59 protein-coding genes, 1 pseudogene and 1 riboswitch (1 of these 61 running past the window's edge) are annotated in these 54,260 nt (G+C 69.7%); of the genes and pseudogenes, 30 read left to right on the top strand and 30 right to left on the bottom strand.

From position 1 onward, the window contains the following. The 5 genes from ACTMTF_RS41980 to ACTMTF_RS41960 form a co-directional block, all read left to right on the top strand. Window positions 1-1,329: the 3' portion of an NAD(P)-binding protein gene (locus ACTMTF_RS41980; RefSeq protein ID WP_441115685.1), read on the top strand. 471 nt of this gene lie to the left of the window's left edge; only the last 1,329 of its 1,800 coding nucleotides appear in the window; the start codon falls outside the window, past its left edge; it ends in the stop codon at window positions 1,327-1,329. 238 nt (window positions 1,330-1,567) lie between these two features. Next, window positions 1,568-3,670 (top strand): sensor histidine kinase, encoded by a 2,103-nt coding sequence (locus ACTMTF_RS41975; RefSeq protein ID WP_441115684.1) that lies wholly within the window; start codon window positions 1,568-1,570, stop codon window positions 3,668-3,670. Next, a complete protein-coding gene (locus ACTMTF_RS41970) occupies window positions 3,667-4,071 on the top strand; it encodes a roadblock/LC7 domain-containing protein (RefSeq protein ID WP_397006630.1) in 405 nt (134 codons plus the stop codon). The genes ACTMTF_RS41975 and ACTMTF_RS41970 overlap by 4 nt, the downstream gene beginning before the upstream one ends. Continuing rightward, window positions 4,068-4,427 carry a DUF742 domain-containing protein gene (locus tag ACTMTF_RS41965; RefSeq protein WP_441115683.1) on the top strand — a complete coding sequence of 120 codons (360 nt, stop codon included), beginning with the start codon at window positions 4,068-4,070 and terminating at the stop codon, window positions 4,425-4,427. The genes ACTMTF_RS41970 and ACTMTF_RS41965 overlap by 4 nt, the downstream gene beginning before the upstream one ends. Continuing rightward, window positions 4,408-4,980, top strand: a complete 573-nt coding sequence (locus ACTMTF_RS41960) for a GTP-binding protein (protein ID WP_189142783.1) — start codon at window positions 4,408-4,410, stop codon at window positions 4,978-4,980. Before ACTMTF_RS41965 ends, ACTMTF_RS41960 begins: the two co-directional genes overlap by 20 nt. Here ACTMTF_RS41960 and ACTMTF_RS41955 read toward each other — a convergent pair. From ACTMTF_RS41955 to ACTMTF_RS41940, 4 genes are read right to left on the bottom strand one after another with little or no spacing between them, the layout of a single operon-like run. Next, window positions 4,977-5,354 carry a DUF742 domain-containing protein gene (locus ACTMTF_RS41955; RefSeq protein WP_441115682.1) on the bottom strand — a complete coding sequence of 126 codons (378 nt, stop codon included), beginning with the start codon at window positions 5,352-5,354 and terminating at the stop codon, window positions 4,977-4,979. The genes ACTMTF_RS41960 and ACTMTF_RS41955 overlap by 4 nt on opposite strands. Continuing rightward, window positions 5,351-7,852: a nitrate- and nitrite sensing domain-containing protein gene (locus ACTMTF_RS41950; RefSeq protein WP_441115681.1), complete on the bottom strand. Its 2,502-nt coding sequence runs from the start codon at window positions 7,850-7,852 to the stop codon at window positions 5,351-5,353. The genes ACTMTF_RS41955 and ACTMTF_RS41950 overlap by 4 nt, the downstream gene beginning before the upstream one ends. A 56-nt stretch (window positions 7,853-7,908) precedes the next feature. Next, a complete protein-coding gene (locus ACTMTF_RS41945) occupies window positions 7,909-8,559 on the bottom strand; it encodes a DUF998 domain-containing protein (protein WP_441115680.1) in 651 nt (216 codons plus the stop codon). Window positions 8,560-8,601: 42 nt separating this feature from the next. Then, window positions 8,602-9,330: a TetR/AcrR family transcriptional regulator gene (locus tag ACTMTF_RS41940; RefSeq protein WP_441115679.1), complete on the bottom strand. Its 729-nt coding sequence runs from the start codon at window positions 9,328-9,330 to the stop codon at window positions 8,602-8,604. Window positions 9,331-9,423: 93 nt separating this feature from the next. On the opposite strand from ACTMTF_RS41940, the gene ACTMTF_RS41935 reads away from it, so the two are divergent. Next, window positions 9,424-10,635, top strand: a complete 1,212-nt coding sequence (locus ACTMTF_RS41935) for a saccharopine dehydrogenase family protein (protein ID WP_441115678.1) — start codon at window positions 9,424-9,426, stop codon at window positions 10,633-10,635. A gap of 2 nt (window positions 10,636-10,637) precedes the next feature. On the opposite strand, the gene ACTMTF_RS41930 is transcribed toward ACTMTF_RS41935, so the two are convergent. After that, window positions 10,638-10,826, bottom strand: coding sequence for a hypothetical protein (locus ACTMTF_RS41930; protein ID WP_397006644.1), 189 nt, complete (start codon window positions 10,824-10,826; stop codon window positions 10,638-10,640). A gap of 222 nt (window positions 10,827-11,048) precedes the next feature. On the opposite strand from ACTMTF_RS41930, the gene ACTMTF_RS41925 reads away from it, so the two are divergent. Then, complete coding sequence (locus tag ACTMTF_RS41925; protein WP_397006646.1) at window positions 11,049-11,294, top strand: hypothetical protein; 246 nt, start codon at window positions 11,049-11,051, stop codon at window positions 11,292-11,294. Here the strand turns inward: ACTMTF_RS41925 and ACTMTF_RS41920 are convergent. After that, window positions 11,291-11,872 carry an NADPH-dependent FMN reductase gene (locus tag ACTMTF_RS41920; protein WP_441115677.1) on the bottom strand — a complete coding sequence of 194 codons (582 nt, stop codon included), beginning with the start codon at window positions 11,870-11,872 and terminating at the stop codon, window positions 11,291-11,293. The genes ACTMTF_RS41925 and ACTMTF_RS41920 overlap by 4 nt on opposite strands. Before the next feature lie 99 nt (window positions 11,873-11,971). On the opposite strand from ACTMTF_RS41920, the gene ACTMTF_RS41915 reads away from it, so the two are divergent. Further along, the gene (locus ACTMTF_RS41915; RefSeq protein ID WP_441115676.1) at window positions 11,972-12,307 is read left to right on the top strand and encodes a winged helix-turn-helix transcriptional regulator; all 336 of its coding nucleotides are present in this window, start codon (window positions 11,972-11,974) and stop codon (window positions 12,305-12,307) included. A 44-nt stretch (window positions 12,308-12,351) separates the two neighbouring features. Continuing rightward, window positions 12,352-12,555 carry a hypothetical protein gene (locus ACTMTF_RS41910; protein WP_441115675.1) on the top strand — a complete coding sequence of 68 codons (204 nt, stop codon included), beginning with the start codon at window positions 12,352-12,354 and terminating at the stop codon, window positions 12,553-12,555. Here the strand turns inward: ACTMTF_RS41910 and ACTMTF_RS41905 are convergent, their stop codons facing one another. From ACTMTF_RS41905 to ACTMTF_RS41870, 8 genes are all read right to left on the bottom strand, one after another. After that, window positions 12,556-13,023 (bottom strand): hypothetical protein, encoded by a 468-nt coding sequence (locus ACTMTF_RS41905; protein WP_441115674.1) that lies wholly within the window; start codon window positions 13,021-13,023, stop codon window positions 12,556-12,558. A 21-nt stretch (window positions 13,024-13,044) separates the two neighbouring features. Further along, entirely contained in the window at window positions 13,045-13,539 is a 495-nt protein-coding gene (locus ACTMTF_RS41900; protein WP_397006652.1) for a flavin reductase family protein, read from the bottom strand. Next, complete coding sequence (locus ACTMTF_RS41895) at window positions 13,536-14,762, bottom strand: styrene monooxygenase/indole monooxygenase family protein (RefSeq protein WP_441115673.1); 1,227 nt, start codon at window positions 14,760-14,762, stop codon at window positions 13,536-13,538. Before ACTMTF_RS41895 ends, ACTMTF_RS41900 begins: the two co-directional genes overlap by 4 nt. Window positions 14,763-14,873: 111 nt before the next feature. Further along, window positions 14,874-15,854: an AraC family transcriptional regulator gene (locus ACTMTF_RS41890; RefSeq protein WP_441115672.1), complete on the bottom strand. Its 981-nt coding sequence runs from the start codon at window positions 15,852-15,854 to the stop codon at window positions 14,874-14,876. Window positions 15,855-15,939: 85 nt separating this feature from the next. Next, window positions 15,940-17,961, bottom strand: a complete 2,022-nt coding sequence (locus ACTMTF_RS41885) for a CehA/McbA family metallohydrolase (protein WP_441115671.1) — start codon at window positions 17,959-17,961, stop codon at window positions 15,940-15,942. Between the two features lie 92 nt (window positions 17,962-18,053). Beyond that, complete coding sequence (locus ACTMTF_RS41880; protein WP_441115670.1) at window positions 18,054-18,560, bottom strand: hypothetical protein; 507 nt, start codon at window positions 18,558-18,560, stop codon at window positions 18,054-18,056. Window positions 18,561-18,606: 46 nt separating this feature from the next. Further along, on the bottom strand, window positions 18,607-19,677 hold the full coding sequence (locus tag ACTMTF_RS41875; protein WP_441115669.1) for a nitroreductase family deazaflavin-dependent oxidoreductase: 1,071 nt from the start codon (window positions 19,675-19,677) through the stop codon (window positions 18,607-18,609). Window positions 19,678-19,694: 17 nt separating this feature from the next. Beyond that, a complete protein-coding gene (locus tag ACTMTF_RS41870; protein ID WP_441115668.1) occupies window positions 19,695-20,279 on the bottom strand; it encodes an NADPH-dependent FMN reductase in 585 nt (194 codons plus the stop codon). Window positions 20,280-20,355: 76 nt separating this feature from the next. On the opposite strand from ACTMTF_RS41870, the gene soxR reads away from it, so the two are divergent. The 4 genes from soxR to ACTMTF_RS41850 all read left to right on the top strand — a co-directional run bounded on the left by soxR (window position 20,356) and on the right by ACTMTF_RS41850 (window position 25,866). Then, window positions 20,356-20,811 (top strand): redox-sensitive transcriptional activator SoxR, encoded by a 456-nt coding sequence (soxR, locus tag ACTMTF_RS41865; protein WP_397006666.1) that lies wholly within the window; start codon window positions 20,356-20,358, stop codon window positions 20,809-20,811. Window positions 20,812-20,851: 40 nt separating this feature from the next. Further along, window positions 20,852-20,967: riboswitch (TPP riboswitch) on the top strand. Between the two features lie 42 nt (window positions 20,968-21,009). Next, on the top strand, window positions 21,010-22,593 hold the full coding sequence (gene thiC / locus ACTMTF_RS41860; RefSeq protein ID WP_441115730.1) for a phosphomethylpyrimidine synthase ThiC: 1,584 nt from the start codon (window positions 21,010-21,012) through the stop codon (window positions 22,591-22,593). A gap of 171 nt (window positions 22,594-22,764) precedes the next feature. Further along, a complete protein-coding gene (locus ACTMTF_RS41855; RefSeq protein WP_441115667.1) occupies window positions 22,765-23,304 on the top strand; it encodes a GNAT family N-acetyltransferase in 540 nt (179 codons plus the stop codon). A gap of 174 nt (window positions 23,305-23,478) precedes the next feature. Next, the gene (locus tag ACTMTF_RS41850; RefSeq protein ID WP_441115729.1) at window positions 23,479-25,866 is read left to right on the top strand and encodes an ATP-binding cassette domain-containing protein; all 2,388 of its coding nucleotides are present in this window, start codon (window positions 23,479-23,481) and stop codon (window positions 25,864-25,866) included. Here ACTMTF_RS41850 and ACTMTF_RS41845 read toward each other — a convergent pair. Next, the gene (locus ACTMTF_RS41845; RefSeq protein WP_441115666.1) at window positions 25,851-26,411 is read right to left on the bottom strand and encodes a hypothetical protein; all 561 of its coding nucleotides are present in this window, start codon (window positions 26,409-26,411) and stop codon (window positions 25,851-25,853) included. The two genes, ACTMTF_RS41850 and ACTMTF_RS41845, sit on opposite strands and share 16 nt — an antisense overlap. Window positions 26,412-26,471: 60 nt before the next feature. Between ACTMTF_RS41845 and ACTMTF_RS41840 the strand changes: the two genes are divergently transcribed. Then, complete coding sequence (locus tag ACTMTF_RS41840) at window positions 26,472-27,143, top strand: 2'-5' RNA ligase family protein (protein WP_441115665.1); 672 nt, start codon at window positions 26,472-26,474, stop codon at window positions 27,141-27,143. 4 nt (window positions 27,144-27,147) lie between these two features. Here the strand turns inward: ACTMTF_RS41840 and ACTMTF_RS41835 are convergent, their stop codons facing one another. From ACTMTF_RS41835 to ACTMTF_RS41825, 3 genes are all read right to left on the bottom strand, one after another. Beyond that, entirely contained in the window at window positions 27,148-27,789 is a 642-nt protein-coding gene (locus ACTMTF_RS41835; protein WP_441115664.1) for a response regulator, read from the bottom strand. After that, window positions 27,780-28,982 (bottom strand): sensor histidine kinase, encoded by a 1,203-nt coding sequence (locus ACTMTF_RS41830; protein WP_441115663.1) that lies wholly within the window; start codon window positions 28,980-28,982, stop codon window positions 27,780-27,782. The genes ACTMTF_RS41835 and ACTMTF_RS41830 overlap by 10 nt, the downstream gene beginning before the upstream one ends. A 72-nt stretch (window positions 28,983-29,054) precedes the next feature. Continuing rightward, entirely contained in the window at window positions 29,055-29,501 is a 447-nt protein-coding gene (locus ACTMTF_RS41825) for a hypothetical protein (protein ID WP_441115662.1), read from the bottom strand. Window positions 29,502-29,921: 420 nt separating this feature from the next. Between ACTMTF_RS41825 and ACTMTF_RS41820 the strand changes: the two genes are divergently transcribed. The 5 genes from ACTMTF_RS41820 to ACTMTF_RS41800 all read left to right on the top strand — a co-directional run bounded on the left by ACTMTF_RS41820 (window position 29,922) and on the right by ACTMTF_RS41800 (window position 34,693). Further along, on the top strand, window positions 29,922-30,722 hold the full coding sequence (locus ACTMTF_RS41820) for a S1C family serine protease (protein WP_441115661.1): 801 nt from the start codon (window positions 29,922-29,924) through the stop codon (window positions 30,720-30,722). 25 nt (window positions 30,723-30,747) lie between these two features. Further along, complete coding sequence (locus tag ACTMTF_RS41815; protein ID WP_441115660.1) at window positions 30,748-31,725, top strand: AAA family ATPase; 978 nt, start codon at window positions 30,748-30,750, stop codon at window positions 31,723-31,725. Window positions 31,726-31,728: 3 nt separating this feature from the next. Beyond that, on the top strand, window positions 31,729-32,613 hold the full coding sequence (locus ACTMTF_RS41810; protein ID WP_441115659.1) for a DUF58 domain-containing protein: 885 nt from the start codon (window positions 31,729-31,731) through the stop codon (window positions 32,611-32,613). 85 nt (window positions 32,614-32,698) lie between these two features. Then, window positions 32,699-33,649, top strand: coding sequence for a VWA domain-containing protein (locus tag ACTMTF_RS41805; RefSeq protein ID WP_441115658.1), 951 nt, complete (start codon window positions 32,699-32,701; stop codon window positions 33,647-33,649). Continuing rightward, window positions 33,650-34,693 carry a VWA domain-containing protein gene (locus tag ACTMTF_RS41800; RefSeq protein ID WP_441115657.1) on the top strand — a complete coding sequence of 348 codons (1,044 nt, stop codon included), beginning with the start codon at window positions 33,650-33,652 and terminating at the stop codon, window positions 34,691-34,693. A gap of 10 nt (window positions 34,694-34,703) precedes the next feature. Here the strand turns inward: ACTMTF_RS41800 and ACTMTF_RS41795 are convergent, their stop codons facing one another. Continuing rightward, a complete protein-coding gene (locus ACTMTF_RS41795) occupies window positions 34,704-35,732 on the bottom strand; it encodes a saccharopine dehydrogenase family protein (RefSeq protein ID WP_441115656.1) in 1,029 nt (342 codons plus the stop codon). A 95-nt stretch (window positions 35,733-35,827) separates the two neighbouring features. Between ACTMTF_RS41795 and ACTMTF_RS41790 the strand changes: the two genes are divergently transcribed. The 3 genes from ACTMTF_RS41790 (at window position 35,828) to ACTMTF_RS41780 (ending at window position 39,020) form a co-directional block, all read left to right on the top strand. Further along, on the top strand, window positions 35,828-36,775 hold the full coding sequence (locus ACTMTF_RS41790; RefSeq protein ID WP_441115655.1) for a helix-turn-helix domain-containing protein: 948 nt from the start codon (window positions 35,828-35,830) through the stop codon (window positions 36,773-36,775). Between the two features lie 63 nt (window positions 36,776-36,838). After that, a complete protein-coding gene (locus tag ACTMTF_RS41785; protein WP_441115654.1) occupies window positions 36,839-37,378 on the top strand; it encodes a hypothetical protein in 540 nt (179 codons plus the stop codon). Between the two features lie 112 nt (window positions 37,379-37,490). Next, a complete protein-coding gene (locus ACTMTF_RS41780) occupies window positions 37,491-39,020 on the top strand; it encodes an amidohydrolase family protein (RefSeq protein ID WP_441115653.1) in 1,530 nt (509 codons plus the stop codon). A gap of 33 nt (window positions 39,021-39,053) precedes the next feature. Here the strand turns inward: ACTMTF_RS41780 and ACTMTF_RS41775 are convergent, their stop codons facing one another. Beyond that, window positions 39,054-40,091, bottom strand: a complete 1,038-nt coding sequence (locus ACTMTF_RS41775; RefSeq protein ID WP_441115652.1) for a hypothetical protein — start codon at window positions 40,089-40,091, stop codon at window positions 39,054-39,056. A 115-nt stretch (window positions 40,092-40,206) separates the two neighbouring features. Here ACTMTF_RS41775 and ACTMTF_RS41770 point away from each other — a divergent pair, with 115 nt between their 5' ends. Next, entirely contained in the window at window positions 40,207-40,524 is a 318-nt protein-coding gene (locus ACTMTF_RS41770; protein ID WP_441115651.1) for a hypothetical protein, read from the top strand. A 53-nt stretch (window positions 40,525-40,577) separates the two neighbouring features. Here ACTMTF_RS41770 and ACTMTF_RS41765 read toward each other — a convergent pair whose 3' ends face one another. From ACTMTF_RS41765 to ACTMTF_RS41755, 3 genes are all read right to left on the bottom strand, one after another. Then, window positions 40,578-41,057, bottom strand: coding sequence for a hypothetical protein (locus ACTMTF_RS41765; RefSeq protein WP_441115650.1), 480 nt, complete (start codon window positions 41,055-41,057; stop codon window positions 40,578-40,580). A gap of 194 nt (window positions 41,058-41,251) precedes the next feature. Next, the gene (locus tag ACTMTF_RS41760) at window positions 41,252-41,746 is read right to left on the bottom strand and encodes an NAD(P)-dependent oxidoreductase (RefSeq protein ID WP_441115649.1); all 495 of its coding nucleotides are present in this window, start codon (window positions 41,744-41,746) and stop codon (window positions 41,252-41,254) included. Window positions 41,747-41,864: 118 nt separating this feature from the next. Continuing rightward, complete coding sequence (locus ACTMTF_RS41755) at window positions 41,865-42,239, bottom strand: hypothetical protein (protein WP_441115648.1); 375 nt, start codon at window positions 42,237-42,239, stop codon at window positions 41,865-41,867. Between the two features lie 208 nt (window positions 42,240-42,447). Here ACTMTF_RS41755 and ACTMTF_RS41750 point away from each other — a divergent pair, with 208 nt between their 5' ends. Both ACTMTF_RS41750 and ACTMTF_RS41745 read left to right on the top strand, forming a co-directional pair. Next, the gene (locus ACTMTF_RS41750; protein WP_441115647.1) at window positions 42,448-42,669 is read left to right on the top strand and encodes a hypothetical protein; all 222 of its coding nucleotides are present in this window, start codon (window positions 42,448-42,450) and stop codon (window positions 42,667-42,669) included. Next, window positions 42,666-43,541 carry a hypothetical protein gene (locus ACTMTF_RS41745; RefSeq protein WP_441115646.1) on the top strand — a complete coding sequence of 292 codons (876 nt, stop codon included), beginning with the start codon at window positions 42,666-42,668 and terminating at the stop codon, window positions 43,539-43,541. Before ACTMTF_RS41750 ends, ACTMTF_RS41745 begins: the two co-directional genes overlap by 4 nt. Before the next feature lie 168 nt (window positions 43,542-43,709). On the opposite strand, the gene ACTMTF_RS41740 is transcribed toward ACTMTF_RS41745, so the two are convergent. Then, window positions 43,710-44,258, bottom strand: a complete 549-nt coding sequence (locus ACTMTF_RS41740; RefSeq protein WP_397006723.1) for a TetR/AcrR family transcriptional regulator — start codon at window positions 44,256-44,258, stop codon at window positions 43,710-43,712. 89 nt (window positions 44,259-44,347) lie between these two features. Here ACTMTF_RS41740 and ACTMTF_RS41735 point away from each other — a divergent pair, with 89 nt between their 5' ends. Further along, the gene (locus ACTMTF_RS41735) at window positions 44,348-45,049 is read left to right on the top strand and encodes an NADPH-dependent F420 reductase (protein WP_441115645.1); all 702 of its coding nucleotides are present in this window, start codon (window positions 44,348-44,350) and stop codon (window positions 45,047-45,049) included. Between the two features lie 157 nt (window positions 45,050-45,206). Here the strand turns inward: ACTMTF_RS41735 and ACTMTF_RS41730 are convergent. After that, window positions 45,207-45,350 (bottom strand): annotated as a pseudogene (locus ACTMTF_RS41730) (DUF4158 domain-containing protein); the annotation flags it as partial. A gap of 414 nt (window positions 45,351-45,764) precedes the next feature. Between ACTMTF_RS41730 and ACTMTF_RS41725 the strand changes: the two are divergent. Next, window positions 45,765-46,778 carry an NADPH:quinone reductase gene (locus ACTMTF_RS41725; RefSeq protein WP_441115644.1) on the top strand — a complete coding sequence of 338 codons (1,014 nt, stop codon included), beginning with the start codon at window positions 45,765-45,767 and terminating at the stop codon, window positions 46,776-46,778. A gap of 533 nt (window positions 46,779-47,311) precedes the next feature. Here ACTMTF_RS41725 and ACTMTF_RS41720 read toward each other — a convergent pair. Then, on the bottom strand, window positions 47,312-47,932 hold the full coding sequence (locus ACTMTF_RS41720; protein WP_441115643.1) for a DUF6461 domain-containing protein: 621 nt from the start codon (window positions 47,930-47,932) through the stop codon (window positions 47,312-47,314). A 64-nt stretch (window positions 47,933-47,996) separates the two neighbouring features. After that, on the bottom strand, window positions 47,997-48,536 hold the full coding sequence (locus tag ACTMTF_RS41715; protein WP_441115642.1) for an SMI1/KNR4 family protein: 540 nt from the start codon (window positions 48,534-48,536) through the stop codon (window positions 47,997-47,999). A gap of 353 nt (window positions 48,537-48,889) precedes the next feature. Between ACTMTF_RS41715 and ACTMTF_RS41710 the strand changes: the two genes are divergently transcribed. Beyond that, window positions 48,890-49,873 (top strand): ankyrin repeat domain-containing protein, encoded by a 984-nt coding sequence (locus ACTMTF_RS41710; RefSeq protein ID WP_441115641.1) that lies wholly within the window; start codon window positions 48,890-48,892, stop codon window positions 49,871-49,873. A gap of 501 nt (window positions 49,874-50,374) precedes the next feature. Here the strand turns inward: ACTMTF_RS41710 and ACTMTF_RS41705 are convergent. Next, window positions 50,375-50,806, bottom strand: a complete 432-nt coding sequence (locus tag ACTMTF_RS41705; protein ID WP_441115640.1) for a hypothetical protein — start codon at window positions 50,804-50,806, stop codon at window positions 50,375-50,377. A gap of 529 nt (window positions 50,807-51,335) precedes the next feature. Then, a complete protein-coding gene (locus ACTMTF_RS41700) occupies window positions 51,336-52,085 on the bottom strand; it encodes a PP2C family protein-serine/threonine phosphatase (RefSeq protein WP_441115639.1) in 750 nt (249 codons plus the stop codon). A 359-nt stretch (window positions 52,086-52,444) separates the two neighbouring features. Between ACTMTF_RS41700 and ACTMTF_RS41695 the strand changes: the two genes are divergently transcribed. Beyond that, window positions 52,445-52,867: a hypothetical protein gene (locus ACTMTF_RS41695; RefSeq protein WP_441115638.1), complete on the top strand. Its 423-nt coding sequence runs from the start codon at window positions 52,445-52,447 to the stop codon at window positions 52,865-52,867. Continuing rightward, window positions 52,864-53,328 (top strand): macro domain-containing protein, encoded by a 465-nt coding sequence (locus ACTMTF_RS41690; RefSeq protein ID WP_441115637.1) that lies wholly within the window; start codon window positions 52,864-52,866, stop codon window positions 53,326-53,328. Before ACTMTF_RS41695 ends, ACTMTF_RS41690 begins: the two co-directional genes overlap by 4 nt. Window positions 53,329-53,396: 68 nt before the next feature. Here the strand turns inward: ACTMTF_RS41690 and ACTMTF_RS41685 are convergent, their stop codons facing one another. Then, window positions 53,397-53,900 (bottom strand): DUF4265 domain-containing protein, encoded by a 504-nt coding sequence (locus ACTMTF_RS41685; protein WP_441115636.1) that lies wholly within the window; start codon window positions 53,898-53,900, stop codon window positions 53,397-53,399. Window positions 53,901-54,260: the final 360 nt, after the last annotated feature.

Raw genomic sequence — 54,260 nt, 5'->3', positions numbered from 1 at the left:
TGCGACCGGGAGAGCTTCCCCGTGGAGACGCTGATCCGGCACCGGCCCGAGAGCCCCGCCGAGCGGTGGATCTCCCGGCTGCCGGTCGCCGACCAGGCCAGGAAGGACCTGCTGCGGCTCTACCTGGACGCGCCCGACTGGTTCCCCCGGCTGACGCCCGAGGAGAAGGAGGAGCGGCTGGCCGGGTCGACGTACTCGGACTTCCTGCTGAAGGTCTGCCGGGCGCACCCGGACGTCGAGCGGTTCTGCCGGACCATGTCCAGCGCCGAGTGGGCCTACGACACCCGCGCCCTCGGCGCGATCGACGCCTGGGGCTGCGCCAACCGCCGCGCTCACGGCCGGGACCACGGGGGAGATCAAGGGCGGGGCCGGAGCCGGGACCAAGGGCGGGGCCGGGACGGGGGCTGGGAGTATCCCGGGCTCGACGGTCTGGGGCTGGACGCCGGGAAACCGTCACGGTTCAACTCGCCCAGTGTGCAGCGGGACTGGCGGCGCCGGCCCGGTGACCTGAGCGACTCGGCGGACCCGCTGATCCCGGGCCCGGCCGGGGCGCCGATGGGCCTGCTCGCCGCCGCCTCGCTGGACCGGCCCGGCGACCCGGTCCGGCTGCGGCTGTCCAGCCCGGTCGTCTCCGTGCGCGACGAGGGCCCGAGGGGCGGCGCGAGCGTCGGCTACTTCGACGGCCACGAGGTCAGGACCGTCGCCGCCGAGGCGGTGATCCTGGCCTGCTGGAGCATGGTCATCCCCTACCTCGCGCCAGACCTGCCCGCCGATCAGCGCGAGGCGCTGGCCGCCGCGGTGCGGCTGCCGCTGGTGGAGGCCGTGGTGCGGCTGCGCGACGGACGGGCGTGGCAGCGGGTCGGCGTCACCCGCACCCGCTGGACCGGGGCTTACTGGTGCACGACGGAGCTGGACGAGCCGGACGGGCCGGAGGACGGTGGGCCGGTCACCGCGCGGCTGGTGGCCGCGCCCTGCCGTTCGGAGCTGGGGCCCGCCGAGGGTGCGGTCGCCGGGCGGCGGGCGCTGTACAGGACGCCGTACCGCTTCCTGGAGCACAGCGCCCGCGACCAGCTCGCCCGGCTGCTCGGGCCGGGCGGGTTCGACCCGGCCAGGGACATCGAGGGGATCGAGATCCGCAGGTGGGGCCATGGGCGCGCGGCGGAGTACTGCCGGCCCTGGCACGCGTTCTACCCTGACGGCCCGTTCCCGGCCGAGGTGGCGCGCAGGCGGTTCGGCCGGATCGCGATCGCCGGCTCCGACACCGCCGTGGGCCGGACCGACGGCGCCGTCGCCGCGGCACGCCGAGCCGTGGCGGAACTGTCCCGGTGAACCCTCCTTAGGAGACGCCTTTGTGACCGCGTCCGGCGTGGGTGGGTAAGGGCCAGAGAGTTGTCCCGGTAACAACGTGGAACATCCTGTTCCTCCTCCTGCGCCAGACGCATAATCGGTGCTAGTCTCCTGTGCGATCTTCCGGAGGTGTATTTACACCAGGTGTGGAAATGCCCTCGACTCCTGAGGTTGGGACATGGGCTCGCAAAACCGGTCAATTCGGTTCAAGATCTTCTTATTGCTGCTGCTACCCCTCCTGTCCCTGAGCGCGCTCTGGGGCTTCGTGCTCAACCTCACCGTGAGCGACGGTCAGTCACTGCTGCGTGGCGACACGCTTTACCGGACGGTCGGCGTCACCTCGACCGACCTGGGACTACAACTTCAGGCCGAGCGCGAAGGCTCGGTCGTCGCGGTCACCACGCGTGAGCTCACCGAGGACCTCGGCGATCAGCGCGCCCGCACGGACAGTGCGGTGGCGGCCTTCCAGCGAGCCACCGTCGAGGCCGAGGACGAGATCACCGAAGACATGCGGGTGCCCCTCGCCATGCTCCGCATCGAGCTGTCCCGGCTCGAGTTCATCCGCACCGACATCGACGACGGCCAGAGCTCCCGACTGGCCGGGCTCGAGAGGTACAACCAGGTGCTGGACGCGGTCTTCAGGTTCTACGACCACCTGACCCCCGTGCCCGACCTGTCGGTCTACCAGCAGGCCTCCTCCCTGCAGACGATGGGCAACGCCCGCGAGTTCGTCGCCAGGGAGCACGCGCTGATCAGGGCCGTGCTCATCGACAAGCGGCTGACCGGGCCCGAGGCCGCCGCCTTCGCCGAGTACGTCTCCTCCCGCAGGTACCTGCACGCCGGCGGCCAGGCGGGGCTCGACATCCAGCTCCGCAAACCGTACGAGCAGCTCTTCCAGAGCGAGCCGTTCCTGAGCTTCGCCACGATGGAGGCGCGGATCATCAGGACGGGCGCGCCGCCACCCGACGTGCAGGCCTGGAACTCCGCGATCGACCACCTGACGACCCAGCTGGACAAGCTCGGCGCCGAGGCGGCCGAGTCGCTCGCCGCCCGCGCGGCGGACGGGGCCAACTCCATCAAGCTGCAGATCGGCGTCGCGGGCGGCGTCGGACTGATCGCCGTGCTCGCCTCGATCATCATCTCGGTGCGCTTCGGCCGCCGCCTGGCCGCCGAGCTGGCCGGACTGCGGTCCGTGGCCGTCGAGCTGTCGGAGCAGCGCCTGCCCACCCTGGTGGCCCGGCTGAGCAGCGGCGAAGAGGTGGACGTCGAGAAGGCCACCAAACCGATCAAGGTCATCGGCTCCGCCGAGATCACCGACGTGGCCAAGGCGTTCGGATCCGTGCAGCGCACCGCCGTGCTCGCCGCGGTGGGCCAGGCCGCGCTGCGGCGCGGTGTCGGCCAGGTCTTCCTCAACCTCGCCAGGCGCAAGCAGGGCCTGCTGCACCGCCAGCTCGCGCTGCTGGACGCCATGCAGCGCCGCACCCACGACCCCGACCAGCTGGAGGAGCTCTTCCGGCTGGACCACCTGACCACCCGCATGCGCCGGCACGCGGAGAGCCTGATCATCCTGTCCGGCTCCGCGCCCGGCCGGGCCTGGCGCAAGCCGGTGCCCGTGATGGACATCGTCCGGGCCTCGGTCGCCGAAGTCGAGGACTACACCAGGGTCGACGTCCAGAACATGCCCGGCAGCGCCGTCGACGGCGGCGCCGCGGCGGACCTCACCCACCTGGTCGCCGAACTGGTCGAGAACGCCACGCTCTACTCCCCGCCGCAGTCCACCGTCCAGGTGCGCGGCGACCGGGTGAGCAACGGCTACACGATCGAGGTCGAGGACCGGGGGCTCGGCCAGTCGGCCGAGGAGTACGCGGCCTACAACGCGGTCCTGTCGAACCCGCCCGAGTTCGACCTCGCCGACAGCGACCGGCTCGGCCTGTTCGTGGTGGCGAAGCTGGCCGAGCGGCATGGCATCAACGTGCTGCTGCGCCGCTCCCCCTTCGGCGGCACCACGGCCATCGTGTTCATGCCCGCCTCGCTCATCACCGACCAGGCCGAACTTCCCGCCATGCCCGAGGAATCGGCCGCGCTGCCGGCCCGTACGAGAAAGAAAGCGCTCGCGGTCGTGAGCGGCGGCACGCACGCGGGCTTGCCAAGGCGCGTGCGGCAAGCCAACCTGTCATCCCGGCTCAAGGACGGCCCGCCGCCCGAGCCGGAGCCTGAGCGGACCAACGAACGCTCTCCCGATGAGGTACGCGACATGTTCTCCGCGTTCCAGCGGGGAACACAACGCGCCCGAGAAGAAGCTAACGAGGAGGGGGAGGCATGAGTGTGCCGACGACCAACACCGGTGAACTGAACTGGCTCCTTGACGACCTGACGACGCGGGTGGCCGCGGTCAGGCAGGCTGTGATCCTGTCGACCGACGGGCTCGCGGTCGGGCACTCCAAGGGCCTGGTACGCGAGGACGCCGAGCATCTGTCGGCCGTGGCGTCCGGGTTCCAGAGTCTGGCCCGCGGCACGGGACGCCACTTCGGCGGCGGAGACGTGCGCCAGACCATCGTCGAGATGGAGTCGGCGTTCCTCTTCGTGACGGCGGCGGGCCAGGGCACCTGCCTGGCGGTGCTCGCCGACGCCAACGTCGACGTGGGCCACATCGCCTACGAGATGGCGATGCTGGTGAAGCGGGTGGGGCAGCACATCACCACCAACCCGCGAACCGCCCCATGAGCGGGAGCCAGTGGTTAGACGACGAGGCGGGGCCCATCGTCCGGCCCTACGCCCTCATTCGCGGACGCACGAGGTCCTCGGGGGACACGTTCGACCTCATCGCGACCGTCAGCACGATCGGGGAGCCGACTTCGGACCTCGGCCCCGAGCAGTTGCTGATCTACCGCGCGGCGCGCAGCCCGATCTCGGTGGCCGACCTGGCCGTCGAGCTCGACCTGCCCGTCGGGGTCGTCCGAGTGATGCTCGGCGATCTGCGTGACCACGACCTGATCAAGGTGACGTCCCCCTCAGCCGCCGGGTCGCGCCCGAATGAGGGCATTCTCAAGGAAGTGATCAATGGACTCCGTGCTCTCTGAGGACCCAGTCGCACTGAAGATCCTCATCGCCGGCGGCTTCGGCGTGGGCAAGACCACCCTGGTCGGGGCGATCAGCGAGATCAGGCCGCTGCGCACGGAAGAGGTGCTCTCCGACCGCGGCATCGGCGTCGACGACATCGACGGCGTCGAGACCAAGACCACCACAACCGTGGCCATGGACTTCGGCCGGATCACCATCCGCGAGGGCCTGGTCGTCTACCTGTTCGGCACGCCCGGCCAGGAACGGTTCTGGTTCATGTGGGACGAGCTGTCCTACGGCGCGCTGGGCGCGGTCGTGATCGCCGACACCCGCCGGCTGACCGACTGCTTCCCCTCCGTCGACTACTTCGAGCAGCGTGGCACGCCGTTCGTGGTGGCCGTCAACTGCTTCGACGGGGCCGACCGGCACACCGTCGACGACGTGCGGATCGCGCTGGACCTGGACCACGACGTGCCCGTGATGCTGTGCGACGTACGGCGGCGCACGTCCGCCAAGGAAGTCATGATCACGCTCGTCGAGCACTCGCTCCGGACGCTGACCGCCGCCGGTTAGAGCGCCCGCAGGCCGTTGATGACCTCGCGGAGCAGGCTCTCCGTGGGAGACGACGCCTCTTTGGAACGCGGCGGGCGCACCGTGACCAGGCCGTAGCCGAGCAGATCTCCGAGCAGGACCCTGACCACCTGGACAGGAAGGTTCAGCTCGGAGGCCACCTCGGCGATCGGCCTGGCATGACCGGCGACGCAGGTGAGCAGCCGCCGATGCTGGGAGCCCAGGTCCGCCTGGACCGGTGCCGGTTGTCCCGTCAGCGCCACCGTGGCCAGCAGGTCGAGCGCGGTGGACGTGGATTTCGTGCGTCCGCGAGCCACCGCGTACGGGCGGACGACGGGTCCTGCTTCGTCGTCCACCCATTCCTGCTCATGGCTCACGATCGCGATCCCCCTCCGTTCTGTTCGGTGTCCTGGCGTCCGCGCTGCCAACCGGACTGGAGCGAGGACAGCAGGGCCCTGGCCTCCTCGGGCGAGCGACTCTCCACAGGGCCGGCCGGGGCGGGCGCCGGCTTCTGGAGCTTCGGCGGCAGATTGGCCTGCCGGACCCGCCGGGGCAGCCCGGCCCCCGCCGCCTGTGCCTGCGCGGTCGCGGGCGCAGGCGTGGGCGTGGGCGCCAGTTCCTCCTCGCCAGAGGACTGTGCGCCTGCGCGCACCGGAAGGTCACCCTGCGCCGGCGACTGAGCGCGCGTCCGTGCCGGGAGTTCTCCCTGGTCAGAGGACGGTACGGGGCGCCGCGCCGGAAGCTCGTCCGGGCCGGCGGACTGTACGGGTCGCCGCGCCGGGAGCTCGTCCTGCGCCGGGGGCTGTGTGCGTGTTCGGGTGGGAAGGTCCCCCTGGGCCGGGGGTGCTGATGCCAGGGCCTGGGGCGAGGCCGCTTCCACGCCGCGCTTGTGCGTCCGGATACGGCGGGGCAGCTCGCCCGGTCCCGGGTCGCCGCCGACGACCGACACCGAGATCGACTCCAGCTCCGGCATCTGCGAGGGCTGCATGGCCGGCAGTTGCTGCACCAGGCCCGCGGGCACCAGCACGATGGCCGTGGTGCCGCCGTACGGGGACGGCTTGAGTGTCACCCCGATGCCGTGCCTGGCGGCCAGCATGGCGACGACGGAGAAGCCCAGGCGCTCGCTCTGCGCGGGGTCGAACTCGGCCGGGCGGGCCAGCCGGCGGTTGATGGCGTCGCGGGCCTCCTGCGACATGCCGAGGCCGCGGTCCTCGATCTCGACCGCGAACCCCTTGCCCACCAGGTCACCCCGGACCGACACCTCGTTGCCCGGCGAGGAGAAGGTGGCGGCGTTCTCGATCAGCTCGGCGAACAGGTGCATGAGGTCGGCCACGGCGGCGCCCGTGACGCCCGCCTCCGGCATCGGGTAGACCCGGACCCGGGTGTACTCCTCGACCTGCCCGGCCGCGCCGCTGAGCACGTCCTCCATGGGGATGACGCCGCGCCACCTGCGCCCGGCCGAACCGCCCGCCAGCAGCACCAGGCCCTCCGCGTGACGGCGCATGCGGGTGGTGAGGTGGTCGAGCTTGAACAGCCGCTCCAGCGCCTCCGGTTCCTCGGTCTGGCGCTGCATCTCGTCGAGCTGCTTGATCTGCCGCTGGACCAGCGACTGGGTCCGCCTGGCCAGGTTGCGCAGCGCCTCGGAGATGCCCTCACGCAGCCGGGCCTGCTCGACGGCCGCGTCGACGGCGGTGCGCTGGACGCTGTCGAAGGCGGTCGCCAGGTCGGCGACCTCGCGGGTGGCGTCGGAGCGGACCTCGATGCGCGGCGCCTCCGCCTCGATGTCCACGTCCTCGCCCTGACGCAGCTTCGTCACGACGGTGGGCAGCCGGTTCTCGGCCAGGTCGAGGGCGCTGTGGCGGAGCACCGTCAGCTCGCCGGAGACCCGCCTGGCGACCCGGATCGAGATGAAGATGGAGAAGACGACCGCGATGAGGCCCAGCGCGCCCGTGACCACGGCCCGCACGATGATGACCATGCCGGCCGGCTCCATGCGCGCCAGCAGGACGTCACCGGAGCCGCCGAGCGCCTGGGAGAACTCCGTCAGCACCGGGTCCACCGTGCCGCGCCAGAGCTGCATGTCGATCGGCTTGCCGGTGACGTAGCCCTCCAGGGAGCGCTCCATCGTGGCGTAGCGCGGCGTGGCCCGCATGGCCTCCAGCGGGGCGCGGAGCTCGTCGTCGAGATTGGCCATGGCCTTGGGGAACAGGTAGGTCCTGGCGCCGTCGATGCCCGCGAGCAGGTGCACCTCGTCCATGGTCCACTTGTCCGCGCCGGGGGCGGCGTTGCCCGCCACGATCAGCGCGTGCTCGCGGCTCAGCAGCTCGCGCACCTGCTGGGCGACGATCAGCCCGTTCGCCTGCCTGGCCAGCTCGACGTCGGTGCTGACCGTGAACGCCGAGTAGAGGTCGTCGATGGCGTCGGGGATGGTGGCGTACTCGGTGATCAGGGTGTGCGGGGTGAGCTGGCCGCTGTCGGCCTGGCGCCTGATCTCCGGCAGCCGGTCGACGGCCTTGAGCATGGCGGTGAGCTGGGTCCGCATCTCGGGCGTCAGCGCCGACTGGGTGCTGTCGGACTTGGCCTGCGCCGTGAGCGTCTTCTCGGCCTCGTCGACCCGGCCGCGGGCGGCGGCGAGCGCGGCGGCGTCGGTGGCGCCGCCGATGAGCTCGGCGGAGGCCAGGCGTTCTTCCTGGAGGCGCAGGGTGAGCGTCTCGGTGTGGTCGATGACCCCTCTCCAGATGGCCTCGACCTTCAGCAGGCTCAGCGCCTCTTTCGACGTGGTGCTCGCCGCGAACCCCCAGAGCACGACCAGGGAGATCAGGGGGATGACGAGCAGCGTCGAGATCTTGAATCTAATGGATCTGCCCGATGCCATGACACCCGCTCCCGGATAGAAGATCGCCGGAGAGAATAGCATCGAACGAGGCGCTTTTAAGATCGACTAGCGATTATTCTGTGATATGTCGGGAAATTGGCGGTATGCCGCACGCTGCCCAGCCAGACCACCCGGACCAGCCATCCCGCGAGCACGGTGAGCAGCGCCACCTCCGCCCCCAGCAGCGCCCACTCGACCAGACCGATCAGCACTCCGCCGCCGGGCAGCGCCACGTACGTCATCGCCAGCACCCCGAGGCCACCCGCCAGGGCGAGCCACTCCACCACCCTGGCCACTGGCTTCCAGCCCTCGTCGGCCGCGAGCCTCGGCACCAGCAGCGCCGCCGCCGCCGGGAGGCTCACGAACGCCGCGACCAGCGCCCACCTGTGCACCTGTACGGCCGACTCCATGCCCAGTGGTGTGGCCGGGACGACCGCCGCGACGGCGAGCGCCCCCGACCACACCATGAACAACCCCGCCGGCATCCCCCGGACCGGCGCCCCCGCCCCCCGCAGCCCCGCCAGCAGGGCCACAGACCCCAAGGCCATGACCGCCATCGCCAGCTCCGTGACGCCCCCGCGGTCGGCCACGGCGTACTCGCTCACGGTCACGTTCATCGAGGCGCCTGGCCCGGCCAGGACCCCTGCCACGGCGAACGTGATCGCGGCGAGCGCGATGAGCGGATACAGCCTCTTCACTGCGGTCATGTGCAACAGTTTGAAGACGGTTCGTCTTCCCCGCATCGGGCCTCATCCCCGAGGCGACCCTGACCCGTCCCTGAGTCCGGCCAGCTGGGCGGCGGCGCTGTCCAGCAGCATGTCCAGGGCGGTGGGGTAGGCGCTGTCGTTCATGTGGGCCACCAGCAGGCCGGCCGTGGCGGCGATGTGCGGGTGGGTGCGCGCGGGCAGGCGGGCGTAGGTGGCCTGCCACACCTGCTCGTCGGCCTGCCTGGTGGCGGTGGGCAGCGCCAGGGAGGCGGCGTCCAGGACGGCGAAGGCGAGGCTCTGGTCGATGAAGGCGTGGTAGATCCGGACCGCGTCGGGGCCGGGGAAGCCGGCCGTACGCAGGATGGCCAGGATCGTCTCGTCCACCGTGACCTCGTGCGGGCGGCCGGCCACCCGGCTGGCCGTCAGGACCGCCGCCTGCGGATGGGCCAGGTAGGCGGCGTGGACGCTCAGCCCGAGGGCGCGCAGGTCGGCCCGCCAGTGGCCGGTGGGGTGCCAGTCCGCGAGCGCGTGCGCGAACAGCTCGTCGGCGATGGCCAGGGTGAGGTCGTCCATGCCGCGGAAGTAACGGTAGATCGCGCTGGCGTCGGCGCCCAGCGCCAGGCCCAGGCGGCGGGCGGTGAGCCCGGCCGCGCCGTGCTCGCGGAGCATCCGCAGGGCCGTCTCGACGATGAGCTCGTGGGTGAGGACCTGCCCCTGCCGGGTCGGGCGCCGACGCCTCCTGGCCGCGTCGGGCACTACTCGCTTGGCCATGCTCGTCCTTATGCCAACGCCATTGACGTTGATGGAGCGTACCGGCTTTGCTGGGGAACGCATCCCCCAGAAATCAGGAGATGGTCCACGATCATGCGCATTCTTCTCGTGGGCGCCGGTGGTGTGGGGACCGCCGTCACCCGGATCGCCACCCGGCGGCCGTTCTTCGACCACATGGTGGTCGCTGACTACGATCCCTCCCGCGCCGAGGCCGCGGTCGCCACCCTCGGGCCCCGCTTCACCGCGGCCCGGGTCGATGCCTCCGACCGGGCCGCCGTCATCGGCCTGCTGACCGAGCACCGCTGCGACGTGCTGCTGAACGCCACCGACCCGCGCTTCGTGATGCCGCTGTTCGAGGCGGCGCTCACGGCCGGGGCCGACTACCTCGACATGGCGATGTCCATGTCGAGCCCGCACCCCGATCGGCCGTACGAGCAGACCGGGGTCAAGCTGGGCGACGAGCAGTTCGCCAGGTCCGGCGCGTGGGCGGACGCCGGGCGGCTGGCCCTGGTGGGGATGGGCGTGGAGCCCGGCCTGTCGGACGTGTTCGCCCGCTACGCCGCCGACGAGCTCTTCGACGAGATCGAGGAGATCGGCGTCCGCGACGGCGGCGACCTCACCGTCGACGGCTACGACTTCGCGCCGTCGTTCTCCATCTGGACCACCATCGAGGAGTGCCTCAACCCGCCGCTGATCTACGAGCAGGAGCGCGGCTGGTTCACGACCGAGCCGTTCAGCGAGCCCGAGATCTTCGACTTCCCCGAGGGGATCGGCCCGGTCGAGTGCGTGAACGTCGAGCACGAGGAGGTGCTGCTGGTGCCCCGCTGGATCGACGCCGGCCGCGTCACCTTCAAGTACGGGCTCGGCGAGGACTTCATCGCCAAGCTCAGGACCCTGCACGAGCTCGGCCTGGACCGCACCGAGCCGGTCACCGTGCGCACCGAGGACGGGCCGGCCCGGGTCTCACCCCGTGACCTGGTCGCCGCGCTCCTGCCCGACCCGGCCGGCCTCGGCGACCGGATGCACGGCAAGACCTGCGCCGGCACCTGGGTGAAGGGCACCAAGGACGGCGAGCCCCGCGAGGTCTACCTCTACCACGTGGTCGACAACCAGTGGTCGATGCGGGAGTACGGCTCCCAGGCGGTGGTCTGGCAGACCGCCGTCAACCCGGTGGTGGCGCTGGAGCTGCTGGCCACCGGCCGGTGGAAGGGCAGCGGCGTGCTGGGGCCCGAGGCCTTCGCGCCGCGCCCCTTCCTCGACCTGCTGCGGGACTACGGCTCACCGTGGGGGCTGCGGGAGCAGTGACCTCACAGGCCCGATGGGTCGCGCCCGACGCTGATCTCCTCGGCGATCCGGCGGAGCTCGGCCACCGCGATGCCGGGCGCCGGAGGGAGCTGTCTCGTCAACGCGTCCATGACCACGGGCACCGGCTGGCCGGCCAGCCGCTCCGCGATGCCGTGGACCGTCATGAACAGCGCCTCTTCGGTGTCGCGCATCCCCGTCTCCTCGCTTCGGTTACCCGCGCAACGCTACGGCCTGCCACCGACAGTTTCCCGCCAGGACGTGAGCGTGTTCCGCCGCGGGGTGCTCGGCTTCGAGGTGGTCATGAGCCTGAACGGCGCGGCGGGCGTTGGGATTTCCATCCCTGTTGAGGAAGGCGTCATGGGGTCCCGTCGGGTTACCGTGGAAATATCCGATTCCTCTCTGGGAGAACGGTCATGCCGAGGGATCCTGATCACGTGCTCGACGCCATCGACGGTGTCGTCGAGGAGTGGGAGACGTTGAGCGCCGACGCCATGCGCTGGGCGCCTCCGGAGAGCAAGCGCGACAACGACCTGCTGCGCGAGGTGACCGACATCTTCGGCCCGCTCGCCAACGCGCTCACCCAGGCCTTCCGCCCGTTGGGCGACGCCGTCACCCGTGTCCTGGACAACCTGGTCGACGACGAGGAGGACGACCGCTAACCGGCTTCGGCCAGGCGCATCGCCCGCAGCGCGCCGGTGAGCTTGGCCAGTTCGGCCAGCATGGCGTCGGCCGCCGCGGTCATCACGTCGTTGGGCCGCACCTGGCCGTCCTCGCTCATCACCTGAGGGTGGAACGGGATGTTGACCGCCTCGGTCACGGGGACCATCTTCAGCGTGCCGACCACCAGGCGCAGGCCGATGACCGCGCGGGTGCCGCCGGAGACTCCGCCGTAGCTGACGAAGCCGGCGGCCTTGTGGCGCCACTCGTGGTGCAGGTAGTCCAGCGCGTTCTTCAGCACGGCGTTGAAGCTGTGGTTGTACTCGGGGGTGACGAAGACGAAGGCGTCCCCGCGCTCCACCGTGGCGCTCCACTCCTTGGTGTGCGCGTTGACGTACTGCTTGAGCCTGGGGTGGTGCGGCTCGTCGAAGAAGGGCAGCCCGACCTCGGCCAGATCGACGAGTTCGACGTCGAAAGCGCCCTCGGCCACCGCCCGGTCGCGGAACCACTCCCCTATCGCTCTCCCGGACCGGCCGGGGCGGGTGCTCGCGATCACGACATGCAGAACGGGCTTGACCATGGGTTTTCCTCACACAGCAGAGTGCTTGAACGCTCAACATTATGTAGTAACTAAGCTTTTTGGAGCAAATCGGGTGCCCGGTTCGCTAGGATGACGGGGGTGAGCGTCCATTCCCTCTGCGTCCGTTTCCACATCGCCCTTGAGCTGATCGGTGCGCGATGGTCGGGCGCGATCCTGCACATGCTGTTCGCGGGCACGCACCGCTACGCCGACATCAAGGCGGCCATCCCCGGCGTCAACGACACGATGCTGGCCCGCCGCCTGCGCGAGCTGGAGGCCGCCGGGCTCATCGAGCGCCGCGTGCTGAGCACGTCACCGGTCAGGGTCGAATACCACCTCACCGAGATGGGCACGGAGCTGCATCCGGCCTTCGAGGAGCTGGTCAGCTGGGCGCACAAGTGGGTTCCCTTCCCCGAGGAGGAGAAGGCTTCCTAGAAAAACCGCCTGATCTTGTCGGTGGCGCCTGCGATAGTGAGGGAGTGGTTCACACCTTCTCCCTCCTGCCCTGCCATGTCCGGCAGCTGCCCGGCGACGCGATCGAGCTCATGCCGATCGTGCTGCCCATGACACTGACCAGCGCCCAGCGCCGCCAGTTGGCCGCCATCCTGCTCGACGGCCTCGACAGCATCGACGGCCTCGACGGGGAGCAGGCCCCATCCCTCACCGAGCTCTGCCTGGCCTAGTCACTCCGGCCACAGCCACACCCGATAGAAGTCCACGTCATAGGTCTCGGCGGGGACGTCGGGCCCATGATCATACTTTCCGAACTTGGCGTGCACCCGCGTCCGCCAGTGGGCGTCGCGGGCCCGCAGGTCGAAGGGGGCGTAGTCGTCCGGCTCCCCGTTCTCGAACTCGACGAGGACCACCAGCCCCGACGGCAGGAAGAGCCGCCCGTCCCAGCTCAGCTCCCACGGGTCGTCCGCGACCGGCGGCCCGCCCCACAGGTCGAGCCGCACGTAACTGGTCTTCTTGGGCCACACCTGGAAGAGCAGGCTGTTGGCGCCCACCGCCAGCCACTCCTGCCCCGGAGGGCTCACCTCCTGCCCCCAGGAGGACGACACCTCACCGTGACGGCCCTCCACGACCTCCTTGTCCAGCAGGTAGAAGGGCCCCGTCATCTGGTGCAGCGCACTGGCCACGGGTTCGTCCACCGCAGCCCACTACCCACCAGGTCAGGCTCCGATCCGGTCCATGACCCGGTCCATGGCGCACAGCTCGCGGTAGCGGCCCCCGTGGAAGACCAGCGGCTCGCCCTCCTGCCACTGGAAGTGCTCGACCTCGCCGATGAACAGGCGGTGGTCGCCGGCCTCGTACGTCGTCACCGTACGGCAGGCGAAGAAGGCCAGTGCGCCGGCCAGCGCCGGCAGGCCGCTGGGCGTGAGGCGGGTCTCCACCCCGGCGAACTTGTCCGGCGCCGGCCTGGCGAACCGCTGTGACAGATCGTCCTGCCCGCTGGCCAGCACGTTGACGGCGAACCGCCCGGCCCGCAGGAACGCCGGGACGCTCGGCGCCCGCTCCGACAGGCACCACAGCACCAGGGCGGGATCGAGGGAGACGGAGGTGAAGGAGTTCACCGTGACCCCGGTCCGCCGGCCGTCCGGGGAGGTGGTGGTGACCACCGCCACCCCGGTGGCGAAGCGGCCGAGGGCGTCGCGCAGCGTTCTCATGACCGGCTCCCGGCCTGCGCGAGGTAGGCGGCGGCCTTGGCCGGGTCCATGAACCACTCGGCGAAGTCCCTGGGGTCGTCGAAGCCGTTGGCGAAGCGGGCGGCCACCTCGGGCAGGGAGCCCGCGGCGCCGAGGATCTCCAGGACGTGCGGCGGCGGCGGGGAGAGCAGGGCGTTGGTCCACTCGGTGGCGTGCCGGGCGTCGGCCCAGTAGCGCTCGAAGGTGGCCTCCATCCACGCCTGGTCGAACGGCAGGTCGCCGCGCTCGACGATGTCGGCCAGGTAGGAGGCGGCGCACTTGGCGGCGTTGCCCGCGCCCTGGCCGGTGATGGGGTCGTTGAGCACCACCACGTCGGCGACGCCGAGCACCGGCGCGCCCGTCGGCAGGACGGCGACGGGCCGGCGGACCGTGGGCGCGAACCGGCCGGCGAGGGTGCCGCGCTCGTCGGTGAGCTCGATGTCCGCGCAGCGTGCAGCCTCCCACGGCAGGTACGTCTCCAGGATGGAGCGGCTCCTGGCCAGGTGCTCGGCGGGGGTGCGGACGTCGCCCCAGCAGTCCATCGGCCCGCCGGGGACGCCCTCGAACACCATGATCTCGCACGGCCCGGTGAGGGTGAGCGCGGGGAAGACGAAGTACTCGCCGACGCCCGGGATCAGGTTGAAGCAGACGGCGGAGTGCTCCGGCCGGGGCGTGAGGCCGTTGACGTAGGTGAGGGCCAGGGCGCGCTGCGGGACGTCGTACGGCGACCGGCCGGCGTCCCGCTCGAACAGGGAGGCGATCTGCCCCTTGCCGGCGGCCACCAGGACCAGGTCGTAGTCGGCGGCGTACGTCTCCAGGTCCGCGGCCGTCGCGTCGTGGTAGACGACCTTGCCGCCCAGTCTCTCGACCTCGGCGAGCCACGCGGGCATCTTCACCCGCTGGTCGACCGAGCGGGCGGGCTCGTCCAGCCGGCCCGTCCAGCCGATCGCCTTGGTCCCGTCGGGGCCCGGGACGGAGAGCTGGATCCCGTCGATCGGCGGGCAGTCGGGCCACAGGTCGATGCCCAGGTCGCGCTCGTGGCCGAGCGCGGTGCCGAACATGGCCTGGCTGGAGGTGACCCGGCCGTCGCGGATCGCCTCGGGGGTCCGGTTGGAGATGACGGTGACGCCGTAACCGTGGTGCAGCAGGCCGAGCGCCAGGTGCAGCCCGGCCTGCCCGGCGCCGACGATGAGGATCTCGCGCATGGTGGGTGGTCCTTCGCGTACTGGAGGAGTGGATGAGCAAAAGGTATGTTTCGCGGCCGTACGTCATCCATCCGCTGAGCGCGGGTTCCGTCCGCTGGGCGCGGACTTACCTCAGGCGAGGCGCAGCGTCGCCGACGGGGGCTGGCCGTACCTGTCCCTGTAGGCGGCGGCGAAGCGGCCCTGGTGCGGGAAACCCCAGCGTGCGGCCACGGCGGTGACCGTGACACGGGCCGGGTCGGCGGCGAGCAGGTCCTCTCGCACGCGGGCCAGCCGTACGTCACGCAGGTGCGCCATCGGCGTCTGGCCCAGGTGCGCCCGGAAGCCCTCCTGCAGCGAGCGGGTGCTGACCGCGACGGCCCGCGCCACGTCGTCGGTGGTGATCGGCAGGTGCGCGTGCTCCGCGATGAACTCCATCGCCCGCCGCACCACCTTCGGCACGGCCGGCCGGCGGGGCGCGGTCAGCTTCGACCGGTAGTTGGACGGCTGCATGGTGAGCAGACTGGACAGCAGGGCGTTCTCCAGGTGGGCGAGGGCCAGCGGCTGGGCGGCCAGCCCCGCGCCGTCCTCGGCCGCGGTCACGACCAGCTCGGCCATCGCCCGCCAGCTCCGCGCCCAGCCGCTGGTCAGGTCCAGGCCCAGATCGAAGACCAGAGGCCGGGCGAGCCGCTCGCCGAGCATCTGCTCCAGCGTGCTCTCGACGGTGTCCCGGTCGAACTTGACGATCACCTGGGGACACTGCGCGGCCCAGCGCATGTCGAGGTATTCGGTGGGCGACGGCAGCGAGGCGAGCGAGGAGGTGGAGACGATCTCCTGGCTCCCGCAGCGGATCAGGCTGCGCCCGGTCAGGGGTATCTGCACCAGGTAGAACGACTCCAGCTCGCCCGGCTCGATGCGGACGTCGGCTCCGTAGTCGAGGTAGCTCACCCGTACGGAGCCCGGTTGCGCGGAGTTGAACCGCGCGGCCAGTAAGTCGGGATCGCCGGTCAGGTCCAGCCGGTGCGCGCAGAAGACCCGCCCCACCTCCTCGCGGACCTCGTCCAGGTCCGAGCTGGCGAACAGTGGTGAGTTGTCCAGCCGAACCGTGTGCGCCATCGCGGCCCCTGCCTTCTCTCCTGTCCGGGTGACATCTGATCATCGCCACCCGGGGAGCCGACGTTCCACGTAGAAATGCACAGAATCAGGATCGCGCCAGCCGGCCGCGATAGACGTCCCTGGCGCGTTCGTACAGCTGCAGGTGGTCGTCGTACTGCTCCTTGGCGTCGAAGCGGCCGAACTCGCGCACCACCGCCTCCAGCCGGTCCAGCCAGGCCAGGCACCAGCGCACGTCCGCCTCCCTGGCCACGTGCCCGCCCGCCACGTCCAGGTAGACGGGGCTCGTGTGCGCGTACGCGCCGCCGCGGTGGTGGGCGCGTGGATGGGCGCCGCCGGTCGCGACGGCCACCACGTACGTCGGCTCGCCCGCCACCAGCGTCGTGGCCAGCCGGCCGGGCGGCCCCTGCGCGATGACGCCGTCGGCGGTGCGCAGCTCCAGCGTCTCCAACTCCGGCCCGACCGACTCCACGACCACCTCCACCCGCTCGCCCGGCGCCAGGTCCAGCGTGTCGCCCGGCTCGTGGCCGTTGACCGTGAGCTCCAGCCACGGCCCCGTGGTGGCGAAGGTGCGGCCGAGCAGGATCGCCTCCATGAAGGACTCGGCCGTGAGCGGGCCTTCCACATGCGCGTACACCCGCTCCCAGCCGGGAGGGCCGGAGGCGGTGCCGCGGCGGCACCAGGAGAGCACCGCGTCGGTGCCCGCCGTGACCGTCACCCGGTTGCCCGCCCCGATCAGGCGGCGGTAGACCGACGCCGTCGCGGCGATCGAGGAGTGGTTGAGCACGTCGAGGGTGTCGATCAGGCCGAGCGCCGCGTCGGCGACGATCTCCCGCGCCGAGCAGTTGCGCCCCCGGCTGATCACCACGTCGGGCGGATCGGTGTCGGAGAACGGCGTGTGGAACGGATGCCCGTACCCGAGCAGCCCGCCGAGCTCCCGCAACTCCTCACAGGCGGTCGCGTTGGGCGGCCAGTCGACCGTGCCGGCGAAGCCCGTGTGGAAGCGCTTCGGCAGGCCGTGCAGCCCGAAGGCGCTGATGTGCCCGACGAGGTCGCTGCGGTATTCGACACCCAGCCTGGCCAGGTGCCGCTCGTCGGACCACGGCAGGTCCACGCCCACCCAGTGGGCCAGCGCCTCCACGTCGTAGACCCGCTCGCCCGCCACGTTGCCGGCCACGAGGTTGAGGACGTGCAGGTCCTCGCCGTGCTGCGCCGCCGCGGCGAGCGCGGGCGCCGCCGGCTCCTCACCCATCCAGTTGAGATGTACGTGCATGTCGCCGCCGAACCAGCCACGCGCGGCGGCGTCGTACAGTCGCTCGGGCGTCAGCTCGACAAGCGTCTCCCGCCCCGCCGCCGGGGTGAGCGTCACCTCGGCGGTGGCGTACTCCATGCCGCGGGTCACCTCCACCGTGATCTCCTCGGCGGGCACCGCGAGCACCACGTCGTCACCGTGGAAGTACGGTCGCAGCAGGCCGTCCACCTTGGCCGGGACGCCCTCGGGATACCACCCCTGCCCGCCCGCGCCCGTCACGCTCCACCGGCAGGGGAACCCGGCCGACAGCCGGATCGTGGCCGTGGCCGCCCGCCTGGACAGCGGCGCCAGGTCCACCGGCCGGCCGTCGGCGATCAGCTCCCGGGACACCTCCACCACTCTGGCCCCGCCCGCCGCCACGTCGTACGCGACCCCGTCCACGACCACCGTGGCCGCCTCGGCCCGGCTGGAATCCAGCAGCAGCGCCGTACGGAAGGGCGCGTCGCCGAGGACCACCTGCGTGCGGGCCTCAAGCGCGGCCCCGGCGGGGGTCAGCCGGAGCACGGCCAGGTTGGCGAGCACGTCGCCGTCCAGCGCGTCACGCACCACCCGGTCGACGTCCACCTCGCCGAGCCGATCCTCCAGCTCCTCCTCCGACAGGCCGGGGAAACGCTCGGCGAGCTGGCGCAGGCTCGATCCCCAGGAGTCGTAACGCCGGTCGAGGTAGACGGTGGCCCGGGCCTGGACCACGTACCCGATCGGCTCCTCGCCCCAGCTCACCCCGTGCCGGTCGCGCAGGCCCCGGTAGTCGGCGAGGGCCCGGGCCACGCTGTCGGGAAGCAGCGAATCGTCACACATCGAACACTCCCTGGAGTCGCACGCGCCGCCATCGTGACACGAATCCGGCCCCGCGTCAGGACCGTTCGGACAACCAGATCAGCCGGAGGCCGTCAGCACATCGCGCCGGTGGCGGGGGGCTCGCCGTCGAGGGCGGAGACGGTGACGTTGTACTCGTTGGAGGCGGCCAGGCCGGAGTCGCCGGGGAACCAGACGTAGGCGTAGGCCGTCGCGCCGCCGACCGAGCCGGTGTAGCAGAGGCTCCGGTCGTTGGTCACGGACGGGTTGGCGGCGACGCGGCGCCAGCCGGCCTGGGTGGCCTGCTGGTCGTAGAAGGCGAGCACGTCGGCTCTGGGAGCGGTGAAGCGGTAGTTCTGGCCGACGTACACCTGCTGGTAGTCGGGCTCGCAGCCGGACGACCGGCCACCCAGCGCCACGGCGTCCCCGGGCGCCTGGTCGAGGATGGCGAGCGAGCTCAGCACCGGGAGGAGTCGCTTCTCGGCCCCGGCGCAGCCGGTGTCGGCATCGAAGAACGAGCCGGCCGCCGAGGCGACCACGGCCAGGCCACTCGTACCGACGAGCCCCACGATGATCAGTCCGGCGACGATTTGGCGCTTCACGAGGCGGAGCCTAGTCGACCGGACGACCCGGGACGCCACCGTGACGCTACGCCCTCTCCAGGATGACCAGGGGAAGGTCGCGCTCCGTCCCCTCCTGGTAGGTGTCGTAGAGCGGGAAGACCTCCGCCATCACCCGCCAGAGCCGTCGCTTCTCCTCCGGGGTGGCCACCCGCGCCCGCGCGTCGAAGATGTCGCCGCCGACCTGGACGGTGACGCCGGGGTTCGCGGACAGGTTGAGGTACCAGGCGGGGTGCTGGGGCGAGCCGCCGTTCGAGGCCACCAGCAGGTGACGGTCGCCGTCCCGCCCGTAGATCAGCGCGGTACGGCGGAGCCTGCCGGACTTACGGCCCCGGGTGGTGAGCAGCAGGGTCGGCAAGCCCTGGTAGAGGTGACCGTCTCGTCCGTCGCTGTCCAGGTACGTGCGGATGTGCTCGGCCACCCACCCCGTCGGGCTGTCCAGCACTTCCTCAGCGGCCCCGCCGGCGGCGGGCCTGCTAGTGGGAGGCGCGTCCTCGGCGGGCGTGGGCAGGCTGCGCAGCAGGTGGTAGCGCCTGACCTGGCTGTTCTTCACTCCGGGGAACCGCTGGACCCGTCGCCAGTCGGCCGAACCGCCCACCGCGCCCTGGCCGGAGCTCGCGATGGCGTCCCGGTGCGCCCGCTCGTCGGTCCACTCGGCGTAGTTGAGCACGCGCGTGCCATCGGCGCTCACGTGGAAGTGGCCCGAGATCCCGCCGGGATGCGGCTCGGCCTCGCTCGCCAGCGCCTGGAACACGGTGTCGATCCACTGCCGCTGCCGCTCCCGGTCGGGCCCGTCGAACTCGACGCGCACGGCGACCAGGCACCCCGGCGTCGGCCGGTCCTCCCTCTCTCCGCTGCGGTACAGCTCGTACTCGACGGGCTCGGCTCCCGTCAGCCCGGCCACGAACGCGCGATCGGCAGCACCGCTCGCCCACTGCGTGTAGGTCAGTACGGCGCCGCCGTCCGTGGCGGCGAACTCGGTGACCGACAGGAGCCCCGTCGGCCACGGCGTCCCCTCCCAGGCGGCGGCCGAGGAGGATTCGGTCACCAGGACGGTGCCGGCATCGGGTCGGGCGATCTGTGGCCACATGCTGCTCATGAACGGTGTCCTCCTGGTCAGGCGGCGTAGGGATGATGGGAGCGGGCCGAGCGCAGTGCGCGGGCCCACCAGACGAACTGGTCGAGCAGGCGGGTCGCGGCTGCCTCGCAGGACGCCGGGTCCTTGGGCCGCCCGTCCGGGGTGAACTGGTAGGCGGCTCCGTGGAAGCTGACGGTGTCGCGGATGGTGACCGCGTGCAGCTCGGCGAACACCTGCCGGAGGTGCTCGACGGCTCGCAGCCCGCCGGATACGCCGCCGTACGAGATGAATCCGACGGGCTTGGCCTGCCATTCGGTGAAATGCCAGTCGATGGCGGATTTGAGGGACGCGGGATAGCTGTGGTTGTACTCGGGCGTCACCACGACGAACCCGTCGGCCCGGGTCAGCCGTTCGCTCACGGCCGCGAGCGCCCGCGCGTCCTCCGCGCCGGGGTCGCCGGTCAGGTGCGCCGGCAGCCGCGCCTGCGCCAGGTCGATGAGATCGACGACGACGTCCTGACGCGCGGCGGCCTGCTCGGCGAACCAGGCGGCGACCGTGGGGCCGAACCGGCCCGCACGCGTGCTCCCCACGATCAACGCGAGGTGGAGCGGTCTGTCAGACATACGCGGTCCTTTCAGGGTCGACCACCCAAGCGTCGAACTTGAACAAAGGTTTAAGTCAAGGGCTAGGCTGGCCGGCATGGCATCGATCCCTCCGGAGACCACGGAGCTGACGATCGGCGAGCTGTCGGAGCGCAGCGGCGTTCCCGCCTCGGCGCTGCGCTTCTACGAGCGGCAGGGCCTCATCGCCAGCCGCCGCACGACGGGCAACCAGCGCCGCTACCCCCGCCAGACGCTGCGCCAGCTCGCCTTCATCCGCGCCTCGCACCACCTGGGCATCCCGCTCACGGTGATCGGCGACGTGCTCGCCCTGCTGCCCGACGGTGTGGCGCCCACCCGTGAGTTCTGGGTCAAGGCGTCCGCATGCTGGAGCGCGGAGATCGACGCCCGGATCGAGCGGCTGGAGCGGATGCGGGACCGGTTCACCGACTGCATCGGCTGCGGCTGCCTGTCCTTCGAGGTCTGCGCCCTGACCAACCCGGCCGACCGGCTCGGCCAGGACGGCCCGGGGCCGCGCCGCCTGTTCGACTTCTGACACGGATCTTGCGCGTCGCCGGATGCCGGGTTAGCTTGAGGCAGTCCAACGCGGGAGCCCGGTTCGACCGGGCTGAGAGGACGGCTACTCATCAGCCGCCGACCGCCAGAACCTGCTCCGGGTAATGCCGGCGAAGGGAGTTGCGTGGTGAGCGACGCGCGCTTTTCCAAGGTCCACATCGGTGATCTCCGGGTCCCCATGCGCGAGATCCTGCTGTCCAACGGCGAACGGGTGCGCCTGTACGACACCTCCGGGCCGTACACCGACCAGTCCGTGACCACCGACCTCACCCAGGGCCTGCCGCCGCTGCGCCGGGAGTGGATCCTCGACCGGGGCGACGTCGCCCCGCAGGCGTCGGGGACGCTGCGGGCGACCGGGGCGCCGGTCACCCAGCTCGCCTACGCCCGCGCGGGCCTGATCACCCGCGAGATGGAGTTCGTCGCGGTCAGGGAAGGGGTCGCGCCGGAGTTCGTCCGGGACGAGGTGGCCGCCGGCCGGGCCATCATCCCGGCGAACGTCAACCACCCCGAGACCGAGCCCATGATCATCGGCCGCAACTTCCTGGTGAAGATCAACGCCAACATCGGCAACTCGGCCGTCTCCTCCTCCATCGAGGAGGAGGTGGAGAAGATGACCTGGGCCACCCGCTGGGGAGCCGACACCATCATGGACCTGTCCACCGGCAAGGACATCCACGCCACCCGCGAGTGGATCATCCGCAACTCCCCCGTCCCCGTCGGCACCGTGCCCATCTACCAGGCCCTGGAGAAGGTCAACGGGGTCGCCGCCGACCTGTCGTGGGAGGTCTACCGCGACACCCTGATCGAGCAGTGCGAGCAGGGCGTCGACTACATGACCGTGCACGCCGGCGTCCGGCTGGCGTACGTGCCGCTGACGGCCCGCCGCAAGACCGGCATCGTCTCGCGCGGCGGCTCGATCATGGCCGCCTGGTGCCTGGCGCACCACCGCGAGAGCTTCCTGTACGAACACTTCGCCGACATGTGCGAGCTCCTGGCCGCCTACGACGTGGCGTTCTCCCTGGGCGACGGGCTGCGGCCCGGCTCCATCGCCGACGCCAACGACGAGGCCCAGTTCGCGGAGCTGCGCACGCTCGGCGAGCTCACCTCCATCGCCCGCGACCACGGCGTCCAAGTGATGATCGAGGGCCCCGGCCACGTGCCCATGCACAAGATCAAGGAGAACGTCGACCTGCAGCGCGAGCTCTGCGACGACGCGCCCTTCTACACGCTCGGCCCCCTGGTCACCGACATCGCCCCCGGCTACGACCACATCACCTCGGGCATCGGGGCCGCGATGATCGGCTGGTTCGGCACCGCGATGCTCTGCTACGTCACCCCCAAGGAGCACCTGGGCCTGCCCAACAGGGACGACGTCAAGACGGGCGTGATCACGTACAAGATCGCAGCGCACGCGGCGGACCTGGCCAAGGGGCATCCGCAGGCTCAGGCCTGGGACGACGCGCTGTCGGACGCCCGGTTCGAGTTCCGCTGGGAGGACCAGTTCGACCTGTCGCTCGACCCGGACACGGCCCGGTCCTTCCACGACGAGACCCTGCCCGCCGCCCCGGCCAAGACGGCCCACTTCTGCTCGATGTGCGGGCCGAAGTTCTGCTCGATGAAGATCAGCAAAGAGGTCATGGAGAAGTTCGGCCCTGACGGGTCGGCCTCGCTCACCGAGGAGGAGGTGCGGGAAGGGATGCTCGCCAAGTCCCGCGAGTTCGCGGAGTCGGGCAACAGGGTCTACCTGCCGATCGCCGACTGACGAAGCGGCCGGGTCGGCGTCGACCCGGCAGGGGTGAGGTCGCGTCGCCCGGTCGCTCATGGCGTGCGCTAGCTTCGGCGCATGGATGACAGCACGGGAGACGCGGCTCACACGCAGACACAGGCAGAAGTAGCGGCATTCCTCGCAGCCGGGACGGCAGAGGCGTCGCGCGTGACCTTGCGCGCCATCACGGCCCGCGATCAGGACGAGTTCCTGGATCTCACCGCCGCATCCGCGGACCTGCATGCTCCGCGGATGTCGTACCCCTCCACCCCGGAGGAGTTCCAGGCGTTCCTCACCCGGTTCGACCATGTGACCACCCAGGGCCTGCTGATCTGCCTGCGCGATACCGGCGCCATCGCGGGCACGGTCAACCTCAACAGCATCATCCGCGGCCGCTTCCAGAACGCTTCGCTCGGTTACGCGGCCTTCTCCCCCAGCGCCGGACGCGGCTACATGACCGAGGGCCTCGGCCTGGTGATCGGGTACGCCTTCGAGCGCCTGCGGCTGCACCGCCTGGAAGCCCAGATCCAGCCGGACAACCACCCCTCACTCAAGCTGGTCCAGCGCCTCGGCTTCCGTTACGAGGGCACCTCGCCCGACGTGCTGTTCATCGCCGGCGCCTGGCGCGACCACGAACGCTGGGCCCTCACCAACACCATGGTCTCTCCCGGCCCCTGGCCTGCCCATTCGAGCCGGCCCGCGTACTGAACCGGTCAGGAACGGAGAAGCGCCGGTCACCGGACCGCGACTAGCCTGACAGCTCGGCTCGGCGCGCGAAAGCGGAGGAAACCCGACATACGCTCAAAGCTGGTCCGATCGAGCCCGGCGGCGCCGACGTAGACCGTGCACAGCCCCCGCGTAACGGATGGAGACACCATGAGCATGCCCAAGAGGACGGACACGCAGTCGCCCGCGCCGCACATCGCGGACGCCCACGACCTGATCCGCGTCCACGGCGCGCGCGTGAACAACCTCAAGGACATCAGTGTCGAGATCCCGAAGCGCCGGCTGACCGTGTTCACCGGAGTGTCCGGCTCGGGCAAGAGCTCGCTGGTGTTCGGCACGATCGCCGCCGAGTCGCAGCGGCTGATCAACGAGACCTACAGCACCTTCGTGCAGGGTTTCATGCCGACGCTGGCCCGGCCCGAGGTCGACGTGCTCGACGGGCTGACGACCGCGATCATCGTCGACCAGCAGCGCCTGGGGGCCGACCCCCGCTCCACGGTCGGCACCGCCACCGACGCCAACGCGATGCTGCGCATCCTGTTCAGCCGGCTCGGGCAGCCGCACGTCGGCTCACCGCAGGCGTTCTCCTTCAACGTCGCCTCGATCAGCGGAGCGGGCGCGGTCACCCTGAGCCGTGGCGGGCAGACCATGAAGGAGCGTCGCGAGTTCAGCATCACCGGCGGCATGTGCCTGCGCTGCGAAGGCCGGGGCAAGGTCACCGACCTCGACCTCACCCAGCTGTACGACGACTCCAAGTCGATCGCCGAGGGCGCGTTCACCATCCCCGGCTGGAAGTCGGACAGCTTCTGGACGGTACGCGTCTACGCCGAGTCGGGCTTCGTCGACCCGAACAAGCCGATCCGCGAGTTCACCAAGAGGGAGATGAACGACTTCCTGTACAAGGAGGCCGTCAAGGTGAAGATCGACGGCGTCAACCTCACCTACGAGGGGCTGATCCCGAAGATCCAGAAGTCGTTCCTGGCCAAGGACAGGGAGGCGATGCAGCCGCACATCCGGGCGTTCGTGGACCGGGCGGTCACCTTCACCACCTGCCCCGAGTGCGACGGCACCCGGCTCAGCGAGGCGGCCCGGTCGTCGCGGATCGGCGGGATCAGCATCGCCGACGCCTGCGCGATGCAGATCAGCGACCTGGCCGAATGGGTCCGCGGCCTGACCGAGCCGTCGGTTGCGCCGCTGCTCGCCACGCTGCTGCGGACCCTCGACTCGTTCGTGGAGATCGGGCTGGGCTACATCTCGCTGGACCGGCCGTCGGGCAGCCTGTCGGGCGGCGAGGCGCAGCGCGTCAAGATGATCCGCCACCTCGGCTCCTCGCTCACCGACACCACCTACGTCTTCGACGAGCCCAGCATCGGCCTGCACCCCCACGACATCCAGCGGATGAACGACCTGCTGCGGCGGCTGCGGGACAAGGGCAACACGGTGCTCGTCGTCGAGCACAAGCCGGAGATGATCGCGATCGCCGACCACGTCGTGGACCTCGGCCCCGGCGCCGGCACGGCGGGCGGCACTGTCTGCTTCGAGGGCACCGTCGAGGGGCTGCGGGCCAGTGACACCCTCACCGGCCGCCACCTCGACGACCGGGCCACCCTCAAGGAGACGCTGCGGACGCCCAAGGGCGCGCTGGAGATCCGCGGCGCGACCGCCAACAACCTGCGGAACATCGACGTCGACATCCCGCTCGGCGTGCTCTGTGTGATCACCGGCGTCGCGGGCTCCGGCAAGAGCTCGCTCGTGCACGGGTCGATCCCGGCCGGCGCCGATGTGGTCTCGATCGACCAGGGCGCGATCCGCGGCTCCAGGCGGAGCAACCCGGCGACGTACACCGGACTGCTCGACCCGATCCGCAAGGCGTTCGCGAAGGCCAACGGCGTGAAGCCCGCGCTGTTCAGCGCCAACTCCGAGGGCGCCTGCCCCGCCTGCAACGGCGCCGGCGTCATCTACACCGACCTGGCCATGATGGCCGGCGTGGCCACCACCTGCGAGGAGTGCGAGGGGAAGCGGTTCCTGGCGTCGGTGCTGGACCACCACCTCGGCGGCCGCGACATCAGCGAGGTGCTCGCGATGCCGGTGACCGAGGCCAAGGAGTTCTTCGGCACGGGCGAGGCCCGCACACCGGCCGCGCACGCCATCCTCGACCGGCTCGCCGACGTCGGGCTCGGTTACCTCAGCCTCGGCCAGCCGCTCACCACGCTGTCCGGCGGCGAGCGGCAGCGGCTCAAGCTGGCCACCCGCATGGCCGACAAGGGCGGCGTCTACGTCCTCGACGAGCCGACCACCGGCCTCCACCTGGCCGACGTCGAGCAACTGCTCGGCCTGCTCGACCGGCTCGTGGACGCCGGCAAGTCCGTCATCGTCATCGAGCACCACCAGGCGGTCATGGCACACGCCGACTGGATCATCGACCTCGGCCCCGGCGCCGGCCACGACGGCGGCCGCATCGTCTTCGAGGGCACCCCCGCCGACCTCATCGCCGCCCGCTCCACCATCACCGGCGAGCACCTCGCCGCCTACGTCGCCCCCTGACCTCCGTAGATCTCGGGAATCTCGCGCATGACGGCTGCCACGGTCTGCTCGGGTGTCAGTTCCGTGCTGTCGACGGCGAGGTAGCGGTAGCCGTCCTGGTCGCCGGCGATCGCCGGGTCGACGACGTCGACCCGATCCACCTGGTCCCGCCACTCCTGCGCGGTCCGCTTGGCGCGGGTGAGGCGGCGCCGCCGGCGCTCGGCCGGCTGCACGACCAACTGCACCAGGTACGCCTCGTCGACGTCGGGAACGAGCTCGCGAAAGCGCAGGAAGTCGTCGCGGGTGATGAAGAAACTCCCCGTGATGACGTTCTGGAAGCCCGCGGCCCAGTAGTTACGGACGAGAACCGCGACGTTGAGGCGCAGCAGCCGCCAGAAAGCGTCGTCGAACAGGCATGGGTTGACCTGACCCAGGTCCTCGGCGTCGACCCGTGCTCCGCGCGGGGTGTGCGGCAGCAACGCCCGGATGATCGTGGTCTTGCCCGCGCCCTCCTGCCCTGAGATGAGGATCAGGCGGCGTTCCGGGTTCTGGTCGGAGCTGGTCACGACCGGTCAGCCTGCCACACCAGGACCCGGCGGCCCGGTCCTCCGTTGCATACTTCTGCGATGAGTGACTACGCGGATTTCTTCACCAGGGGGCGTGCCGCGCTCCTCGCGGGCGCGGCCACCTATGAACGGCCGCTGGTCGAGGACGGGATGCGGTGGGGGGCCGCGGCGGTCCTGCGGCCCGGTGGTCCCGTCCTTGCGGAGTTGATCGATCTGGCCAAGTCCGTGGGCGGGGCTGCCGGAGCCGGGCACTGGGTGCATGGGCGTGAGACGCTGCACTTCACGCTGCGGTCGCTGGAACGCTACCGGCGGGTGATCCCGGGTGATGATCCGCGCCGTCTGGCCTACGCGGCCTCCTTGGACGAGGCTGCCGCCGGGTTGCCGCCGGTTCGGATCGAGTTGCGTGGGGTCAGCCCGCATGCGGGCGGGGTGCTCGCCTTCGGTCACCCGGTCGATGACACGCTGACGACCTTGCAGCGGCGGTTCGCGCAGTCGCTGCGTACGCGCGGCGTGGCGGAGTTCGAGTCCTGGGTGCGGGACCGCTGGTACGTGAGCCTGGTGCACTTCGCGACGCCGGTGACCGACCCGGCAGCGATCGTGGCCTGGTGCGACGAACATGCCGGCGTCCCCATCGGCCTAGCGGAGATCAGGGCGGCCGAGATCGTCCAGGCCGTCCCCACCGGTGACGGCCTCCGCCTGAACACGTTGGCACGATCCGTTCTCGTCGGATAGCCGGTCACCCCCGCAGGTAGGCGAGGACGGCCAGGACGCGGCGGTGGTCGTCCGGGGCGGGGGGCAGGTCGAGTTTGCTCAGGATGCTGGCGATGTGCTTGGCGACGGCCGCTTCGGTGACCACCAGGGCGCGGGCCACGGCGGAGTTGGAGCGGCCCTCCGCCACCAGGCCGAGCACTTCGAGCTCGCGCGGCGTCAGGCGGGTCAGTGGGTCACGGCGGCGCTGCAGGAGTTGCCTGACGACCTCCGGATCGACCACGGCGTGGCCGCCCGCGACCCGCTCCAGCGCGTCGACGAACTCCTGCACGGCGCCGATCCTGTCCTTGAGGAGGTAGCCGATCCCGGCACCGGTGCCGGAGTCGAGCAGCTCCGCGGCGTACGTCTGCTCGACGTACTGGCTGAGCACGAGCACGGCGAGCGACGGTCGGCGGGCGCGTAGCTCCAGTGCGGCGCGCAGCCCCTCGTCGGTGAAGCCGGGCGGCATCCTCACGTCGGTGAGGAGGATGTCGGGCTCGTGCTCGTCGACGGCGGCCAGGAGCGCGACGGGGTCGCCGACGGCCGCGACGACCTCGTGGCCGAAGCGTTCGAGCAGGCTCACCAGGCCCTCACGGAGCAGAACGACGTCCTCGGCGATGACTACCCGCACGGGATCTCCGCCCTGAGCACGGTCGGCCCGCCCACCGGGCTGGACAGGGACATGGCGCCGTCGACGACAGCGAGCCGGTCGGCCAGCCCTTCCAGCCCGCTCCCCCCGCTCTGATCCGCACCACCCACCCCGTCGTCGCGTACCTCCAGGTCGAGCACCCCCTTCACCACCCGCCCCCGGACCCGGCAGCGGGACGCGCCGCTGTGCTTGGCCACGTTGGTGAGCGCCTCGGAGACGACGTAGTAGGCGGTCACCTCGACGGCGGGCGGCAGCCGCCGTCCCTCCTGCAGCACGAGATCGACGTCCACCGGCACCTGGGAGCGGCCCGCCACGTCGAGCACGGCGGCCGGCAGGCCCCGGTCGGTGAGCACCTGCGGATGCACGCCACGGATGAGCTCGCGCAGCTCGGCCAGCGCCCGCTGCGCCTCGTCGTACGCCTCCCGCACCTGCGCCTCGGCGGGTGAACCCGGCGGCAGGTCGAGCCTGGCCAGGCCGAGCTTCATGGTGAGCGCGACGAGCCGCTGCTGGGCGCCGTCGTGCAGGTCGCGCTCGATCCGCCGGCGCTCGTTCTCGAAGGCGTCCACGAGCCGGGCCCGGGAACGGACGATCTCCGCCTCGTCCGCGGCCAGCACGGTGCGGACGAGCGTCGCTCGCACCGCCGCCCACGCGGTGACCGGGTAGGCGGCCAGCGGCAGCATCACCAGGCCCGCCGCAGCGAGGGGCAGGCTGGTCAGCAGCTCGGTGGTCGGCTGCAGCGGCGCGCTCATCAGCGCGAGCGGCAGCCACAGGCCGAGAGCGACGAGCCCCAGGTCGATCCACCACAGCGCGAGCACCGCGACCGCCGCGAAGCCCAGCTCACGCCAGCTCGCCTGCTCCCGCAGCCGGGTGCGCAGCCGGCCCAGCGGCCCGGGACCAGGGGGCCCATGGGGATCGCGGACGGGCATGCGGTCGACCAACCGCAGCCGCCACCTCTCAAAACGGGCCAGCCACGGCGCGCCGGCCACCGTCAGCACCGTCCCGGCCAGCACCGCCACCGGCAGGCCCGCCGCGAACGCCAGCTGGACCAGGCCCGCCACCACCGGCACCATGCCGACGCTGACCAGCAGGTAGGCCAGAGCGCGCCACGGCCAGGCGGAGGTGAGATAGCGCAGCGGCCGGGTGGACATGGCGTGCAGCGCGGTGAGGGAGACCACCTCCCGAAAGTATCCGACCAGCTCAGCGCGGGCAGTAGTGCTAGGGATAGCTTCGGGCGCACGGTCGGTTCCCTACTGGGGCCAGTTGGCGATGATCTCGGGCTTGATGGCGTCGACGTGGCACCTGAACGTCTTGCGCGAGCCGGTTTGGTAGAGGCAGACCCTGACGTCCACCCGGTTGATCTCTCCGTCGGAGGCGAGCCGGAAGGACTTCTTCGCCCCGCAGGTCGAGCGGGGCCGGCTCCAGCCGGTGCCACCGCCGGTGTAGTGGAAGCGGGCACGCATGTAGGCGCAGTGGCCGCGGTGCCGGTCGCGGTCGTGGAGCGTGCCGGACACGGTGAACGTCTCGGCGCTGAAACCGGTGATCCAGACGTCGGCCTTGGCGTGGCCGGAGTGTCCCGCAGACGACTTGACGGGGCCCCAATGGATTCGGGCGGTCGCCGCCGCCTCCGCCGAGGCCGGGACGCCCGCGCCGAGCACGAAGGCCAGGGCCGCACCGATGACATGCTTCTTTCCCATGAGCGGGACGGTATGAGACGCGACTTGGAGAGATCTTGCATCCGGCTGGAGATCAAGCGACTCGAGAAGGTGGAGACCACCGGACTGCGTGAAGGTGGCTGATCTCTAACAGGTTCGCCGGCCGGTCAGGGTAAACCATCGAGGCGGCCCTGAAGCCGGCCACCGGCCCCTGGCTCTACTTCGTGACGACCGACCCGAAGAAGGGCACCATGCAGTTCGCCGGCGCCGAGGCCGAGGTCACCAGACTGTATGAGAAGTACAGGAAGAACCGCGAAGGCGACCGCTACTCCGACCCAGATTGATCATTTCCGGGGAGGCCGCGCTGCTCGTCGCGGCTGTTCTGGTCGCATCGGCCGGTTCTCATGGAGTTCTCAGGCGGACTTTGTAGCACTTTCAACTGAAATTTATGACGATGGGGCAATGGAGCACGCGCCGCAGGACGCCGGTGCGGCCGGGGCTCAGGGGGCCGTGGTCGGAAGAAGGGCTCGGCGGTTCGTCGTCGGGGGCTGCGCCCTTGTCGTCCTTGTCGTCGTGGCGGTGCTGGCGTACTGGCTGGGGGGCGGTGGCGGCGACGGCGAGGTCGCCGCGCCCGGGCCGAGCGCGACACCGACGCCCAGCGCGACGCTCACGGTGCCCGACGTCTACAAGAGGGCCGGGCCGTCGGTGGTGGTCATCCAGGCCGGGAAGTCGCTCGGAACCGGGGTGATCGCGGCCGACGACGGGACGATCCTGACCGCGCACCACGTCGTCAAGGGCACGAAGGACGTCACCCTGACGTTCGCCGACGGCACCAAGACGAAGGCCGTCGTCGCGTCGGCGAACCCCAAGCGCGACGTCGCGACCCTCAAGCCCGCGAAGCTGCCCGAGATCGTCGTCCCGGCGACACTCGGCGGCGCCGTGGCCGTGGGCGCGCCCGTCGTGGCGATCGGCAACCCGCTGGGCCTGGCCTACAGCGTCTCCTCCGGCGTGGTGTCGGGCCTGAACCGGACCGCCGAGAAAGGCGACCTGAGCGGGCTCATCCAGTTCGACGCCTCCGTCAACCCGGGCAGCTCCGGCGGTCCCCTCCTGGACGCGCGCGGCCTGGTCATCGGGATCGTCGTCTCGATCGCCGACCCGGGAGGCGACGAGGCGTTCGCCGGCATCGCGTTCGCGGTCCCGATCGGCGTGGCCCTGGGCGGCGGCGAAGGCGACGGCCCACCGGGCGACGGGCCCCTGATTTGACCGAAGCGTCACGAAAAGGAAGACCATGAACCCGGAGTCGGCACATCCGCTCGAACACGTGCTGTTCGAGGTCAAACGCACGATCGTCGGCCAGGACGTCCTGCTGGAGCGCATGGCCGTCGCGCTGATCGCCGACGGCCACCTGCTCGTCGAGGGCGTGCCCGGCCTGGCCAAGACGCTCGCGGTGCGGTCGCTGGCCGCCGCGATCGCCGGGAGTTTCCAGCGCGTCCAGTTCACCCCCGACCTGGTGCCCGCCGACCTCGTCGGCACGCGGGTCTACCACCAGCACTCCGGTGAGTTCCGTACCGAGCTCGGCCCGGTGTTCGCGAACCTGCTGCTGGCCGACGAGATCAACCGCGCTCCCGCCAAGGTGCAGAGCGCCCTGCTGGAAGTGATGCAGGAGCACCAGGTGACGATCGGCCGTGAGACCTTCCGGGTGCCCGAGCCGTTCCTGGTCATGGCGACGGAGAACCCGATCGAGTCGGAGGGCACCTACCCGCTGCCCGAGGCACAGGTCGACCGATTCATGATGAAGGTGGTCGTCGACTATCCGACGCAGGCCGAGGAGCAGGCGATCGTCGGCCGGGCGCTGCGTCCGCCGGAGCCGCCACAGCCGATGGTGTCGGCCGAGGAGCTGATCGCGATGCGGGCCCGCGCCCAGCAGGTGTACGTCGATCCGGCGATCGTCGACTACGCGGTACGGCTGGTCTCCGTGACGCGTTCCCCCGCGACGGCCGGGCTCGGCGAGCTGGAGCGGTACGTCACCCACGGGGCGAGCCCACGGGCGTCCATCGCGCTCGTCACGGGCTCCCGGGCGCTGGCGTTCCTGCGCGGCCGCGACTACGTGCTGCCGCACGACCTGTCCGAACTCGCGCTCGACGTGCTGCGCCATCGCCTCGTGCTGTCCTACGAGGCCTTGGCGGACGACGTCGACCCCGACACGATCATCAACAGGGTGCTCGGGGCCGTCCGGGCGCCCGACGTCGTCCTGCAGAACCGCTGAGCCATGGCCACCGCCCCCGAGAAACTGCTGCTCCGCCTGGAGTGGAAGGTCGTCCGCAGGCTCGACGGCCGGCTCCAGGGCGGCCACCGCACCGCGCACCGCGGCTCCGGGATCGACTTCACCGGATTGCGCCCGTACGGCGACGGCGACGACGCCCGGCACATCGACTGGAACGTGACCGCACGGCTGGACGAGCCGCACCTGCGCGTGTTCACCGAGGACCGCGAGCTGACGGTGTGGCTGGTGCTCGACCGGTCCGCGTCGATGGCGGCCGGCCGGCCGGGGCGCGGCAAGCACGACGTGCTCGCCGAACTCGCGCTCGTCCTCGCCCGGCTGTTCGGCCGGGGCGGCAACCGCGTCGGCGCCCTGCTGTTCGACACCGGGATGCTGCGCGTCGTGCCGCCGGGCACCTCCCGGCGGCACGCGCTGCGGATCGGCGCCGAGCTGGAACGCACCGCCGACTCGCGCGGCGACACCACCACCGACCTGGCGGAAATGCTCGACGCGGCCGGACGGCTCGCGCGCCGCCGCGCGCTCATCGTCGTCCTGTCGGACTTCATCGGCGACGGCGACTGGGAACGCTCACTCCAGCGCCTGGCCCGGCGGCACGAGGTGGTCGCCCTGCGGATCGTGGACACCGCCGACGACGTGCTGCCCGAGGCCGGGCTGATCGTGGTCGAGGACGCCGAGACCGGCGAGCAGCTCGTCGTCGACTCCGCCGACCCGCTGTTGCGGGTACGGTTCCGCGAGGCCGTAGACGCCCGCGATGCCCGGCTCACGGCGGGCATGCGCCGGGCCGGAGTCCCCGTACACCGTGTCGACACCGACCGCGACCTGGCCGAGGCGCTCGTCGAGGTCGTCGCCCGAACCCGCGAGCGGCCGTCATGACCGCCCCTGACCTGGGAGCGGCCGCCGTGACTGCTCCTGACCTGGGAGCGGCCGTCATGACCGCCCCGATCTGGGAGCGGCCGTCGTGACCCTGTCCTCTCCGCTGCTGCTGGCCGTCGGGCTGCTCGTCACGGCGGCGCTCGCCTGGGCGGCCATCGTCTCTGCGCGCCGTCGGACGGCCGCCCTCGCCGCGGCCGGCGTCGCCGTGCCTGGCGGACGCCGGGCGTACCTCGGGATCGGCCTGACGATCGCCGGCGTCGCCGTACTCGCGATCGCCACGGCCGGCCCGGCGGCCATGGTGCCGGTCCCGCGAACCGCGGGCACCGTCATCCTCGCCATCGACGTCTCCAACAGCATGGGCGCCGACGACGTCGCCCCCACCCGGCTGGCGGCCGCGCAGCGGGCGGCCCGCGCGTTCGTGGCGGCGCAGCCCGACAGCGTCGACATCGGCGTGGTCGCGTTCGAGCGCGGCGCGCTCACCACCGCACGGCCCGACGCCGACCACTCCGTCGCGCTCAAGGCCATCGACCGGCTGAAGATCACCGGCGGCACCTCGCTGGGCACGGCCATCACGGCCTCGCTGTCGGCGATCACCGGCAAGCAGGTCGCCGTCGGCCGCGACGGCGACGCGCCCGACATCGGCTACTGGCCGTCGGCGACGATCGTGATGTTCTCCGACGGCCAGAACCAGGGCGGGGACGTCGAACGGGCCGCGGCCGTGGCCCAGCGGGGAGGCGTGCACATCCATACCGTCGGGGTCGGCACCACGGCCGGGGCGACGGTGAAGGTCGACGGCTACCACCTCCAGACCTCGCTGGAGGAGGACACCCTCACCCTGATCGCGCAGACCACCGGCGGCGGCTACCATCCCGCCTCCGACACCGCGCGGCTCGACGGGGTCGCCGACACGATCGATCTGCGGCTCACCGTCTCCGACGAGCCGCTGCCCCTCGCGGGCGGGCTGATCGGGCTCGCCCTCGCGCTGCTCACCGCCGGAGCGGCGCTCACCGTGCTCCGGTCCGGACGGGTGATCTGAATGTCGTTCTCGTGGCCGTGGGCTCTCCTGTCCCTTCTGATCATCCCGCTGATCTTCGCCATCCGCTGGTGGACGCGGCGCCGCCGCCGGCGGGCCGCCGTCCGCGTCACCTCGATCGCGCTCGTACGCAGCGCCCTGCCCGGCCGTACGCGCTGGACGCGGAAGGTCCCCCCGGCCCTGTTCATCGCCGGGCTCGTGCTGCTCGCGGTCGGGGCCGCGCGACCGCAGGCGTCGGTACCGGTGCCGCAGACGTCGGCGACGATCCTGCTCGCGCTCGACACCTCCGGCTCCATGTGCTCAACGGACGTCGACCCCAACCGCATCACCGCCGCGAAGAAGGCCGCCGCGGAGTTCATCGAGTCGCAGCGCGGCGGGCCGCGCATCGGCCTGGTCACCTTCGCGGGCAGCGCGGGCCTGCTCGTCCCTCCCACCGACGACACCGACGCGCTGATCGAGGCGCTGGACGGCCTCACCGTGGCCCGCGACACCGCGATCGGGCAGGCCATCCTCACCTCGATCGACGCGATCGCGGAGATCGACCCGTCGGTGGCCGCCACCGGGGCCGATCCCCGCGGTGGGGAAGGCTACGTCGGCGCCGCGATCGTCGTACTCACCGACGGCGCGAACACCCGGGGCGTCGACCCTCGGGTCGCCGCCCAGGAGGCGGCCCTGCGCCGCGTCCGCGTCTTCACCATCGGCTTCGGCACCACGACCCCGGCCCCGATGGTGTGCGACAACTCCCAGTTCGACGGCCGCGGCTTCGGCGGCTGGGGTGGTCGCGGCGGCTTCGACAGGGGCCGCAACGTCCGCATGATCGACGAGCCCACGCTCAAACAGATCGCCCAGACCACCGGCGGCTCCTACCACCGCGCCCAGAACGCCGACCAGCTCCAGAGCGCCCTCGACGCCCTCCCCGGCAGCTTCACCGTCATCCGCCAGCGGGTCGACACAGCCGCCGCCTTCGCCGCCGGCGGCGGCATCCTCATCACCGCCGCCCTGGCCCTCTCCCTCTGGTGGAACCGCCCCCGGACACCGGCCCGCTGACAGTGACCGGTCAGCCGTTCGCGTCAAGCGGAACGTGCAACGAGAGGTGCGAGGACAGGGCGCGGAGGAAGTCCGGGGCGTCGAAGACCGCGCCCGCCGAGGCGACGCCGGTGGTCTTGGTCCGGCCGGTCAGGATGCGGTCGACGGCCTCGACGGCGAGCGGCGCGCTGATGGCGTAGATGTCCTGACCGGCGGCGGTCACGCGGCGTTCGGTGCCGCCGGAGCGGACGAGGACGTCGATGACGAAGGTCTGCGCGGAGCGGCCGCGCTCGTCGACGGCGGCCGGCGCCGAGGCGTCCGGGGCGGACAGGTCGGCGGCCGCCTTGGCGGTCATGTAGGTGCGCACCTCCGGGACGGCCAGGTGGCTGGGAACGGTGACGACGTCGGCCATGGTGAACTCCCCGATGACGCTCTGGAGGCCGAGCGGAGCCGGGAAGTGCCATTCCAGGGTCGGCAGAGCGTCATCGTGGTACTCCAGCCGCCCGCCGGTGAAGCGAACACGACGACCACCCCGGCGCTGCCCCGAGACCACGCCCGCGGCGAGCGTCCCGGGTGTGGGGTGCCAACTGCTCAGGCCGTAGGCGATGTGCGCCTCGTCCGCCGCCGTCCAGTCGCCCATCGCGGTCGTGACCAGCAGGTCGCCGAGGCCGCCGTAGAAGGCCATCGCCGGGACCACCACGGTGCCCGCCGCGCGGGCGCGCTCCGCGAAGTGCGCGAACGTGTCGACGTTCGCCTCGATCTCGGCCGCCACGTCGACATACGGGATGCCGGCGCGCAACGCCGCCTCGATCAGCGGGGCGGCAGTAGTGGCGAAGGGCCCGGCGCAGTTGATCACGGCGGCCGCGCCGGCCAGCGCGCGGTCGAGCGAGGCCGGATCGCCGGCCGACGCCTGCCGCGCCTCAAGCCCCGGTCCCGCCAGCGCCAGCAACTTGTCCTGATCACGGCCGAGGAGCAGGGGTACGTATCCGCGCTCGCGCAACTCCGCGACCACGAACCGCCCGGTGTGTCCGTAAGCGCCGAAAACCGCCACGTTCTTCATACTTGCTCCCTCGAAGTGAACCGCTGCCTGAATCCTGTCCTCGTTGAGGATCGATGCCCAGTGTCCGGAACGACACGACCTGTACAATTCCGGACATGAGTGTTCTCCCGCGTTCCGTCGCGGTCGCCGCCACCGAGGGCATGCTGCACTTCGAGCTGTCCCTGGCTTACGAGGTGTTCGGCTCCGCCCCGGCCGCTCTGCCAGGCCCCTGGTACGACGTGAGGGTGTGCGGCACGCGTGCCGTCCGGGTCGGCCGGTTCCTGCTGGAGCCGGACTGCGGGCTCGACCGGCTGGCGCACGCCGGCACCGTGATCGTGCCCGCCCTGGCGGACGTCGACGAGGACCCGCCGGCCGACCTGGTCGAGGCGGTGCGCGCGGCCCACGAGTCGGGCTCGCGCGTGGTCTCCCTGTGCACCGGCGTGTTCGTACTCGCCGCCGCCGGCCTGCTGGACGGGCTGCGTGCGACCACGCACTGGGCCCACACCGAGGAACTGGCCGCGCGCTATCCCCGGGTGACGGTCGACCCGGACGTGCTCTACGTCGACAACGGCAGCGTGCTCACGTCCGCGGGCAAGGCCGCGGCGATGGACCTGTGCCTGCATCTGGTCCGCCGCGACCACGGCTCGGCGATCGCCAACGTGGTCGCCCGCCGCCTGGTCGTGCCGCCCCACCGGGCCGGTGGCCAGGCCCAGTTCGTCACCACACCGGTGCCCGCCCAGGACGGCCATCCCCTGGCCGAGCTGCTCCCCTGGGTGATGCGGCGGCTGGACCGGCCGCTCACCGTGGAGGATCTGGCCCGCCAGGCGAACATGAGCTCGCGCCACCTGGCCCGTCGCTTCCGCTCGATCACCGGCACCACTCCGCTGCAGTGGTTGCTGACGCAGCGCATCCGCCGCGCGCAGGAGCTGCTGGAGACCACGGACGACAGCGTCGACACCATCGCCTCGGCCGCGGGCATGGGCACGGCGACGACACTGCGCCGCCACTTCCACCGCACGGTCGGCGTACCACCGGACGCTTATCGCCGCACGTTCCGGACGTGAGCCGAACTACCCTGTTGAGGCGTCCCGAGAGCGGGCCCTGATTTCCGGAATGAAGGCGGAGCGGTGAAATCGAGCCTGGCACACCTGACCGATGCCGGAGGGCTGATTTCGGGCCCCGGCACCTTCGACTGGGAGGGGGCCCACAACCGGCTTCAGACGCGAATTCCGGAGGACTTCCGTATGCTGCTCGACGCGGGAGGCGCCGGAGTCTGGTTCGACTACATTCAGATGTACGCACCGGGCAAGCGCTATCAGGATCGCGACCTCCTCGACTCCGGCGCCGTATGGGACGATCTTTTGCTTTTCTGGGAAGAGGGATACTCGGTCCCACCGGCGGATCTGCCGGCCGATGCGCGACTGATCGCATGGGCGGCCACCGCCGCCGGGCACAAACTGTTCTGGCTGACCCGGCCCGGGGTGCCGCCCGAAGAATATCCTGTTTATTTCGAAAGTTATGAGGGTGACACCTGGGAGCGGTTCGACATGACGACCACGGATTTCCTCGCGGGAATATTGCGAGGCGACGTGCGGAGCGAACTGCTCTCGGCGTTCCTGATGAATGTGAGTGACGTTTTCAAGCCTTACACCTTCGATGGAGCCTGAATCGGGGTCCGAACACCCCCGCCGCGCGGTGTGACCAGCATCACTTGCCTCTCACATTGATGTCAGCAATTACGCTCCCCGTGTTCATCCGGACCAACGATGGAGACACGTGATGGCAGCAGGGCTTTCCCGACGTCGAGTCATCGGCGCGGGCATCGGAATCGGCGCCGGCATCGCAGTGGGGACCATGGGAGGTGCCGCGGCTCACACCACGGGCTCGGGCCCGGCCGTCGCCATCACCGGGACCACGGTGATCGACGCGACGGGAGCCAGGCCGCTGCGCGACGTCACAGTACTGGTACGCGGCGGCAGGATCGCCACCATCGGCACCGCTCGCGAGGTGCGCGTGCCGGCGGACGCGGACGTGGTCGACGGGCGCGGCAAGTTCGTCGTCCCCGGTTTCATCGACTCCCACGTGCACGGCAGCGGCCAGGAGGAGATCGATCCGCCGTTGTTCCTGGTCAACGGCGTCACCACGGTGCGCGACATGAACGGCCACGCGCGGCTGTACGAATGGCGGGACCGGGTCGCCGCCGGGACGCTCTTCGGCCCCCGCTCCGTGGTCGCCAGCGGCATCGTGGACGGCGACCCGTCGCTGCTCGCCGGCCTCGGCTCGCCGTACGTCGAGGTCGCGAACGCCCGTGAGGCCAGGGCGGCGGTGCGTCAGGCGGTGGCCGACGGCGCCGACTTCATCAAGGTGTACGCCCGGCTCACCCCGGACGCCTACCACGCGATCGCGCACGAATGCCGCAAGCTCGGCGTCACGTTCGTCGGCCACACCCCGGACGCGATACCGCTGGCCGAGGCTAGTGCCGCCGGTCAGCGCAGCTTCGAGCACATCTACACGAGCTGGTTCGACACCTCGAGCCAGGAGAAGGAGATCCGCCGCCGCCTCGCGAAGATCCGCGTCGGCGGCGGCGAGTACAACAGCTGGTTCAACCAGACCCATCCGCTGGAGGTGCTGGCCGCGCGCACGTTCGACCCGGCCCGCGCCCGGCAGGTGTTCGGCAGGCTCGCCGCCGACGGCTCACACCAGGTGCCCACGCTGACCCAGCACCGCGTGTTCGACCTGCCCGAGTCCGTCGCGGTGCACGACGACCGGCTGCGCTATCTGCCCGCCGCCACCCGCAACGGCTGGCAGGCCCAGCTCGAACAGCTCTACCTCGCCGGGCGCTCGGCGAAGGACGTGGCCGAGCACCGGGAACTGTTCCGGGCCCGCCTGCACTGGATCAGCGCCGCGCACCGGGCCGGCGTGCCGGTCCTCGCCGGCACCGACACCGGAACCGCCTACGTCTACCCGGGTTTCAGCCTGCACGACGAACTGGAGAACCTGGTCGAAGCGGGCTTCAGCCCGATGCAGGCCCTCCAGGCGGCGACCAGCGCACCCGCCCGATTCCTCGGCCTGCCCGACGTGGGCACCGTACGCCGCAACGCGATCGCCGATCTCGCCGTCCTCGACGCCGACCCCCTCGCCGACATCCGCAACACCAAGCGGATCCACGCAGTGATCGTAGGCGGCAAGCTCATCAACGCCGGCCAGCGAGAGCACCTGCTCAGCGCCATCGAAACCGCCGCGAACACCGGGACGCTGCCCGCGCGGCTGGCCGGCTGCGCATGCACCCCGGCCCTCGCGGCCGCTTGACCCGGGCCACTACCGCATGCCGGTGAAAGGCGCCTACCCCGGCGCACCGGCGTCCTGCCCGGTGTGCCCTGCGACGAATCCGTCCGGCAATCGGTGGTGGGCGTCTCCGAACACCTGATGCGTGAGGTAGGTGCCGTCGCCGAAGGGTTCGATCGACGTGCTGTCGCCGCCGATCTCCGGTGGGAGCACCGCGGATCGGCGGGTCCGCAGATCGACGACGACGTGGATCTCCCAGTCCACCTCATGGGGGTGCTCGACGTCGTCATCCCCCCTTGCGACCGTGATCATCAGGTGATGGTCGTCGATGAGCCCGGCACCGCCCGTCGAGATGTAGGGCTCTTCCGGCTCGTCGGCGCCTCGGACAAGGTCCTCGACCGTGAACGTCGAGAGCACCTCACCGTCCGGGTATCGGTGCACCCGGACATCCGGGTCGCCATCCTCCGCCCCCGTGCTGACCAGCATGGCCCCGCTGGGAGACACATCGCAGATGATGCGACCTTCCCAGCAAGGAGCGACCAGCTCCGCGACAGTGAGCCTGCCGTCGGCCATCCGTCCGTGATATGTGGCAGAACCCCAGTACATCCCCCTGGTGACGAGCAGCATGCTCCCGTCCGGATGGGCCAGTATGCGCGCAGCTCCCGCAACCTCCACGCCAGCGCGAGCCAGGACGGCCCCCGTCGCCGCGTCGAGCACACACCACTCGTCAACCCTGCCGTCGGCTCCGCGCCCTCTCCGCTGGAGCGACCAAAGCGCCCACACGCGGCCGGCGTCGTCGTAGCCGAGTGTCACGAAGGTCATACCCTCCGGGGCGCCTGCGGCGTGCAGATCACGCTCCCATACGACAGCGCCCGAGGTGTCGATGCAGAAGACGAGGCCGTCGTGCGCGTAGTAGACGGCGGTGCGCAGGTCGGGGGCGACATCGAAGTCCCCACGCTGGCTGTGGTTTCGGTGCTCGTACCGCCTGGGGAAGGTCACCTGGGGCAACAGGCGCGTACCGTCCGCCGGGCTACGGGTCGTGTCGGCCGCCGCGAGGTTCGCTTCACCCTCTCGCCAGACATGCAGACGCGTCATCACCACGCCGTCCCTACTGTGATCATGGCCTGGTACGTTAGCGCCTCAGACCGGCGTCGAGGATGGCCGACGAACTGCTCGACCACGCCGCCATGAAGTTTGGGGCCGACTGCTGATGAGCGCGGAAGAGGATTTCAAGCAGGTCGGCGCCGAGCTGGCCGACCTGGGTGTACGGATCTCCCGGATGATGGGGAGACCCGCGCTCAAAGATCAGGCGGGGAAGGTGTTCGCGAGCCTGCAGCGCGACGGCGCGATGGTGTTCCGGCTGGTCAGGGACACCCCCGAACACACATCCGCGCTCCAGCTGGCTGGTGCGTCCCTGTTCGACCCCTCGGGGCAGGGCAGGGCGGTGAAGGACTGGGTGGTCGTGCCCCACTCCTGGGCCGAGACATGGACCGATCTGGCCGAGGCCGCCCTCAGCCGCCCCCGCTGATCAGTAGGCCACCGTCAACGGATCGGTCGAGGTGAAGGGCACGGGGGGACCGGTCAGAGGGAATTCTCCAGCTTTCCTGCTTTTCGTGATTTCCGGGTGAGATAGGCGCAGTGGCCCAACCCGGCGAGCCCGGCGAGCGTCCCGTGCAGCGCCGTCCCCACCAGGAGCCAGTGCTGCCAGGTTGTGACCGGGGTGTTGTCGCCGCCCAGCCATAACGTCAGAGCGAAGGTGGTGAGCCCGGCGCCCAGCAGGACGCCGCTCATGGTCGCGTACCGCCGCCGGGACAGCGCCCGCCCGATCTGGACGAGCAGCACGGGCCAGGCGAAGATCGCGAAATATTTCAGCGCACCGCCGATGGAGTAGCCCGCGAGCTGGAGGAGGGACGCCGACGAGAAACCCTGGTCCGTCCAGTCGAACATCTTGCTGAGCCATGAACCGGTCGCCCAGACGAGCATTAACGCGCTGGCGAGGACGAGGAACACGCCGACCGCTCCGGGGACGTCGCGGCTGCCGGCGGAAGGCGTGTCGCTCATGTTCGGTCCCGCTCCTCGTTGGCGGTCTCCAGGCTAATTCGTCCGGTGATGATCGCGGTGACGAGGCCGCTGATCTTCTCGGCGGAGATCCACTGATGGGAGACGATCAGCGCGTGCCCCGTACTGGATTTTCAGGGTGGGCCATCTCTACAAGCCGTTGAGCCAGAGCCGCCCGCCCAACACGGAGCGCTTCCTCAGTTCGGCCCGACGCCCAAGGCCCGGCGGATGGTGGCGGGGTGGTCCAGGGCGTCGAGCATGGCGCGGGCGAGATCGCTCCGTGCCAGGCTCCAGCCGGGGACGCTGGCGTCCATCGCGGTGCGGTAGCGGCCAACGGGCGGGTCGTCGGTGAGGTAGGGCGGTCTCAGGACTGTCCAGTCGGTGTCGCTGGCCGAGAGGGTTCGCTCCATGCGTTCCAGGTCACGGTAGACGTGGCGGTAGATCGTCCGCAGCAGCGGCCGGGTGGTCAGGCGGTGCCACCATGGCTCCCCCGCCCCGCCGCGCAGCACCGGCTGAGCACTGATGGCGACGATCCGGCGTACGCCCGCCCCTGCCATCGCCTCGATGATCCCCGCCACGGCCGTCGAGCAGACCGAGGTCGCGGTACGCCCGCGCGGCCCCAGCGCAGACAGGACGGCGTCGTTCCCGGTCAGAAGCGGGATCAGCGACGGGGGGTCGAAGATGTCGGCCACGACGGCCTCGGCGAGTCTCCCGGCGCGCGCACTACCGCCGTGACGTGATGGCCGGCCGCCCGCGCCTGCTCGACCAACGCGCGCCCTGTGCCGCCGCTGGCGATGAAGATCACGATCTTCATCGGCCACCCTCCGCCTGGCGCAGCAGGACACCCACGAGAATCGCGAACGTGGCCACCCAGGTGGCCCCGGCCAGCATGAAGGCGATGCCTGGCCCAGTGAGCGGCAGGACGCCGCTTGCCGTCACTCCTACCAGGGCGAGGCCGGAGCCGGCGTTGACCGCGACCGCGACACGAGGCAGGGCGGGACGGCCGCTGACGACGAGCAGAAGGACGGCTCCGCCCAGCATGCCGACGCCGATGGGAACAATCCAGGAGCCGGGCACACCGATCACGTCGGCCAGCCTCTGCCCGCCGGCCAGCACCAGGACGCCGAAGATCGCCGTCCCGACGCCGTCGACACGCAGGCCGGAGAGGCCGGCGGTCGCCCACAAGCACGGGCCGGCCCTGCGCTACTCAGCCACCTGATTCCACAGGAACCGAAAGAACTCCGTCTATCCCTGTCCCGCGTAGCGGCCATGCTGTGAGCAGTGGTGTAAGCAAGATCAGGCCTTATCGCCTAGTGATCCCCACGAGAGATCCCCGATTTTTCGCGGACTCCGCTCGCGTACCGTAGATCACGTGACCAGGAGTGATCTCCGTATGACCGCTGAGGAACAGGCCGTGGTGCCGGCCATGCCGGCGCAGGACTTCCCCGGTTGTGCGGAACTGCGCGCCCAGGTTCCGGCCGCCGTCGTAACCGACCGCTGCAACCTGCCGTACTTCGAGGTCCACTCCATCGAGGACGAACCAGCGGCCCTCCCGCATTCTGAGCAATCGGTCATCGACCCCCCAGCGACCTGGCACGAAGACAGCGGCTCATGAAGGACGTCCGTGTCGATGCCTGGAACGCCTTCGGAACCAACCGACTCGGCCTCGACGGCACCGGTTTTCCGCTGACGGTCGACGTCAGCGCATCCCAGGGCATCCACATCGTCAACGGAACCGCGGCGCGAGCCTGCGACCTCATAGACGTGCTCAGCTCAGCAGCGCAGAACACCGCTGTGGTCCTGAATATCGATCACTACTCCTGGCTCGATCCTCATGGCGATCCCCTTCGCTCCCGTGAGATCGCTCGACAGCAAGGGGTCCAGTTCGCCGCCCATGACATCACCTGGACGCAAGCCCGTGGATCAGCGCCAAGTGACCTGCTCACGATGAGCTGGAACGATCTCCACCGGTTCTTCGACGGCAACTGGAGCCATTACGGTGCCGACATCATGGACGCGGAGGGGCCGCTTCCCGATGATGTGGCGGACGAAGTCGCACTCGCATTCCACCTCCAGGGCCAAGACTCTTGGCTCCTGCGTGAATTCCCGCAGTCACGCGTGTTCTACTCAGGCCACGATGACTGCTATCTCCACGTGCAGAGCATTGACCCGACCATGCCCGCGCGGATCCTTACCCGCCTGATCGCACTGTTCGGCGGATCCGCGCTTCTCGACGAGAACTCGGAGTCGGTCATGGTTGCCGAACCACAGCTCTCCACGGCAGAGAACATGCTCCGAGAGAGCGAACACTGGGTCGGCACCATTCTGACCAGCGACCCCTGCCGACAGGTCACCATGGGCTTCACCCCCACGCGGTGGCGGCTCGGCTCACCCCTATCTGACGACTTCTCCCTGCACCTGACCTTCGACCTACAGTCCCAAACCTGGGACACACACCGATCGGACAACGTGGTGAGCCGGGATTGAACCTCTGATCGGTGGCGAGACCGGTGATGTCCACCGGCGTCCGAATTCGACACGAGCACCTGTTCAAGGGGTGTCCGGGCTCAGCGATCCCACACTCGTCGGGATGCTCCGCAGAGCGAGGGGACGGACACGGGGTAGCCGGCGCCGCCTCGTCCGCTGATCTTTCTGTTAGGACCTCTTTCGCAGTCCGTCGGTGACGACGGCGAGGATCGGTTCCAGCGGGTCTTCTTTCCTGGCCATGCAAGCCGACATCAGCGCCCTGATGTCCGCGTAGCTGACATCGTCTCGCACATCGCCCGATTTTTGGGCGGCGGCAAGGAGTTCGTGCAGCCGTCCGCACAGGTCGGCGCCCGCGCGTTCGCCGAGGGCGTCCAACCGGCGATCGGTTCCGGCCAGCTCGGCCAGCCCGCAGTCGGCCGCACCCGCTCGCACCAGAGCGGCGAAGAGAGCGAAGAAGGCGGTGCCGGGATCTTCTCGGCCGGCGAGCTCGTCGGCTTCGGCGATGAGCTCCACCAGCCGGGTGGTCATGATCGCGGTGAGGAGATCCTCCTTCGTCGGGAAGTGCCGGCTCACCGTGCCGGTACCGACCCCGGCACGGCGAGCGATCTCGTGTATTGGCACGGAAAGGCCCTCGGTGGCGAACACCTCGGCCGCCACTTCCAGCACGCGTGCCCGGTTACGCCGCGCGTCGGCCCGCAACGCGCGTTCGTCCGCCATGGTCCGCACCTCTCTATCGACAAACGGGACGGCCATCCCGTATATTGCGAACAAGCGGGATGCCCATCCCGATTCTAGGAGGTCCTCGCATGTCACACCAGCCCACCCTGGGACTCATCGGCAGCGGAAACATCGGCGGCGCCCTCGCCCGGCTCGCTGTCGACGCCGGTCTGGACGTCGTCCTCAGCAACTCCCGCGGCCCGGAAACCCTGGCCGACCTGGTCGCGGAGCTGGGACCACAGGCCCGCGCCGCCACCCCGGCGGAAGCAGCGGCCGCCGGCGACTGGGTCGTGGTCGCCGTGCCGTTCAACCACTACCGCCAGATCCCGGTGGAGCCGCTGGCCGGCAAGGTCGTACTCGACGCGACCAACTACTATCCCGAACGCGACGGCTCGATTGCGGAGCTGGACGCTGAGGAGGTCACGAGTAGCGAGCTTCTCCAGCAGCACCTGCCGGACAGCAAGATCGTCAAGGCGTTCAACAACATCTGGGTCAAACACCTGCCCACGCTGGCGCGCCCGACGGGCGCGCCCGATCGTTCGGTCCTGCCGATCGCCGGTGACGCAACGGAAGCGAAGGCCGCCGCCACCCAGCTGCTCGACCTGCTCGGCTTCGACACCGTCGACGCTGGAGCCCTTGCCGACAGCTGGCGCTTCCAGCGCGACGCTCCAGCCTACGTTGGGCTGTATTTCAAAAATCCGCAGGAAATGACCATGGAGGACCCCGGCGGGTCAGCGAGTGCCGAAAAGGTCCGTGCGGCGCTGGCGGCGGCTCAACGTCCGAACGCCTGAACCGCGGCTTCTCGGGCCGGTCAGGGAATGAGGATCAGATCGCCGCGGACGTGCCCGGCCTGACCGACCCTGCTCCCGGGCGTGACCACGCTGACCCGGGTGATCGCCTGGGTACGGGATGAGGCCACCGACCGTCTCCATGAGTCGATCAGGAAGCGCCCGATGTACGGGCTGTCGTTAGCTGGAGGGCGAAGCCGAGGCGGGCGTGCGCCCCACACCGCTCAGCAATCAACGCCCGATCCGCGTCGTCCAGGTAGAAGAACCGCTCCAGCTCCGCCTGCGACGGAGCGCCCGAGAAGCGCTCACGAACTCAACCGGCATAGACGCCGAAGGTAGGGCAGGCCCAGGGAGCAGGACGAGCGGAAGATCAAATAGTTGGCTGGCGCCACCCGGGGGTGCCGTCGCCGCCACCGCCGCGTACGCCTGACGCGACGCCAACTTCCTGATCGCGGCCCTCGCCGGCACGTCACCCGAGTACGAGGACCGCCGGCGGCATCTCCTGTCGCTGTTCGAGGGCACGTACCTGAGCTTCGAGACCGACATCGGCCCGGAGGCCTTGGCACGCGCCTTCCCGCGCACCCACCTGCGGCGGCTCCGGGACCTCAAACGCCGGTGGGACCCGACCGGCCTGTCCCGCGACGACTTCGCCATCGACCCGCGGCGGACGACTCCTGAGGAGACCGCCCGGCCGCTGTCACACCACCATGGAGAGAAAATGAAAGCCATCGTGTACCGCAAAATCGGCGATCCCTCCGTCCTGGAACTCATCGAGCGGGACGTGCCCGAGCCCGGGCCCGACGAGGTCCGCGTCCGCATCCACGCCTCCGGCATCAACCCGACCGACTGGAGGGCACGCTCCAGCGCCGCGTGGCCGATGCCATATCCCGAGGTGACCCCGCACCACGACGGCGGCGGCGTGATCGACGCGGTCGGTCCGGGCGTCGAGACGTTCGCGCCCGGCGACCGGGTGTGGGTGATGATGGCGGGGTTCGGCTACAACACCGGCACCGCCCAGGAGTTCACCGTCGTGCCCGCGTCCTGGGTGCGACCGCTGGCGGAGGACGCGTCGTTCGAGGTGGGCGCATCGCTCGGGGTGCCCGCGCTCACCGCGCACCGGGCGCTCACCGTCGCCGAGGACGGCCCGCGGCGCCTGGCCCCCAACGCGCTGGACGGCTGCACCGTGCTGGTGACCGGCGGCGCGGGCGCGGTCGGGCACGCGGCGATCCAGCTCGCCCGCTGGGCCGGCGCCACCGCGATCACCACGGTCAGCGGGCCGGAGAAGGCGGCGCTGGCCACCGCGGCCGGCGCGCACCACGTGGTCAACTACCGCGAGGGCGACCCGGCGGCCGAGATCCGCGCGGTGGCGAAAGAGGGCGTGGACATCATCGTCGAGGTCGCCGTGGCGAAGAACATCGACCTCGACCTGGCGGTGCTCAAGAACGGCGGCACGATCGCGGTCTACGCCGACGACAGCCCCAAGGTGGAGCTGGACATCCTGCAGAACATACAGCTCAACGCTCGGTTCCAGTTCCTCTTGCTCTTCACCGGCGCCGAGCGCATGGCGGCCGCGGCCGACGACGTCACGGCGGCGGTGCGGGACGGCGCGATGGGAGTGGGCGAGGAACACGGCCTGCCGGTGGTTCGCTTCCCACTGGCCGAGACCGCCGCGGCGCAGCTCGCCTTGCAGAACGGTGCGGTGGGCAAGGTGATCGTCGACCCCACGGCGTGACGGCGGCGGCGCCGGGTGCGGCCACGGCCAGCCCAGCGCCACCGCCGCCTCCCTTCCCTGAACGACCTCGCCGCCTCATCCGCCGCCACCGCACCCTGTGCCGGTCCCGGTGGCGGCGCGTGTACCCCAGCAGGCAGGCCCTGCTGCGACCAGCCACGTCACCCTGCCTGCCCCGGACATGGCGCGTACACACTGGTAGAAGATCGGCCGTATAAGCCCGCGTTGCTGTACAACACTGCTGTACGGAGATCAAAAAGGCCCTCCAGGATCAGGGCCTTTGAACTGGAGTGCGGCCGACAGGAACCCGTAACCTTCTGACTCGTAGCCAGTTCGAGGGCGTCCACGGGGATCTACCGTTGTTGAACATGCCTGCTCAGCGGCTCCTCCGGCTTGATCATCTTCCAGAGGCGTACAACGGTGTCCGAGGTCATCGTTAGCACCGGCGGGGTTGGGCCGATTGCCATCTCCGGGACGGCATGCCAGCTTCCCATGGCTACTCAGACCTGGCTGGGTTCCGCAGTCGCCGCTTCTCCTCAGTCCACTACGGGGTCCTGACACGTGAGATACGGACGCTCCTGGTCAAGCCACTCCAGGCTCAACCTTGCCCCCGTGGTCAGCTCGATCGTCGCCAGCGCTGCCGCTCGCCAGCTCTTGCCCCTCTTCCACCTGAAGTGCGGTGCCATGGCCATCAGCTCGGGCCAACGCGCGAGATTCGACTCGTGCCCCCACCTCTCCGGGTACATGGCATCGACCATGAGCAGCATCTCTCCGCCGGCGGCGAAGCCGATGTGGTTGCTGGCGTTCACGTTCCAGTAGACGCTGTAGGCGCGGGCACCGGTGCTGAGGCGCGGAAGCACCGGGGGATAGACACCGTGGAACCCGTTGTACTCGAACAACTCGGTCATCGGGCCGGACCGACCCACCAGCACCGCCCAGGCACCCTCGTCGGAGTAGTCGTCCTCGAAGCGCGTCCCCTCGTGGACTTCATGACTCGCTCCGCCACTCACCCGTTCGCCGATCTCGGTGAGCGTGAGTGGCTTTCCGCCGTCAGGGACGACAACGGTCCAGCAGATGCCGTTCTCCAGCCAGTGATCCTTGAGTATGCGCCGGTAGTAGCGGTACGCCTCGGAGCCCGCACGCCGCCCATCGCTCATGTCATGTAACTCCGTCACTTCAGGTGCATGGAGTGCAAGATCTTCGCAGATAGGTGAGACAAGATCAGATGCCAGTGCCGTGGAATCGATCGTTGATCAGGTCCCAGAAGGAGCGGTAGCGCTGGGCTCCGGGCAGCCAGTGAGCCAAGTACCACGCCTCCCATTCGCCGTCAGGCGTCTTGATGTGAGGGTTAAGGAGAAACTGACCCTCGTCTTCCGCGCCGATCAGCAGAGTGTCCGCTACGTACTCGGTCCTGAAATGGAGGCTGCAGTCTTGGCCCTCACCGTAGATGAAGTACTCCTCATCGGGCACTGTCGGCAGAGGACGACGCGGATCGTTGTCGAACCATCCGGTGGCGTAAGTCGGCTCAATATCGCGAAACCAGCCAATTCTCACCAGAGGCGAGAGGAAGTCTTGGCTCTCCTCGTTCTCTTCCTCCGCCAGGAGCCAGCCGTTGGAGGTCTGGAGGAACTGTCGGTAGCTGGGAGGCAGACGCGTTCCGAGCCGCTCCTCGTGCACCAGGATTTCGGCCTCGCTCGCTCCTGGCATATCAGCCCGGAGGACCTCAAGCCAGGGATACAGGGGCGTGTCGGATGTATTCATGGCGGTGACCTTAGCCGCTGTGGCCGAATTTTCGCCAAGTCCCTGGAGCCCTGTTGGCAATGGTAAAAGGCTCGCTGTGATCATCACAGGCGACCTTTGACTGGAGCCGTCTTCGCGATCCGAGCCCGAGACCCCTTCATTACGAGTGAGAACTTGATCGTCCACAGCCGTCCACAGCCAGTCCACGACCTTCCATTGCCCCAGCCCGACGTCCGTGATCAACCAGGGCTTTTGTAAGCATCTGCCGTTAGCACCGACCTCACCTCTGATGCCTCCCCGCGATATCAGGCGGAATTTGTCGGCCGTGTAGGCCATGATCAGTCACTCACCTATCCAGTGCGTCAAGGAGTGCCATGGCTGTCATCGACGGAGCCGAATGGTCCGGCATTGGTTGGTCCGGCAAAGATCGGAACGACTGGACGGATCCCGTCCTGATCCGTGCCCGGCTCGACACGGGCGCCGATCCGAACTCCGGCGTACAGCTGCATGGACGTCCGCTGCACGCCGCGGCCGGGCGCGGCTCGCCTGAAGTGATCGCCGAGCTGGCCAGACGCGTCGACGACGTCGATGCGGAGCATGAGGGGCGAACCGCGCTGTGGGTGGCCGTATTCGCGAACCGCCCCGACAACGCCCGGGCTCTCGTCGCCGCTGGAGCCGACCCGTGGCGCCCCATGATGAACGGCTGGTCCCCCGGCCGCCTCAGCCTGGCCGGCCCCACCCCCGATCTCTTCCCCATACCTTCGCCGGAGATCGGTCTGTCCGAAGCCGAGACCACCGCCGCAACAGAGGCCAGACGTTTGATCACCGCGCTCGGTGACTTCTCCTACGATGGCCTGAGCCTGGCCTGCGTGGCCGACATCACCGCGGCAGAGGCAACACGGCGGCTCGAAGCCACTCCCGCCAATGCGGACGACCTCGAACTGATCGAGGACGACCCATGGTCGGACTTCGACCACAGCCTGACCATCATCGGCATCACCGACGTGCCCGGTGGGTGCGTCGTCACCCAACCGTGGGGATATGGCGCCTCCACTCCCGGCGTCATCAAGCTCCTCTCGCTGGGCACCCTGTGCTACGCCATGTACGCCAACGCCAAGAGCGGCAACCAGGGACGGGTCACCCGGGACGGCGCTCTCGAAGCCTGGGACACACATCCCGGCGGAGGCAATGTCTCCCCGGACGACCCCGGCGGGGAGGTCCTCGCCACCTACCTCTACCACTTCCGCGCCGTGGCCTACTGCTGTGCTGGCGCGGGCTTGCGCCTGGCCGACGCCCGGCCGATCCTTGGCCCACCCGACATGTGGATGCGACTGCCCGAGCGCGACTATTGGACCTGACGCATGGACCGCCCGCCCCCAAGAGACCGGGCAGCAGGGCTCACACGGCCTTGGCCGACTTCAACCTCAGGACGTCCTCCAGGCGGGAAGGACTACCCATCTCCATGCACCCATAGCCGGCCGACTCTCGGTGATCTCATCACACACCGACCATCTGTTCACAAGGGACTTCGAGACTGTCCACAGACGTCCACCGCCGTCATGGGCTCCTGCCCAGTGACGCTCCGATTTTCGGATCAGCAGAGGTGTTAGCAAGATCCCGAGATTGTCCTGACAAACACAAAGGCCCGCTCCAGGTTTTCCCTGGTGGCGGGCCTTGCGAGTGAGTGCGGCCGACAGGAGTCGAACCCGTAACCTTCTGATCCGTAGGGAGGGGCGTACACCTCGTCAGCAGCTTCCCGCGCTGGTGAAGCGGTGAATGCGGGTCGCCGCCGTGTGATCACGTAAGGCGTGGTTGCTGTATCCGACTGCTGTACACCACTTCCCTGGACGCGACCCACTTCACCGGGTGAGTTTCACGGCGAATACCGGGAAGACGTGCTCGACCTGCTCGTCCGGCCCGGCATCCTCCTCGGCGGAGACCTCTCGCAGATCAGTCCACGGCACCACACCCGGCAGTACGTCCGCAGCCATCAGTGCGAGCACAGGTACGGGACTGTCCACAGGCCGAAATCTGCCTCTGAACGGCAGATCACCCGGCTCGACGGAGGCAGCCGAACACCGCAGTTGGCCGGCCTGCTCGTCGTACCAGGCATAGAACGTCACGGGCCCGGCGACATCAGCGAACCGCGCACCGAGCCTCTCGCCGACCGCGACGAGAGCCTGCTCCACGGGCCCCGCGTCGAAGCCCTCCGGGGCGAAGCCGAACGCCATCAGATTGCCCCGAGCCTCCACGTTCACATTTCCCCGGTCGAGAACCAGCTCCTCATCCACGAAGGACAGCACAAGCCGCGCGAGACTTCCCGACACTCACCATCTCCGATCACCGACATGATTCCCGCACAAGAGCGACTCTCCCATGCTCCCAGGCCACCGAAGCTTCGAGTGCCTGCTTGCAAAAAGACAGCCAGTCACTACGTTGAGCGGTCGCCGCCCTGCTCGTAAGTATGGTGATGGCTGTCGACGTTAAGGGATTTGCGCGGGGCTGCCTTTCTGTGCAGAACTTGGCGCTGCCAATAAGCGTTCTCATCGTCCCGTAATGGGTGCACTACCAGCGAATATCCAGTTTGGTTTTTCCGCCGCTATGCGAAAGAAATAATGCTAGAAGGGTTGTTAACCTCGCCCTCATCAGCAACGGCTAATAAGGTGCCAAAAGGCCGGTCGCCACTCCATTCAAGGGCAAGAGGCCTGAATCGCAGAAACTGACCAATCGCCCTCCCTTCACGCCCGGCCGCGCGCGCGAACGTCCAACTCAAAAGCTGGTGCAGCTCAAACTCGCGTTTCAACGATTCAGGCAACGGAGCTAATCGATAAACGTGTATTCCTCCCGATGCAACTCGAAATCGGCAAATTCGATGACGATCAGGGTGATGTTGTCCGGACCACCGTGCTCCCTGGCAAGGGCTTCGAGACGATCAGCCGCTTCTGCCGATCCGCCGGGTCCGCTCAAAATGTCCATCAGGAGCACGTGAGGTACCACCGTGCTGAGTCCACCCGTGCACAGCAAGATCCGGTCAGTGGCGGACAGACTGAGAACTACCAGATCAGGGGCGTGCCCCTCGAGCCGTCCGTCGAGGAAACGCGGGATCCGTTCCGGTGGCTTCGGCACGCTGTCGGCCTGAGCCATACCGTTGGCATGCCCCTCGGTCGTCCAGATGAGCTCAGCGGTCCCGCTGTCGGTTCGTCGTACGACGTACGCCTGTGTATCGCCTATGTTCGCAAAGACCACCATGGTCCCAGACCACGCCATGGCCACCAGGTTGGCGCCCATGCCCGCCAGCTCGGGTTGACCCTCGATCTTTTGCCGAATGGACTCGTTTGCCGAGTAAATCGCACGCTCGAGAATGGTTGGCAGATCTGACGGATCGATTTCGCGATCGTACTTCTGCAAGGCCTCGGTCACTAGACGGCTAGCAACATCGCCGGCAGTCCCACCCTTGCGACCATCGGCGACTGCGAACAGGAAAGAACCCGTGTAGACATCGTCCTCGATGCGTTGGCGTGCGGGTCCAAGGTAGGTGCGGGAGGCCGCATTCCAGGCGAGCCTCACCATTTCACGTACCTTCCTGTCACAGAGCAGGGATCTTTAAGCGGGATAGTACGACTCCAACCTACTCGGGCGGTAGTGCGGCGTGATCGAAGGCACCGGCTAGTCGGGTTGCGGAAGCCGTACGCGCGGGGTGCAATTCGATCTTGTACCATCGCGCTCGATGTCAAGGCCCTCCGAAGAAGGACTGCGGCAGCCGATCATCCCGACCACAGATAGTGGGGTGCCAGCGATCGTCATGGCCTCAACCACTTCGCAAGCTCAGTCACACAGGACGATCATCGCCAGCCTGCCAAATGATCGCTAGAGCGCACATCGAAAATGAGCCTTGACCGTCAGCTGCTCGCTGCCACTACCGAGTGCGCGTGGGTGGTGCTGGCCGCGACCGGCCGAAGAGCCGCAGCGCGGCCAGCGACCGCCCAGCCGGCCCCGAACCCCAAGCAGCCACCGAACCCGTCCGCGTGCAGCGGCGCGTCAGCAGCCGCGGCCGGCTCTCCATCGCCGGCCAGCGCATCCGCGTCGGCATTGGCCACGCCGGAGCGACCGTGACCATCGAGGACACCGACGGGACCTTCCGCATCACCCACGCAGGCCAGCTCATCGCCATCGCCGAGGTCGCCCGTACTACCACCAAACCCATCGCCCGGTTCAAAGTCCGCAAGCCCCAGCACACCAACGGAAGGTCACATCGGGCGGGTAGAACAGCGTTCATGGATCCGCAGAACGTTTCCGCTGATGATCGCGCAGGACACGAATGTCGGGGCGCTGGCGTACCTTCCACACCGTGATCTCTTATGTGACCGGCGACGCGACCCACCCCTACGGTCAGGGACCACTGATCATCTGCCACGTGTGCAACGACATCGGGGGCTGGGGCAAGGGCTTCGTCCTTGCCCTCTCCCGGCGCTGGCCACAGCCGGAAGCCGACTACCGAGCCTGGCACCGCTCTGATAACGACTTCCAACTGGGTGCCATCCGGCTGGTGCAGGTCGAGCCTCAGCTATGGGTCGCCAACATGATCGGCCAGCACGGCATCCGGCCCACCAAGGACGGCCCGCCTATCCGCTACGACGCCCTGGATCGCTGCCTGTCCACTCTGGGCGACGAAGCTCTGAACCTCCACGCGAGCGTCCACATGCCTCGCATCGGCGCTGGTCTCGCGGGCGGCTCTTGGGAGCAGATCGAACCGCTTATCCTCAAGCGGCTGACCGAGCGCGGTATCGCGGTCACGGTCTATGACCTGCCATAACCGTTTTGGTTCTAAGACCCGACCCTCAACATCCCTGGTTGCACCAAGCCGCGTGAACGAACCGATCGTTAAGCGCTTCGCCAGGCGTCCGTGATGCAGGACTCCTCGAAGTGCCACCAGCCATCCGTTTGACCACGTGTCAGCAGCGTCCTTATCCGCCCAAGGTCTGCGTCAGCCGGCACGGTGAAGGCGATCAGAGGAAGCTCCGAGCTGAAGGATTCGCCGCCTAGGCAGAACGCGGCCAACCGCTCGCGCACGGCCTGCGCGCTTCGCCCGAGCGGTCCATCGGGCACCGGCAGGACCCGGATCGTGCAATTGCCCGACGCCTCCACCCGCTCACAGGCCCAGTGAAGCCCGTCGTCGTCGGTGATGAAGCGCACCACGTCGCCTTCGGCGACCCCGTCCTGCAGAAACGGGACGTTCGCCACACGGGCGGTGTCCCGGCTCAAGCGCGTGGCCCAAAGCCCTTCGGTGTCGTAGGGAAGCCAGCCTTCCCGCGGCACGAACTGAAGCCACACCTTGATCAGGCCGGGCTCTGTAGGAACACGTTCGGAGGGGGCTGCGAGGATCATGCCCACATGATCGCGCTGTCTGTAGGAGACCGGCTGTGTGGGCTCGCGTTCCTGTAGAACGCTGCTGTACGGCCACGAAAAAGGCCCTCCGGAATCATCCCAGAGGGCCCTTGAACTGGAGTGCGGCCGACAGGAGTCGAACCCGTAACCTTCTGATCCGTAGCAAGGTTAGAGACGTCCAGCACCGTCCACCATCGACAGAAACGACTGGTCATCAGGGATCCTTAGCCTCGGAGACTGAACCGCGCCGGGATCGGTGGAGACTCTATTGGTTGACTCCAGTCGCCGGTTGGGGCTGGTGTTGAGCGTAGTAGACGGCTTCGTGTTCGGCGGGCGGGACGTCACCGATGGCGGTGTGCA

The sequence above is a fragment of the Nonomuraea sp. ZG12 genome (assembly GCF_052068115.1).
In the GTDB taxonomy this organism is placed as follows: Bacteria; Actinomycetota; Actinomycetes; order Streptosporangiales; family Streptosporangiaceae; genus Nonomuraea.
The sequence above is the reverse complement of the archived record's forward strand: the minus strand, read 5'-3'. Positions and strand labels throughout refer to the sequence as shown.

What these genes read in the sequence shown, in the direction of transcription:
- ACTMTF_RS41685 (WP_441115636.1), bottom strand. Translation starts at nt 53,900, where the DNA reads ATGATCCTCGCAGCCCCCTCCGAACGTGTTCCTACAGAGCCCGGCCTG.
- ACTMTF_RS41925 (WP_397006646.1), top strand. Translation starts at nt 11,049, where the DNA reads ATGCCGAGGGATCCTGATCACGTGCTCGACGCCATCGACGGTGTCGTC.
- ACTMTF_RS41935 (WP_441115678.1), top strand. Translation starts at nt 9,424, where the DNA reads ATGCGCATTCTTCTCGTGGGCGCCGGTGGTGTGGGGACCGCCGTCACC.
- soxR (WP_397006666.1), top strand. Translation starts at nt 20,356, where the DNA reads ATGGCATCGATCCCTCCGGAGACCACGGAGCTGACGATCGGCGAGCTG.
- ACTMTF_RS41780 (WP_441115653.1), top strand. Translation starts at nt 37,491, where the DNA reads ATGGCAGCAGGGCTTTCCCGACGTCGAGTCATCGGCGCGGGCATCGGA.
- ACTMTF_RS41945 (WP_441115680.1), bottom strand. Translation starts at nt 8,559, where the DNA reads ATGACCGCAGTGAAGAGGCTGTATCCGCTCATCGCGCTCGCCGCGATC.
- ACTMTF_RS41965 (WP_441115683.1), top strand. Translation starts at nt 4,068, where the DNA reads ATGAGCGGGAGCCAGTGGTTAGACGACGAGGCGGGGCCCATCGTCCGG.
- ACTMTF_RS41795 (WP_441115656.1), bottom strand. Translation starts at nt 35,732, where the DNA reads ATGAAGAACGTGGCGGTTTTCGGCGCTTACGGACACACCGGGCGGTTC.
- ACTMTF_RS41800 (WP_441115657.1), top strand. Translation starts at nt 33,650, where the DNA reads ATGTCGTTCTCGTGGCCGTGGGCTCTCCTGTCCCTTCTGATCATCCCG.
- ACTMTF_RS41770 (WP_441115651.1), top strand. Translation starts at nt 40,207, where the DNA reads ATGAGCGCGGAAGAGGATTTCAAGCAGGTCGGCGCCGAGCTGGCCGAC.
- ACTMTF_RS41840 (WP_441115665.1), top strand. Translation starts at nt 26,472, where the DNA reads ATGAGTGACTACGCGGATTTCTTCACCAGGGGGCGTGCCGCGCTCCTC.
- ACTMTF_RS41875 (WP_441115669.1), bottom strand. Translation starts at nt 19,677, where the DNA reads ATGAGCAGCATGTGGCCACAGATCGCCCGACCCGATGCCGGCACCGTC.
- ACTMTF_RS41715 (WP_441115642.1), bottom strand. Translation starts at nt 48,536, where the DNA reads ATGAATACATCCGACACGCCCCTGTATCCCTGGCTTGAGGTCCTCCGG.
- ACTMTF_RS41710 (WP_441115641.1), top strand. Translation starts at nt 48,890, where the DNA reads ATGGCTGTCATCGACGGAGCCGAATGGTCCGGCATTGGTTGGTCCGGC.
- ACTMTF_RS41765 (WP_441115650.1), bottom strand. Translation starts at nt 41,057, where the DNA reads ATGAGCGACACGCCTTCCGCCGGCAGCCGCGACGTCCCCGGAGCGGTC.
- ACTMTF_RS41960 (WP_189142783.1), top strand. Translation starts at nt 4,408, where the DNA reads ATGGACTCCGTGCTCTCTGAGGACCCAGTCGCACTGAAGATCCTCATC.
- ACTMTF_RS41810 (WP_441115659.1), top strand. Translation starts at nt 31,729, where the DNA reads ATGGCCACCGCCCCCGAGAAACTGCTGCTCCGCCTGGAGTGGAAGGTC.
- ACTMTF_RS41725 (WP_441115644.1), top strand. Translation starts at nt 45,765, where the DNA reads ATGAAAGCCATCGTGTACCGCAAAATCGGCGATCCCTCCGTCCTGGAA.
- ACTMTF_RS41970 (WP_397006630.1), top strand. Translation starts at nt 3,667, where the DNA reads ATGAGTGTGCCGACGACCAACACCGGTGAACTGAACTGGCTCCTTGAC.
- ACTMTF_RS41815 (WP_441115660.1), top strand. Translation starts at nt 30,748, where the DNA reads ATGAACCCGGAGTCGGCACATCCGCTCGAACACGTGCTGTTCGAGGTC.
- ACTMTF_RS41700 (WP_441115639.1), bottom strand. Translation starts at nt 52,085, where the DNA reads ATGGTGAGGCTCGCCTGGAATGCGGCCTCCCGCACCTACCTTGGACCC.
- ACTMTF_RS41735 (WP_441115645.1), top strand. Translation starts at nt 44,348, where the DNA reads ATGTCACACCAGCCCACCCTGGGACTCATCGGCAGCGGAAACATCGGC.
- ACTMTF_RS41775 (WP_441115652.1), bottom strand. Translation starts at nt 40,091, where the DNA reads ATGACGCGTCTGCATGTCTGGCGAGAGGGTGAAGCGAACCTCGCGGCG.
- ACTMTF_RS41885 (WP_441115671.1), bottom strand. Translation starts at nt 17,961, where the DNA reads ATGTGTGACGATTCGCTGCTTCCCGACAGCGTGGCCCGGGCCCTCGCC.
- ACTMTF_RS41825 (WP_441115662.1), bottom strand. Translation starts at nt 29,501, where the DNA reads ATGGGAAAGAAGCATGTCATCGGTGCGGCCCTGGCCTTCGTGCTCGGC.
- ACTMTF_RS41740 (WP_397006723.1), bottom strand. Translation starts at nt 44,258, where the DNA reads ATGGCGGACGAACGCGCGTTGCGGGCCGACGCGCGGCGTAACCGGGCA.
- ACTMTF_RS41720 (WP_441115643.1), bottom strand. Translation starts at nt 47,932, where the DNA reads ATGAGCGATGGGCGGCGTGCGGGCTCCGAGGCGTACCGCTACTACCGG.
- ACTMTF_RS41790 (WP_441115655.1), top strand. Translation starts at nt 35,828, where the DNA reads ATGAGTGTTCTCCCGCGTTCCGTCGCGGTCGCCGCCACCGAGGGCATG.
- ACTMTF_RS41895 (WP_441115673.1), bottom strand. Translation starts at nt 14,762, where the DNA reads ATGCGCGAGATCCTCATCGTCGGCGCCGGGCAGGCCGGGCTGCACCTG.
- ACTMTF_RS41850 (WP_441115729.1), top strand. Translation starts at nt 23,479, where the DNA reads ATGCCCAAGAGGACGGACACGCAGTCGCCCGCGCCGCACATCGCGGAC.
- ACTMTF_RS41745 (WP_441115646.1), top strand. Translation starts at nt 42,666, where the DNA reads ATGAAGGACGTCCGTGTCGATGCCTGGAACGCCTTCGGAACCAACCGA.
- ACTMTF_RS41930 (WP_397006644.1), bottom strand. Translation starts at nt 10,826, where the DNA reads ATGCGCGACACCGAAGAGGCGCTGTTCATGACGGTCCACGGCATCGCG.
- thiC (WP_441115730.1), top strand. Translation starts at nt 21,010, where the DNA reads ATGCGCGAGATCCTGCTGTCCAACGGCGAACGGGTGCGCCTGTACGAC.
- ACTMTF_RS41750 (WP_441115647.1), top strand. Translation starts at nt 42,448, where the DNA reads ATGACCGCTGAGGAACAGGCCGTGGTGCCGGCCATGCCGGCGCAGGAC.
- ACTMTF_RS41950 (WP_441115681.1), bottom strand. Translation starts at nt 7,852, where the DNA reads ATGGCATCGGGCAGATCCATTAGATTCAAGATCTCGACGCTGCTCGTC.
- ACTMTF_RS41890 (WP_441115672.1), bottom strand. Translation starts at nt 15,854, where the DNA reads ATGGCGCACACGGTTCGGCTGGACAACTCACCACTGTTCGCCAGCTCG.
- ACTMTF_RS41870 (WP_441115668.1), bottom strand. Translation starts at nt 20,279, where the DNA reads ATGTCTGACAGACCGCTCCACCTCGCGTTGATCGTGGGGAGCACGCGT.
- ACTMTF_RS41820 (WP_441115661.1), top strand. Translation starts at nt 29,922, where the DNA reads ATGGAGCACGCGCCGCAGGACGCCGGTGCGGCCGGGGCTCAGGGGGCC.
- ACTMTF_RS41900 (WP_397006652.1), bottom strand. Translation starts at nt 13,539, where the DNA reads ATGAGAACGCTGCGCGACGCCCTCGGCCGCTTCGCCACCGGGGTGGCG.
- ACTMTF_RS41920 (WP_441115677.1), bottom strand. Translation starts at nt 11,872, where the DNA reads ATGGTCAAGCCCGTTCTGCATGTCGTGATCGCGAGCACCCGCCCCGGC.
- ACTMTF_RS41940 (WP_441115679.1), bottom strand. Translation starts at nt 9,330, where the DNA reads ATGGCCAAGCGAGTAGTGCCCGACGCGGCCAGGAGGCGTCGGCGCCCG.